Here is a 52,779-nt window from a genome sequence, read left to right as displayed (position 1 = left end):
TGTTTGGTTGGTGGTGCTTCCAAAAACTACCGCAAGGCGGGGTCAAATGCGACTCCGCTTTTTTATTTTCTTACTATTTTCCCCGGACAACAGTGGGACCATTTAGAAAATTCAAGTATAGTATTGACTTGGAGAATAATATCATCAAATATGTTGATGAGAAGTAATATGTAACTAATTCAACTCATAAAAAATATTCACCCTTCACCAAATAACTTTGAATAGTCCGGTTTAGGTATTTCTGCTTCTTCTCTTAAATAATTTGAAATTCCTTTTCCATTTCTAAAAAAATCATTTATCATCTGATGATCGGATAGGTACAATATTAAATGTATTTTATTTTCATGAAGTTTGAGATTTGCTGACTGGTTGAAACTTGGAGAACTGTAACTAATACCTATACTATCTTCTTCATAGTATATATTTTCAAATTTTGATAAATGCTTTACCACATGCTTTGAGGCTTTAATCAAATTCCATCTTTTCTTAGGTTTTCCAATATTGTTAAATATTACATATTTGTTCTTAAACCAAGGTAGAACACTAAGAAAGGATATAAAATCTTCAGCCTTTTCAAGTTTTCTTACTATTGTATTTCCTTTTATGCTTGATTCAGCTAATAAATCTCCTTCTCTATTAATTTTGACAAAAATATCAAAATTGTCAGTCATTAGTACTATAGAATTAACATCTTTTGCTTTAAATCCAGTAATATTCTTGTAGTAATTAATATTTCTGCCAACCCTGCTTTTTAGATAATCAAAAGATTTACTTGTTATTATTTTTAATAATCTGAGTAGGTAAATTTTTTTGATTAAGAAAGTATATTCATCAACACTACATAGAACTTCTAGAGAAGGGTTATCTAAATATTTAAAATCTGCTAAATGATAAGTTTTTGAAGAAAAAAAACTATCAGGACTTTCTATTTTTCTAAAATTATAGGAATCTAAGTCTTTTAAATATAAAGCTTCAGAATAACTGTCTTCAGAATTTTCATTTGATATGCCGAATAACCTATACTCATTTTTTATCTTATAGAGGATAAGTGGATTTAATATGAAAGCTTCTTTTTCATTCCTTACTTCAAGCTTATCTGGTGTTCTAATAGTCCATTTAATTAACTGGAGTTGATCTTTGTTCAGCATTTTATAAGATCTGATATTGAACTGTTTTGATATATAGTTATAAGCTTATGCAATTATCTCAAAATCATCTAATAGATCTAATTTGTTGCTAATCTTACATTTTCCTGCGACCATACATCCATAAATGAATTTAATTGAACACTACAAAGAATTATTGTGAGCAGTAACAGTGATAAAACAGTGAAAGACCTGAGAGTGATTCAGATTGGAAGATTTTTAATTAGTTGAATTTATTTTTTTAGCTTATCATTTACACTACCTAAGCAGATGGAGCTTGAGTTGATGCAGTTTTTCAAGTGGGTTAGCTAAATAAGTTCATTCTATCTCTCAGTGTTTCCCAATCTAAAATCTCTGTAGAATTAAAGACATGGAGATTAAATCTGTCCTTAGAGAAGTATTTGCCCCAGTTTTCAGCCACTAATTTTAAATTTTCTGCTGTTATTATTGCAATATCAGTATCAACACCTGATTCAGCTTTCAATTTAATAGCATTATTTCTTGCTACAGAATCTATTTCAGCTGTAACTATTAGAAATGTATTAACTCTTCTACCATTCTCTCTCTCATTTCTGATATATCTTTTGAATTGTTTTAGATGACTATCTGGAAATTTATAAGCTTCTCCATTTTTTTGCTCTTATTATCCCATAGCAGGATAGATTTATCCTTTTCAAATACAACTCCTCCATCTGCATGTTCATTTCCTGAAAACTCAATAAGTGGAATATTGAGCTTGTTTTTAAAAAGATATCTTGTGCCTTCCTCAAAAGCGTTATCTATAAAATCATGGTCTTTTACAATTTTATTTGCAAGCAAACTATCAATATCTCTTTTGGCCAGCTCTTCTAAATACTCATAATATTTTTGACCTGTATTTTCCTCTGAATATTCCTTTATGACCAGTTTTGAGTAATAGTCTATCAATCTTTGAATCTTTTCATCCTTCCTACCACTTACATTTAAACTAGGTATTTTAGAGCATATATCACTGAGTTCAGTTGTTGTGAGGTGTTCTAAAGCTTCACTAGGCTTAATATCTGCATGGATGATTCTTTCAATCAATTCATCTTTAGTACCATAAATATATAAATTACTACTCCTGAGAATTTCTTTTAGTTGTTTATTCTGTAACTGCTGTAACAATCTTTGATATTTATCCTCTATCAATTCAATCCCTAAAAAAGATTTTACACCTGAAACTATTTCATCTGGAATAACACATATTCTTGCCTCTCCATCATCATAGTTATTGCAATAGAATATGATACCAGCTTTCTGTAAATCATTTATTCCTCTTGAAATTTCAGTACTTGTGTGTACCTCTTTTTTTTCATTTGGGAATAATCCTATTTTAGCCTGGATTAGATATTGATCTTTTTCAGTTATTGATAGATTCTTTCTTAGTCTGGTAATGAGAGCCAGCTCATCGTTACTGATTCTTTCATCTTCCAAGGCCGTTTTTAATACAACTGAAAATGTATTTACTGTATCATCATCAATGTGTCTGAAACTATCTGAGTTTTTAGAAAGCTCTACAATTTCATTCTCTCTGTTTATTACAGCACTCCTTATATCTTCCTCAGTACTGTAAAAATTAAGCTTAGATAGGATTGATCTGATAATGAAATTATACAATAGTTTATTTGCATAGGGATCGTTATAGTTATCAGCAATATATTTTTCTATTCGCTTGCTAATATTTTCTGGATTTGAGAGAGTATCTGCATTTGATTTTACTATCTCTCTGTATTCCTCTTCATCCCTGTTAGATGGATAGTCTTGAGTGAAACTCTTAATGATTCTCTCAAGGTACATTTTACTCATGTACTCAACAGACTCTTCAATTTTCATAGTGTAATATTGTTTTAACAGTTTATTTAAACTAAACCCCGCACTTAAATAAAGATAAAATTATTACTTTGTGCTAAATTTATACTTTGAGAAAATCAGTAGTGAAGTAACTTAAAGGGATGAATTAAGGAGATATTTAGTAATATTTGTTGCTAATTTTACATTATTATGATTAACACCTTTCTATAAGTAATTGTTTTATAATACTTTATAGAAGTTAATTCACTTATTGTATCGGTAAGTGAAGTAGGGTGGTACGACTTGCGGATTCCATTTAAATTCCCCTCTGAACGTGTTGCAAATAAAGTGTGTTCGATCTGCCTCATTTATCCATCCAAAATTCCAGGAATAATTGATGCAGGAAACTATGCAAAACGAGCTGAGCGATATGAACTACTCCGTCCTCGATCTGGCCGTCATTACCGAAGGACAAACCCCCGCCGATGCGATCCAGAACAGCCGCGACCTGGCCCGGCATGTCGAAGAGTGGGGATACACCCGCTTCTGGATGGCTGAACACCACAACATGGAAAATATCGCCAGTTCCGCCACGTCGGTGTTGATCGGGCATGTGGCGGAAGCGACCAGCACGCTTCGGGTGGGATCGGGGGGCGTTATGCTGCCCAATCACTCGCCGCTCATTATCGCCGAACAGTTCGGCACGCTGGCATCGATCTATCCCGGGCGCATTGACCTGGGGCTGGGCCGTGCGCCGGGAACCGACCAGGTTACGGCGCAGGCTATTCGCCCCGACCGGATGCAGCAGGTGCGGCAGTTCCCGCAAAATGTGAAGCAGTTGCAGCAATATTTTTCGGGGGATAATCGCTCTTCAAACGTTCGCGCCATCCCGGGGGAAGGAACCGAGGTCCCGATCTGGATTCTCGGCTCCAGTACCGACAGTGCCCACCTGGCCGCGGCCCTGGGCCTGCCCTACGTATTTGCCAGCCACTTTTCGCCCGGTCAGCTGATGGCTGCGCTGAAGGTATACCGAGAAAAATTTCAGCCCTCCGATCAGCTTTCCGAACCTTTTGTGATGCCCTGCGTGAACGTCGTCGCTGCCGATACGGACCAGCAGGCCGAATACCTGGCTACATCACTAAAGCAGATGTTTATGGGCGTTGTGACCGGCGAACGAAAGCCGATGCCACCGCCGGTGGATGATATGAGCACCGTTTGGAATACCCGCCAGAAGATGGCAGTGGAGCAGATGCTGAAATATACGTTTATCGGCAGCGGGGAAACGATTAAAGGTAAGGTTGCGAAATTCGTAGAGCAGACCGCTGCCGATGAGCTTATGATAGCGACCTATATTTTTGATCACAAGCAGCGGCTCAAATCGCACCGTATTTTTGCCGAAATTATGAGGGAGGATACAAGCTGAGATTATCCCGAAGGATTAACCCGGATTATTCACCAGGAAATTCGGTTGTGAACGAGGCGAAGGAAAAAAGACGGCGGCAAGGTACGGTTGTACCTTGAGTACGTCATTTTTCCTCCAATGAAGTGCACGGCCAAATTTCGCAGCCCGTTGCAGCTACCCTCAAATTTGGGGTATAAACAATTTTCGATATACAGAATAATATCAATAATTTACTCATCCCTTTTTTAGTATTTTGTGAATAATGCGGGTTAGCAAACTGAAGTAAGAAGGACTTCGCAAAACATTCGAATCACCGTTCGGAGGGAGTTGTACTCCGCCTTGTGAGCTAGGTAAGTTCGGTGGTACAACCACCTCCAAACCGAGTATCAGGTGAGGCAATGTATTGGCGAAAGATGCTCACTCTCTCCATATATACATTGTATATAAGTAAGAATTTCACAGGAACCAGAATATTCACTACCAATCAATAATACAATGAAACGATTTTGTCTTTTTCTATCGCTTCTTTGGGTATTGCCCCTGGCAACTTCGTTCGGTCAGGAAAATCGCCCCGAACTGGGGATAAACCTGGAGGGATATGATTATCCCTACCCGGTGGAAGATTATGCCCTTCATTCCCAGGGCCAGGCACTGGATATGGCCTTTATGTACGAGCATGCACAACGCCCGAACGGGCGAACGGTGTTGCTGTTCCATGGCAAGAATTTTAACGGCGCCTACTGGGAACAGACTATGAAAGTTCTGCTGGAGGAAGGGTATGACGTGCTGGTGCCGGATCAGATCGGGTTCGGAAAGTCATCCAAGCCCGCCCACTACCATTACACCTTTCATCAGCTGGCGGAGAATACCAGGGAACTGGTGGATTCGCTCGATATTTCTAAAGTGACCGTGTTGGGGCACTCCATGGGAGGCATGCTGGCCACCCGCTTCGCCCTGATGTATCCAAATGAGGTGGAAAAACTAATCCTGGAAAACCCGATCGGGCTGGAGGACTGGAAACGGAAGGTCCCCTATGCCGGACTTGAGCAATGGTACCGGGGTGCGCTAAACAGGACGTTTGAAGGGGTGAAAAGCTACATGATGAGCAGTTATTTTGATGGAAACTGGGAGGAGAAGTACAACGAGTGGGTCTACCTGCTTACCGCCATGAACGAGAGCCCGGACTGGGATCGGTATGCGTGGAATTCAGCCCTGATCTACGACATGGTGTTCACCCAGCCGGTCGTTTATGAGTTTGACAACCTGGAGATGCCGACGGTACTGATTATCGGCCAGCGAGACCGGACGGCGCTGGGAACGGGTATGGTGCCCGACTCGGTGGCCGCCACCATGGGGGACTACCCCGAACTCGGAAAGAAAACAGCAGACAAGATTCCGAATTCCACGCTGATCGAGCTCGATGGCATCGGTCACCTCCCGCATATCGAAGATTTTGAGTTATTTAAAAGCAAGCTGCTTCCGGCGTTGAAAAAATAGGCAGGTGATCCTCAGGGAGGTGCCTGCAAATGATCTTCCAGCAAATTGAAAGCGCTGCTTAGGTGGGCGTAGACTTAGTATTATCAAAATTTTTACTCGAATGGAATACAGTACTCAACCTTCAACTTTCAACCTTCATCTTTCCAAAACCGTTCTTTTTTTCCGCTTGTTACTCCGGAGTCTCATTTTGAACTCATTTCATTAATTACCATCTTTGCCTACTGATTTTCTGCACAATTTTAATGATATTTTATTGCTTAAAATTTAACTGACATAATCCGGAAGCAGCATGGCCAGAGTAGAAGTTGAGATGCCCCAAATGGGCGAATCGGTAATGGAAGGCACCGTCATTGAATGGGCCAAAAACATAGGAGATGAAATTGAGGAAGATGAAACGCTCCTTGAAATCGCTACTGACAAGGTGGATACGGAGATCCCCTCTCCCAAATCGGGTATTATTGTAGAAATTCTGGCCGAAGAGGGCGATACCATCGAAGTGGGACAGGTGATTGCCGTGATAGAAACCGACAAGGAGGCTGCGAAAGATATCAGTGGAAACGGCCAGGCAGAAACGGAGGAATCTCCCGAAGAGGCAGAGGCGGTAGCCGACCAGCCGGAGGAAGACCAGGAGGAATCGGAAGAGACCACTTCTGCTCCTGCTGCCGAGGTTGACGAGGATGAAGGCGAGAGGCTGGAGGTGGTGATGCCCCAGATGGGCGAATCGGTCATGGAGGGAACGGTTATCGAGTGGGCCAAAAGTGTGGGCGATACGGTAGAGGTGGATGAACCCCTGCTCGAAATTGCCACTGACAAGGTGGATACGGAGATCCCCTCCCCCCATGCCGGCACGCTTGTGGAAATATTGGCTGAAGAGGGCGATACGGTAGAAGTGGGACAAACGATCGCCATTATCGCTACCGGAGAAGGCGCGGCCTCCTCCGAAAAGACGGAACCGGCTCCGCCTGCCGAAACATCCCCGGATGAAGAGCAGGAAAAGCCGTCGGCCGCAGCTACCGCAAATGGTGCCGTTACTGAGGGAACGGAACCGCAGCGCATCGGCAGTGACGGTCGTTTTTATTCGCCGCTGGTTCGTTCCATCGCCAGGGAGGAGGGCATCACCCAGGAAGAGCTTGAAAGTATCGAGGGATCCGGCCAGGGCGGGCGTGTTTCCAAGGAGGATATTTTATCGTTCCTGGAAGACCGCAAGGCCGGTAAAACGGAGCCGGCCCAGGCCGACGCTCAAGAGCAGAAACCCAGCCTCACAAAGCCGAAGTCAGCCGGCCAGGAGCAATCGATTTCGGCGGGCGAACTGAACGTGCAGCGCCCCTCCCAGAATGTGGAAATTCTCAAGATGGACCGGATGCGCAAAACCATTGCCGAGCACATGGTGCGTTCAAAGCAGACTTCGGCTCATGTGACGACGTTTGCGGAAGCGGATGTCACCAACCTGGTTCGATGGCGCGAGGCCAACAAGGAGGAGTTTTATGAACGGGCGGGGATCAAGCTGACGTTTACGCCGCTGTTCCTGGAGGCGTTTATCCAGGCGATACGCGAGTTTCCGCTCATCAACAGCTCTGTGGATACCGACAATGACCAGATTCTCCTGAAACGGGATATCAATTTCGGTATCGCGGTGGCTCTCGGTGAAGGGGGAAAGGGAGGGCTCATTGTTCCGGTTATTAAACAGGCACAAGACAAGAACCTGGTGGGGCTGGCCAAGGAGGTCAGCGAACTTGCGGAAAAAGCGCGTACTAAAAACCTGAATCCCAGTGACCTGGTGGGCGGCACTATTACGCTGACAAACTATGGCAGCGTGGGCAACCTGATGGGAACGCCGATCATCAACCAGCCACAGGTAGCTATTGTGGGGACGGGGGTCATTGAAAAACGACCGGTGGTTATGGAGACCGACGGTGGCGATGTGATCGCCATCCGCCACATGATGTATCTTTCCATGAGCTACGATCACCGTATCATTGACGGGGCGCACGGCGGAGCCTTCCTGAATCGGGTTAAGGAACTGCTCGAAAACTTTGATACCGACCGCGCAGTGTAGGAATCCTTAATTTAAATGTTGTGAATGAATACAGGGGTTTATTCCAGGTAAACCCCTGCTTTTTTTGTCTTCTATGGAAGCAATAACGCGTATTGAAGAGATCCGGGAAGTAGCTGGCAGCCTTCAGCGGGAGGGAAAAACCGTGGGCTTTGTCCCTACCATGGGAGCTCTCCATGAAGGCCACCTGTCCCTTATCCGGCTGGCCCGGCAGAAAGCCGATGCCGTGGTGGTGTCGATCTATGTTAACCCGGAACAGTTCGGACCCGACGAAGATTTTGAGGAGTATCCCCGCCAGCTGGGAGATGATCTGGAAATCTGCGAGCGCGAGGGCGTCGATGCGGTATTTGCGCCCACCGACGAGATCATGTATACCGACAAGCAATACATACGCATAGAGGTGGATCTGCTGAAGGATCACATGGATGGGCGATCCCGTCCCGGGTTTTATGAAGGGATACTGCTGGTTGTAAATAAACTTTTCAATATTATTGAACCGGACCTGGCGGTTTTTGGGCAGAAAGATATCCAGCAGTTCCGCATACTGCAGCGCATGGTGATGGAGATGAATCACGGCGTGGAGATGGTGATGGGACCGATCAAGCGGGCGAACGACGGACTGGCACTCAGCAGCCGCAACGCCTACCTCAGTGAAGAAGAACGATTGAAAGCTCCTGCCTTGTTTAGGTCACTCCGGTATGTCGAAAAACAGATCAGCGACGGGGTATCTGCACCGAAGCTGCTCATTGAGCACCAGAAAAGCGAGCTTGAAGCAAAAGGGTTCGAAATTGATTATTTTAATGTGTTTACCTTTGAGGAGATGACTCCTGTTGAAACACTGGAAAAGCAGCAAAAATACATTGTGGCCGGAGCCGTTTACCTGGGCAAAACGCGATTGATTGATAATCTGATTATTGAATTATAGGATCTCCCAACATGAAACTGACGATGTTTAAATCCAAGCTCCACCAGATGAAGGTTACCGAATCCAATCTTCATTACGAGGGCAGTATAACCATAGACCAGGAACTGCTTGAAAAAGCCGGCATTCTGCCCTACGAGAAGGTACAGGTCCTGAATATTACCAACGGGAACCGGCTGGAGACCTACACCATACCGGGAGAGCGGGGGTCGCGAACCTGCTGCCTAAACGGCGCTGCCGCCCGCCTCACGCAGGTCGGAGACCGGATTATTGTTATCGCCTATGCAGAAATGACGCCGGAAGAAGCCCGGGAGCACAAACCCAAAGTGGTCGTGGTTGACGAGCAGAACGAGCCGAAGACCATCGTTGATGAAACCGAATATGCCACCAGCTATGATCTTGAGAAGGGCGTCATAGATAATACGGTTAACGAGAAATAGAACCGCACCGCCCAGGTGTTCTGTTTTCCGGTGGAGTTTCGGGCTGAGCAACAGTTTTACAAAGTCCTCTTTTATTTTGTCAAAAGACTAATTATTCTGCGCTTTCCGTTAGCTTAGTGTACACCATCAAGCCGCCGCTGTATATTGTCGGGTGGTAAAGAGAGAAGAAAGATCTTCAAAATTAGTTCAGGTTTGATACAGTTTTGGCACCAACTTTATCTGTATTATCCACTGGTGTTTTGTCATTGACCATTTCGGGTTTCCAAGGTAAACGGATCGTACGAAAAATGATACGTGCAGAGAGACCGGCTTTACACGTGCATGTCGAAGATGCCCCATGTGACCCGGTTCGGTCGAATCCGGACATGCAGAGGTGGCAGGCACCAGGACAATCCAAATCGTGGTAATTACATTATGAATTTTCTAAAGGACAAAAAATATATTTACTGGGGCGGGGGACTGGCGTTACTGTTCATTTTTTGGATGGCGCTGGGAAGTGAGTCCAGCGAGGCCCCGGCCATCTACGCCTCCCCGAATCAGGGAACATTTGAAGTTAAAGTGACAACTTCGGGTGAACTCAGGGCTAAAAATTCGACCAGCATTCGGGGACCGGAGGGGATCCGCGAGTTCAGGATCTACAACGTGCCGATACAGCGCCTCGTACCCGAGGGAACCGTCGTGGAGAAGGGCGATTTTGTTGCGGAACTGGATCGGTCCGAGATTTCCAGTAACTACCAGGACCAGCTGCTGGAGCTGGAAGAAGAGGAGTCGGCGTATGAAATTGCACAGCTGGACAGCTCGCTGACGCTTTCGGAGGCGCGCGACAACCTGATCAACCTGGAATACGCCCTGGAAGAGGCGGAAATAGCGGTAGAGCAGTCCAAGTATGAATCGCCCGCCGTGCAGCGCCAGGTTGAAATAGAATATGAGCGGGCCAGGCGTCAACTGGAACAGGCCCGCAAAAATTACAAAACGAGGGAACAGCAGGAGATCGCCCGGCTGCGTGAAATTGAGGCCAACCTGAAGCAGGAGCGTCGAGAGGTGCAGCGGATCCGGGAAATTATGGAGCGATTTACGATCTATGCCCCCGAAAACGGGATGGTTATCTACAAACGCAATCGCGACGGAAGCAAGGTGACCGAGGGGAGTTCCATCAGCGCCTGGGACCCCACCGTTGCGGAATTGCCCGATTTCAGCGTAATGAACTCTGTTACCTACGTCAATGAGGTGGATATCCAAAGTATCCGCACGGGACAGGAAGTGGACATTGGACTGGATGCCATGCCCGAGAAAGAGCTGACCGGTTTTGTCACCAGTGTGGCTAACATCGGGGAGCAGCGGCCGAATTCAGATTCCAAGGTTTTCCAGGTCATCATCGAGGTGAATGAACCCGATACCACGCTCCGTCCCTCAATGACTACCAGCAACACCATCTACGTAAATACGCTGCCCAACGCCCTGTATGTACCGCTGGAAACGATCCACACGGTCGATTCGCTGAATTACGTGTTTAAGCGCGACGGCCTGGATGTGACGATGCAACAGGTCATTCTCGGTCTGATGAATGATAACGACGTGGTGATCAGGGAAGGGGTTTCAATGGGTGACCAGCTCTACCTTTCAACACCGGCTGATACGGCGGGCATTGCCCGGGTACACCTGCCGGAAGAAGTGTTGCAAAAATACAGGGAAGAAGAGATCCAGCCGGCACCTGAAGAGGAGAGTATCTCGGAAGAATTGTTAAACCGGGAGGACCCCGCCGAGGGGCCGCAACCCGGCGGCAGAAGCGGATCGCAGTAGAGACTATTCATTTAACGAAGGAGCCTGACTGTGTTACAGATTATCTTATACAACCTGGACATCGCCCTCGACGCGATTCGCCAAAACAAGATGCGGTCCTTTCTGACATCGCTCGGTATCATTTTTGGCGTAGCCTCAGTTATCGCCATGCTGGCCATCGGGCGCGGCGCGCAGGAAGAGGTGCTGAGCCAGATGAAACTGTTGGGGACCAACAACGTAATTATTGAGCCCGTGGTACAACAGCTCGAGGGAGAAGTATCGCAGGAGGCCTCTCTCCGGGAAGAACAAAACAAATATTCGCCGGGGCTTACGCTTGCCGACATGCAGAGCATTAAAGAGATTATTCCCCAGGTGGCATATGTCAGCCCGGAAATAATTTATGAGACCTCTTTTATTCGTAACGGCCGGATGCGTTCGGGCAAACTGGTGGGCGTCAACAAAAACTATTTCGATATCAATAATTTTGAGATTGTCCAGGGAGGTAAATTTTCGAATATGCATATCGATAATTCCGAACCGGTCTGTATTATCGGTTCGGATGTACAAACCCGGTTTTTTGCCGGCGAAGATCCGGTGGGCCAGAGAATTAAAGCAGGGAATGTATGGCTTACGGTTGTGGGCGTGCTGGGCAAGCGCGAGCTGACGACCGAAAGTATTCAAAACCTGGGTATCCGCAATTACAATCTCGATATTTTCGTGCCGGTCACCTCGGCACTGCTGCGGTATAAAAACAGGTCGCTGGTTACCGGCCAGGAGATTCAGCAGGCTGCTGCAGAACGAAATGAAAACAGCAGCAACCAGGATGGATCCGGCTCCCCGGGCGGCGAATCCACCGTGAACAATTACCACCAGATCGACAAGCTGATTGTCCAGGTCAGCGATACCCGCTACAGCGTTCCCATCGCCGAAATTATCCGCAATATGCTGGAGCGGCGCCACAACAACGTGATCGATTTTGAGGTGATCGTACCTGAACTTCTGCTGAAACAGGAACGGCGAACGCAGGAAATTTTTAATATCGTACTCTCTTCAATCGCCTCCATTTCACTGATCGTGGGAGGTATCGGCATCATGAATATTATGCTGGCCTCGGTGGTCGAACGCTACCGGGAAATTGGCGTCCGCCGCGCCGTGGGGGCCCACAAGCGGGATATCCATCTCCAGTTTTTGACCGAGGCGCTTGCGATTAGCATCACCGGTGGACTGATCGGCATTTTTCTGGGTATTGCTTTCAGCTACCTGATTGAGATAACAGCCGGTATTTTGACGATCGTTTCCCTGAGTTCCATTCTCATCTCCTTTGGAGTGGCGATGGCGATCGGGGTTATCTTTGGCTTTTTCCCGGCCAAACGAGCAGCAGAACAGGATCCAGTACACGCCTTACGACATGAATAAGATGATCAGGAAATTCACGCTACTAGCAGCACTGTTAACACTGTCTTCAGGAGTTGCCCGGGCGCAGTCGGCCCAGGAGGTTGGAACTCTCTCCCTGCAGGACTGTATCGACATTGCCCGGGAGCAGAGCCCGGTGGCCCAGGCAGCCCGCTACGCGCTTTCCGCGAGCCGGTGGGAGTTTCAATCGTACCGGGCAGACCTCCTTCCCGGCTTGTCGATCAGCGGAGATGCTCCCAATTTTAATAAAAGCATATTTTCCAATGTGCTGGATGATGGGTCGGTCACCTTTTCATCTCGTCGGCAGTCGGAGGCATCTACATCGATCTCCATAAACCAGAATATTTTGCAGACCGGCGGCCGCCTGTCGGTCTCCTCCGGTGTTACCCGGCTTGGAATTTTTGAAGATGAAAATACCTACCTGTGGCAGAGCACGCCGTTGGTGGTAGGGTTCCAGCAGCCCATTTTCGGCTTTAACAATCTCAGATGGCGCACCCGTCTTGAACCCCTGCAGTACGAGATTGCCCAAAAGGAATATATCGAGAATATGGAGGGGCTGGCAGTAACGGTCTCTCAGCGCTTTTTCGATGTTATGCTGGCCCAGATCAACTTGGAGAATGCGGAATTTAACGTCGCCCGGAATGATTCGATCTACCAGATTTCGCAAGGCCGGTATAATGTGGGAAGCATTGCCGAGAATGAGCTGCTGCAAAGTGAACTGGCCCTTCGGAACGCCGAGGCTGAATTGACACGCTCGCGCCTGGAGTATGAACGAAGTCTCAATGACTTTAAGATAATTTTGGGGTACCCGACCTCTGTTGAACTGAATGTGACGCCCCCGGAAGAACTTCCGGAGCTGGATATCAGTGTAGAGGAGGCAAAGCAGATGGCGATTGAAAATAACAGCGAAGCGCTCAGCTACCGTTTGAATGAGCTGCAGGCCGACAGGAACTACGCCCAGGCCAAGAGTGAAAGTAATTTTACGGCGACCTTGCAGGCAAATTACGGCTTGAACCAGACCTCGGCGGAGTTTTCGGAGCTGTATCAAAACCCTGAAAACCGCCAGTTTATTACCGTGGGATTTGAAATTCCCATTTTTAACTGGGGCAAGCAGCAGGCACAGATCAATGCGGCGCGCAACCAGCAGCGGGAGGTCGCCAACAGCATTGAATTCCAGCGACGCCAGTTTAACCAGCAGGTGGAATATACGGTAAGCCAGTTTTTGCAGCTTAAAGACCAGGTGCTGCTGGCCGCCCAGTCCGATACCATTGCCCAGCGGCGGTATGATGTCGCTCAAAATCGATACCTGATCGGGAAAATCGATATTACGAACCTGTTTATCGCCCAAAATGAGAAAGACGCGGCGCGACAGGAATATATTCGGGCCCTGCGCGATTTTTGGACCGGCTGGTATGAGCTGCGTCAGCTTACCCTGTATGACTTCCGGGACGGAGAGCCTATCCGGTATTCCAGCTATTAGCCTGCAGGTATCACGAATATTTTGAATAAATCTCTTGGCGAGGTAACCCGGGGTGCCCCCCTGCCTTTGTTGCTTGTCCTCCCGTGTGCCAAACAGCCAGTGGAGCTTTTGGAACCTGATCACAGTCCATAGGTCTGTTACGATTTAATCCTTCCAGCCACTCTATCTTCCTGATAAAACGGAATTTTATTTTAGGCTTGCTATTCCTGTTAAAGACATTAATTTAAGAAATCATCAAATTTAACACTCGGGTATAATAACGAACAGGGATCTACTATATGAAAGACACCAAGAATAACGCTTCAAAGAACCAATCATCAATTTCACGAAAAGACTTTCTAAACAGCTCGGCACTGGCCGCCGCGGGTTTCTTTTTTGTTCCCAGGCATGTGTTGGGCGGTCCGGGTTACAAGGCCCCCAGCGACCGGTTGAATATCGCCTGTATCGGTGTGGGAGGAATGGGAGGCAGTAACACCCGCTCGTTGAGTGAGCTGGGGGAGAATATTTATGCTCTTTGTGATGTGGATGAAGAGTATGCCGCTGAAACGCTTTACAGCTATCCGAAGGCGAAGAAGTATGTCGACTTCCGTGAGATGCTTGACAAGGAGCAGGAGATCGATGCCGTGATGGTGGCCACCCCCGACAACACGCACGCGGCCATCGCCATCTATGCCATGAAGCTGGGTAAACACGCTTTTGTACAAAAGCCGTTGACCCGTACGATCTATGAAGCCCGCCGGATGGCTGAAGTGGCCGAAGAGACCGGGGTGGTCACCCAGATGGGTAACCAGGGGCACTGTTTTGAGGGGACCTATCAGATTGTCGACTATATTCGCCAGGGAGTGATCGGGACCGTGGAAAAAGTGGACTGCTGGACTAACCGTCCCCGTGGGTATTGGCCCCAGGGCTCGGATGTACAGCCTCTCTCCGGAACGGTTGTTACGCCGTATACGATGCACTGGGATCTCTGGGTAGGCCCTTCCCCCTATCGACCATATGATCCCAATATAGCCCCGTTTGCGTGGCGCGGACGATGGGATTTCGGTGCCGGAGCGCTGGGGGATATGGGCGCTCACATCCTGGACCAGCCATACTGGGCGCTCAATCTCGGGATGCCGGAAAGTGTTCACGCCAGCTCCACACCGTTTAACAGTGAAGCCTTTCCTCTGGGATCGATGGTTAACTACAAGTTCCCGGCGCGGGGTGACCTTCCACCCGTTGACTTGACATGGTACGACGGGGGACTGACACCACCACGACCGGCAGAACTGGCGGAAGGAGAACCACTGGGTTCCCCGGGGGGCGGAATGATTTTTTACGGAAGTGAGGGCATGCTGATGGCCGATGTCTATGGCAATAATCCACGGTTTATCCCCGCATCTTTTGGTAACCAGGTCGGTTCGGTTAAGCAGACCGTTGACCGGGCGGCAGGGATCCACGAAGAGTGGGTGGCCGCATGCAAGGGGAACGGCAGCACATCCTCCCATTTTGGTTACGCTGCCAGGCTGACTGAGACCATGCTGGTCGGAAATATGGCTATCCGGTTCAGTGACCGCGACCTTCGTCTGCAGTGGGATTCCGAAAACATGAAGGTGCCCAACCTGGAGGATGCCAACACCTGGCTCGACCAGCGCAACGATTTCCGCACCGGCTACCGCGAAATTATTGGGTAAAAGGATGCTGAAAAGGATGTGCGGCGCACGTTTCTGCGTGTGTCGCACATAAAAACAGGAATGTTACCCGTACTCCGGCAGCACTTCAAAAAATTTGGCTGAAGTCTGGATGCCCCGGTAAAAATCCTTCAGTGCGAATTTTTCGTTGGGGGAGTGGATCGCATCGCTGTTGAGGCCGAAGCCCATTAAAATGGACTGGGCTCCCAGTACCCGTTGGAAGTCGGCTACAATGGGAATGGAGCCGCCTTCGCGCGTGAAAAGCGGTTCTTTTGCATAGATCTCTTCAAAAGCTTTGGCAGCTGCTTTAAGACCGTAAAACGAGAGATCCGTAATCGAGGGATGTCCCCCGTGGTGCTCGGTCACTTCCACGGTCACTGTTTCTGGCGCTATCGATTTGATGTGATCGTTGAAGAGCCGCGCGATCTCTTTCGGGTCCTGGTTCGGTACCAGCCGCATGCTGATTTTAGCTGCCGCTTTGGATGGCAGCACCGTTTTGGCGCCTTCTCCCTGGTAGCCGCTCCAAAGGCCGTTTACGTCGAGTGTGGGGCGCGCCGAGGCACGTTCCAGAGTGGAGTAGCCTTTTTCGCCATCCAGTGCTTTCAGCCCGAGTTCCTCTTTGTACTCCTTTTCGTCAAATGGAAGCTTTTTGTACGCCTCCCGCTCTTTGTCTGTCAGGGGTTTCACATTATCATAGAAACCGGGAATGGCGATACGTCCCTCTTCGTCGATCAGTTGGGCTATCATGTTACTGAGTGCAATCGCCGGGTTTTCCACTGCTCCGCCATAGACCCCCGAATGCAGGTCGCGGTTGGGACCGGTCACTTCCACTTCCATATAAGTGAGTCCGCGCAGCCCGTACGTGATAGAGGGTGTATCTTCGGCAAACATCGCCGTGTCGGAGATCAACACCATGTCGCAGGCCAGCAGCTCCCGGTGTTCTTCGATAAACGGCACCAGGTGGGGGGACCCGATCTCCTCCTCCCCTTCGTATATGAACTTGATATTCACCGGAAAATCGGTGCCTGAACGGATATAAGACTCCAGCGCCTTCAGGTGCGTAAACGACTGTCCCTTGTCGTCACTGGCTCCGCGGGCGTAGATATCGCCATTGCGAACGGTGGGTTCAAAGGGGGGCGTCTCCCACAACGCTTCAGGATCGGGGGGCTGTACATCGTAGTGACCATACACGAGCACGGTCGGTTTGGAAGGGTTTGTCGTCAGCTCGCCGTAAACGATGGGGTTTCCGTCGGTTTCAAACAGGGTGACCTGGTCGAGATTCAGCGATTCCAGCTGCTCAAACAGAAAATTGGCTGCTTTCCGTACCTCCTGCCTGTGGGCCGAACTGGTGCTGATACTGGGAATGCGCAGCAGCTCAAAAAGCTCTGCTTTGAAATTCTCTTTATTGGATTCGATATACGCCTGGACATCTTCCATATTCATTGGGTTTTTATTGATCTCAAGTTACCGTCTTGAAAAAATATCGATTAATCCGGGTTGAAAGGTTGAAAATTGAATGTTACAGGTTATAGCTTGTCAAAAATTCTTTAAGATGTACTCTTCACCCCATAATCTGCTGCATTCACAAAATCATTATTTCACTGTTCGGTATCCATCCGTAAAGACCGTTGCTCATTCTGACATACGACCAACCGGGTTGCTGCCGGCTGCGGGAGTGGTCAACGGTAAATGTATACCCTTCATAAGCCTGACTGATCAGCGTGGCGTCGGGCGCCGGCTGTTCAAGCACGTCGGCCTGTTGGTGGACCATCACCGCCGGACTGTAGCGGTTTTGCACATGCTGCAGGTAAAAGCTGGAAAGTATGACCAGTACCGAAAGAATGGCCGTGCCAATGCCACCGCCCTGCAGCGGTCTGGATGCAGACGGAAAGAACCAGCCGGCGATGAATGCACAGACGCCCGCATTCAACAAGAGGATGCCGATACCCAGCAGGCTGGCGGGGCCGGTAACGGAACCCAGCCAGTCGAAAAAACGCTCCCACGGCAGCTTGGGCAGTACCGCCGACTGCCGGCTGAAGCGAGATGATACATATTGTAGTCCTTCTTCAGCACGATTGTGGGTCTCTTCAAAGGACCGGGCTTTTAAAAAGTAGTACTTGGCCATGCCCAGCGAGTCCAGCTGAACGTAGCTGATACCCATATTCAGGAAAAGGGGACCGGAAACCTCTTGGCTGCTGAGGATCGATTTGTATATTGAAAGCGCCTGCCGGTAATTCCCGGAATCGAGGTATTCATTGGCTTCATCGAATTGAGCCTGTGCACTTACCTGTGCCCGGCCGGGGATCGCAGAGATACCCATGACGATCAGAAGTAGCAGGAGGAACCCCGTTCCGGTACTTTTTGCTCGTTTGGTGCCGCTCACTTACAAATCCTTTTTCAATTTATTTAGTATTTTTTCAGCCAGTCCAACGTGCGATTTTAAATACTCATGCGAGGTTTCGGGAGCATAGCTGATGCTGGCACATTTATCAAGCAGCAGCTTGACGTTTTTGACAAGCTCCGGGTTGACATCGCTCTGCTCGAGCCTTTTAACATATTCCTGATCGGAAAGTCCCGCTTCAGGCAGTCCAAGCCTGTCGCCAATAAATCCAGTAATCACTTTGTAGAGCGAATGGTATGCCCCTTTTATATCGCCCTCCTCAGACTGGGTGATGACCTCCTGCAGGCGTTCTTGTGCCTTGTCAAGGGCTTTTTGGGAACGGGCAAAATGTTGATCGCTGCTCATCCTGTCCTGGTATTGCTTCCAGCGGTAGGCCAAAAGCAAAAGAATGGCGGGAAAAAGAAGCCCGCCCCAGAACCACCACGCTCCCAGCAGGGAAACGCTGTTGTCGGCTGGAGCAGTCCAGCTGGCAAGTCCCGTGACCGGCTGGATATCAAAAGACTGCTGTTGTGCTGAAGCGGCAACTGCGTTGGGATTTTTATTTATCGTAAACGTAATTTCAGGAAGCGTTTCGGTGACGTAACTGTTGCGCCGGGGACTGTAATAGGCGAGGTCAACAGCGGGCAGCGTAAAAGTACCGGGGCGGCGGGCAATGACGACGTCGGTGAACGTCGAGGTTCCGCTGATCTGTCCGTTTCGACGGTTCAGGGAGCTTGTTTCCCGGGGATCATAAATTTCGAGTCCGTCGGGCAGCTCGTAACCGGGTTTGCTGATCAGGGGGATGTTGCCGGTTCCGCTGATGCGGGTCTCAATTTCGATCGTTTCCCCCACCATGGTCTCCCGCGTGCTGATGGTGCGGCTGAGATCAAAGGAGCCTACCGCCCCGATATAATGGGCGTCATCGATGGGCGGGAGCGGATCCACCTGCAGGGTAATGGGATCGGACGTAAGCTCGACACGCCGTTGGTTGGTGCCAAATCCACCAAAGATGCTTCCCAGCCGGTCGCTCCGGGAGGAGGCGGAGCGAACCGATACCACAATTTCATAGGGACTGATGGTCAGTTCGCCCGTTTTGGTCGGGAACAGCGAAAACTGGAGCAGCCGGGCCTTGCGGTACCGCACGCCGTCAATAATGACAGATTCGGCGCGGGGGCGCTGCCCGCTTTCCAGTTCCTCTTTCCAAAATCCTTCTGCTTTCCAGCCGGGCACCGGTTGATATGAGTTGACCTCAAGTCCGCTTTTAAAAAAGAGAACGACGTCGGTGATAAGCTGCTGACCGGTTACCGGCGTTTCATCAGAGACCTCGAGCCGGAGGAATATATCGGGCCGGGAGGAAGCCGCCGGATCAGAGGCCGAAGTGTTGCGATCTACAATGGAAACGGAGATCGGGTCGGTGCGGTATTCGGTCCCGTCAATTTCGATGGCGATCGACGGAATTTGGTAGTCGCCCGCATCCTGTGCGATAAGAGCGTACTGGTAGGAGTAGGTGGTGCTGGTTTCGCCGTTTACATAGGAAAAGCTGCGTGAGGTGGACGGGGTATTGCTCAAAAGCCGAAACCCGTCGAAATCGGGCAGCACGGGGCGGGATACGTTGTTAAAACTGCCGGAGATCTCGACAGAAAGGGTGAGGCGTTCGCCGGTGAAGATCGTTGTTTCCGAGACGGTCGCCTCAACCTGCAGGTCTTGTGCAGCGGCCCGCCCTGTCAAGCCAGGAAACAGCAGTAAAAATAAAAGTGACCCCAGAAATAGGCTACCAGTCTTTTTCATTTTCAGAATTGCTCGACTCCGTTTTCTTTTTCTTGAATTCTTTCAGCAGTTCTTTCTCCTTCTGTTCGAGGGCCTGCAGAATCTTTTCCGCCTGTCCCTGGCTTATCTGGTTGGGTCGCTGCTGTTGCTGCTGGTTTTGTTGCTGGTCTCCCCGGCTGTCTTGTTGCGACTGATTTTGATTTTGCTGCTGGTCCTGCTGCTGATTTTGATTCTGATTGTCCTGGTTTTGCTGATTTTGTTGCTGCTGATCTTGCTGATCTTGCTGGTCCTGGTTTTGATCCTGGTTGTTTTGCTGGTTCTGCTGTTGTTGATCCTGTTGTTCTTTTTTGAGTTTGGCCAGCTCAAAGTTATGCTTGGCATCGTCGTCAGCTTCGCGATACCGCAGTGCATCCTTAAATGAATTGAGTGCCTTCTCCCATTGTTGGGTCTCCGTATAAATATTTCCGATGTTGTAGTCGGCAAGAGCCTGCTGCCGGGGATCGTCGGTCATGGTCTTGTACTGCTTAAACACGCGCAGGGCCTCTTCATGCTTTCCCTGGCTGGCAAGCGCATTCCCCAGGTTAAAATACAGTTTGGCATTTTCGGGATCAGCTTCGATCGCTTTTTTATACAGCTGTTCGGCCTCTGCATAATTACCGTTGTTGTAGGCTTCATTGGCCTCTCGGGCATCGTTCAGGGAGGCCCCGGCCAGGAACAGGACCGATACGATAAGTAAGAGCGTGTTCTTCATCACACTGCGTTTTAAAGATTCAATTCGTTTTCCTAACGAAATTCCGACTCACAAAATTGCAAGTCTGTAAGAGGGCTTTGCAAAATTCTCACTTCCTCGTTCTGAGGGATTGTGCTTCCGTTTAAAAGGTCACCAAGGGCGATGGTACCCCCCCTCCCAACAAAATAGCAGGTTCTGCAAAGGTCCCTGTAAAGTTATCGGGGCTGTTAATCAGATTATATTTAATGGTCATTGCGAGAACCGGCATGATGTAACGGATACAACGAACAATTACTCCATCTCCTCCGCTATCGCCAGCGTCTCCTCATCCATTTTCATGCTGGTGAATACGTTGGATACGTCGTCATTGTCTTCAAATTTTTCGATCAGCTTGAAGTTTGAAACAGCGGTATCTTCGTCAACCTTTACCTCGGTCTGGGGAATCCGGATCAATTCAGCCGATTCAATGTCGTAGCCCGCCTGTTCCAGCTTGTCGTTAACCTCGTACATCTCTTCCCGGGCGGTGGTGACGGCATAGAACTCGTCATCTTTTTCGATCTCTTCGGCACCGGCATCGATCGCTTCAAGCATAAATTCATCTTCGTCAAACCCTACATCCTTGATGCGAATCATCCCTTTTTGGTCGAACATATATGCGACCGACCCGTCGGTACCCAGGTTGCCGCCGTGCTTGGAAAAGATGTGTCGAATTTCGCCGACGGTGCGGTTGTAGTTGTTGGTGGTCACTTCAATAAAGTAGGCCACACCGCCGGGTCCGTACCCCTCATAGGTGGCATCTTCGTAACGCCCTTCGCCTTCATCCAGCTCCCCGGTACCCTTTTTGATGGCGCGTTCGATATTGTCCTTGGGTACGTTGTCGCTTTTGGCGTTGTTGATGGCGGTGTCCAGCCGGGGATTCATATCCGGATCGCCGCCCCCTTCGCGTGCAGCCACGGATATTTCCCGCAGGTGCTTGTTGAATATTTTGGCACGTTTTTTATCTTCTTTGGCTTTTTTATGCTTTATGTTAGCCCATTTGGAATGACCTGCCATAGCCGGTACTGTTTTTATTCAATGTTGTAAATTCGTATAAATCCATTTTTATGCACTCTCGCAAAGAGGTATAATATAACAGTTAAGACCCTTTGCAGCTAATTTGAGATTATATCAAAATATTGAAGATCTGGTGCGTTACACTACCGGAATGAATGATGATGAGCGAACCTTTGCCAACACGGCCGGGTTTCCCGGGTTCAGTGTATTTTGGGGAGTATCCGGTTTTTTGAGGTATGTTCAACCTGCTGTTCATGAATCGGCGCGGTGTCTCCGGGAGGGGAATCCGGCAGCGAAAGAGGAGGGTTCCGTCATAAATTTTTCGCTTCAACGGGAATCACAACCGAGAGGAGACTGTTTGAATAGCGTATTTCACCATCAATTTGATTAAGGAACAAATATGAATATAGGTATTGTTTGCTATCCCACCTTTGGTGGGAGCGGAGTAGTAGCAACCGAGTTGGCAAAAGGGCTGGCTCAGCGAGATCACAACGTACACATTTTAAGTTATGCACGACCGGCCCGGCTGGATACGTTTAGCACCAATATTTCATATCACGAGGTAAACCTGACGACCTATCCCCTGTTTGAATTTCCTCCCTACGACCTGGCCCTGGCCAACCAGATGGTGAGTCTGATCGAATATGAAAACATCGATGTACTTCACGTGCATTATGCGGTTCCCCATGCGACCAGCGCTTTTCTGGCCAAGCAGATTATGGGTGAAAAAGCTGCGCATATTCCGATTATAACAACACTCCACGGCACCGACATTACAATTGTGGGAAGTGATCCCAGCTTTAAAGAGGTAGTTGATTTTTCCATTAATCAGAGTGACGGCGTCACTGCGGTCTCCAACTATCTCAAAGAGGAGACCTACCGGCGGTTCGACATTCGCAAGGATATCAAGGTAATTCCCAATTTCATTGATCTTGATCGGTTTAAAAAATCGGACAAACTGCATTTCAAGAAGGCGATCTGTCCCAATGACGAAAAGGTAATCGTTCACGTCTCCAACTTCCGGGAAGTAAAACGGGTGCCCGAGGTGGTCAGCGTTTTTGCCCGGATTCTTGAAAATGGCATCAAGGCAAAGCTGCTGCTGGTCGGGGACGGCCCCGATCGACAAAAGGCGGAGCGCCGGTGCCGCGACCTCGGCATTTGCAACGAAGTTCGCTTCCTGGGGAAACAGGAGAACGTGGAGGAGATCCTGTCCATTGCCGACCTGTTTCTGATTCCCTCGGGGTCGGAAACCTTTGGCCTGGCGGCCCTTGAAGCGATGAGCTGCAGTGTGCCTGTCATCAGTTCCAATATTGGGGGACTGCCGGAGGTTAACGTTCACGGGGAAACCGGATACCTCTGCGACCTGGATGATGTGGACTGCATGGCAAAATACGCAGTTAACATCCTGGGAGATAAAAAGCTTCACAAAAAATTGTCTAAAAACGCGCGAAAACGCGCTGAGAAATATGAGATGGCCGGCATTATCACGCGGTACGAAGAATACTACCAGTCCATTCGCGAGGAGCTGCTGGAGAAGTCGGAAGCATAACCTGCCTGTAAAAATAAAAAAGGGGTGCGGCCCGGCCTATGCCAGACCGCACCCCGGGGATTGTGGGGGAGATGATAAGGATCAGGTATTTTTAACGACTTCCGGCTCTTTAAGTTCCGACGGATCTCCCTTCCCGTTTCCAAACTCGTGATCGATAAGCAAACCGGGGTTGGCCGTGTCGAAGAAGAAGCGATTTACGTTGCGCCGCCCGTTTTCAAACATGTAGTAGAGCACCGGCACCAGAATCAACGTCAGCGCGGTGGCAAAGATCAAGCCCACGATAACGGCGATCGCCATCGGGGCCCACCATGCCGCCTGGGGCCCGCCCCAGTAGAGATATTCACCGATATTGGTGAAGAAGAGCGCCGGGTTGTTGACCAGCGTGATGAAGTCCAGGTTAAAGCCGATAGCCAGCGGAACGAGTCCCAGCGTGGTGGTAATTGCCGTGAGGATAACCGGCCGGAAACGGATTTTTCCGCCTTCTACCAGGGCCTCGAACAGGCCCATCTTGTCGCGGGTGCGGAGTATATCGATATAGTCGATCAGCACGATCGCATTGTTGACAACCACGCCTGCCAGTGATATGATGCCGATACCGGTCATAACGATAACAAACGGCATCTGGAAGACGACCAGTCCCAGTAAAACGCCGGAGGTGGACATTAGTACCGAGGTCATGACTATAAACGGCTTGAACAGGGAGTTGAACTGCGAGATCAGGATGAACGTGATCAGGAAAAGTGCCACCAGGAACGCCATTGAGAGAAAGTCCACCGCCTCCTGTTGATCCTCCTGCTGCCCCGTCCATCCGTAATCATATCCGGAGGGGACCTCGTTTTGAAGATAGGGGGCCACCACCTCCTGGACCTCCTGGAGCACCGCATTGGCATTATAGTCGGACCGGACATCGGCCATCACCGTTATCATTCGTTCCTGCTCTTTGTGTTTTATTCCGCCCAGTCCTTCGGTGACCTCCCACGTTGCTACGCTGGAGAGGGGAATCTGCCGTCCTTCTTCCATCACCGTCAAGTCCTGGAGGGTACTCATATCCTGCCGAAACTGTTCGGCCAGCCGTACGGTAATATCATATTCATCTTTGCCATCGCGGTATTGCGAGGCCTCCACTCCATTGATCGCCTGGCGGATCGTGTTTCCGATCATCTGCGTGGAAAGTCCATATACCGCAGCTTTTTCACGGTCTACATTGATACGTACCTCGGGGCGGGCTTCCGGCAGGTCGGTTTCCAGTCCGTCGAGTTTGCTGTACACCGGGTCGTTTTCGATAATCCGCAGAATGTCGTTCGAGAGTTTTTCGAGGATAGCCATATCTTTCCCGGAAATCTCCAGGTTGATCGGCGGACCGGAGGGTGGACCCTGCTGCTCCTCTTCCACCGTGATATTGGCCCCGGCGATGCCCTCGGCAAAGTTGCTGCGCGCATATTCGATCGCTTCGAATGCGCTGCCTTCCTGCCGCTGGTAGTCGACGAAATTGAGCACCATTGTTCCACGGTGTGAAGAGTTGCCCCCGGTGCTGATGGGACCCGCGGTAATGGCAGACCCCGAGGTGCTCAGTACGGTTTGTATGTCCTGGTTGTTCGAGATGTCCGGAACTTTCCGTTCCAGCTCGTCAATAACCGACTTTGTGAATTCCACATTGGTGCCCACCGGGGCTTCCACCTGTACATAGGCCCGCTGCGGCGGGATACCCTCCGGGAAATATTCCACCCCGTTGTTGAACGCTCCGAAAATCAGGAAGCTGGATATCAAAACGAAGAAGGAGATTGCGATCACTGTCCACCCGTGGTTGAGCGCCCAACGCAGGGTACGTTCATATTTTACGAGTGCTTTCTGCAGTCCCTCGGCCTGCCACCATCTGCCCACCGGATTGAGCACGTAGCGGTTGGTAATCCAGAGGATGGCACCGAGCACGATTAGCATGGTCCAGGTCAGGGTGTTGTTGAGCAGGGCTCCAATCAGGAAAAGCCCGAAAATTACGCTCAGGGTAATGCGGCCCTTGCGCGTCATTTTTGGGCGGTTGCTGTTGTCGGCATAATCGAGTTTCATGTAGAGCGCACAAATTACCGGATTGATCACAAGCGCCACAAACAGCGAGCTGGACAGCGTGATAATCAGGGTAATCGGCAGGTACGACATAAATTCACCCGTCACGCCCGGCCAAAAAATAAGCGGAAGGAAGGCGGCGAGGGTGGTCATCGTACCGGAAATGATCGGCAGGGCCACTTCGCCGGTTCCCTTTTTAGCGGCCTGGATGTTGTCGTAGCCCTCCTCCAGGTAGCGGTAGATGTTTTCAACCACCACTATGGCGTTGTCGACCAGCATACCCAGCGCCAGGATCAGGGAAAAAAGGACAATCATGTTCATTGTGATGCCCACCATGCTCATCACAATGAACGATACGAACATGGACAACGGAATGGCGATGCCCACAAACGAGGCGTTGCGAACGCCCAGGAAGAACAGCAGCACACCAATCACCAGCAGCAGCCCGGCGATGATGTTGTTCTCCAGGCTGCTGACCATCATGTTGATGTTTTCGCTCTGGTCGGAGGTGATCTCAAAATTTGTGGTTGGCGGCAGCGTGGGAAGCTCCTCATCGAGAATGCTTTTAACCTGGGCGGCCGTCTCCAGGATGTTGGTACCGCTCCGTTTTACAATGGAGAGGCTGATGACCGGGTCGTTGTCCAGCTCGGCATAGGTTTCGCGATCCTTGAAACCAAATGTGACCTCGGCCACATCCCGGATGTAGATCGGCTTGTCGTCGGGCGCATCAATCACTATATCTTCAATCGGCTGCACCGTTTCGTACTCCCCGGGCACCCGGAGGAGGAATTTTTTATTGCCGACATCGATATTGCCGCCGGGCACCGTCACATTTTCCTGCTGGATGGCCGCAATAAGATCACCGAAAGTCAGCCCGTAATATTTGAGTTTGGGCAGGTTTACATCCACCTTGACTTCCCGTTCCAGTCCACCCGCCAGGTTTACCTCCAGTATGGAGGGCACTGCTTCAAGCAGGTCCTGCAGGTTTTCTGCGACCTCCTTCAACTGCACCAGCCCGTATTGCCCCGACACATTGACCTGCATAATGGGGAATTCGGAAGCGTTGATCTCCTGTATGACGGGGTCTTCGGCGGCCTCCGGCAGGTCGGGTTTGGCCAGGTCCACCTTTTCACGAACTTTCTGAAGCGCATCTTCGATGACTACATCGGTTTCAAACTCCAGGTTGATGTTTGAGTATCCTTCCGCGGAGGTCGAGGTCATCTCCTTGACGTCAGAAATGCCGGCCAGCTCATCCTCCAGCGGGCGGGTGATCAGGCTCTCCATATCCTCCGGGGATACCCCGGGATAGGTGGTAATGACCATAATATTCGGGATGGTGATATCGGGGGCCGACTCCTTGGGTATCGACAGGTACGACTGTATTCCAAACAGTGCCACCAGCACTATGATAACCAGCACGCTGATGCGGTTGTCGATGGAGAAGGAGGTGATGCCGAATTCCTTCCGTTTGTCCACCGGCTTCTGCCCGTCCGTGGTTACAAGTCCGTTGTCTTTATTATTGTTGTCACTCATTGGTTAATTCCGTTACTGATTGCGTTGTGCAAATTCCTGGCTGTTTGTGCTGCCGACTATATTGATCCGCATGCTGTCCTGCAGGAATGAAGATCCCACAGTGATCAGTTCATCACCGGGCTCCAACCCTTGTTCGATAATTACCCTGTTTTGGTAGGAGGGACCCAGCCTGACCACCTGTTCACTGGCTATCGTATCGCCCTGCCGGTTTTCTGCGACCGTATAGACCACATTGCCGGCCTCCTTTTGGTAGATAAATTCCTCACCGATGACGATAGCGTTTTGTTGCTCGTATGTTTTGAGGCGTGCATTGGCGATCATATCAACCTTGTAGTGTTGCGAGTTTCGCGGAAGGAACAACTCCACCCGGAAGGTGCGGGCCTGGGGATCGATACTCTGGCCTACGTAATTGATGTCCAGCTCCAGCGTGTCGGTGTTTTGAAAGTCGAACCATATTTGTGCCTGGTCCCCGGTGTTTACCACATCGGCGTAGCGGGAAGGCACCCCGGCAACAATCTTTAAGTTCTTGGCGCCGATTAAACGGACCAATGGTGAACCCGGGCTGGCCATTTCGCCGACCTCGAGCATTCGTTCTTCCAGTATCGCATCAAACGGGGCGCGCACGGTCGTATTTTCGATATCCACCTTGATCGACTCCAGGGTCGACTGACTCTGCTGGTATGCTGTACGGGCATTGATAAGGTCGATCTCGGAGCCTATACTGTCTTGCTCGAAGACCCGTCTGAGCCGATCATACTGCTCTTTGGCCTGTTCGACCTGCGCCTCCAGCCGCGCTTTCTCCTGCTGAAGTTTGGCATCGTCGATCTTCAGAATCGGGTCGCCCTGCTGAACGTTACGTCCCTTTTCCACGAAATACTGTTCGATGCGGCCGCTCACCTCCGAAGAGATAAGCACGTCATTGGCCGACTCCACCGTGCCCACCAGGCGGAGAAAGCGTTGAAAGAGCTGGGGTTCCACCGTAAGCGTCTCCACATTAACCGATTTTACCAGCTCGTCCTGGGGTACAGCCTGTTCTTCCTGCGAACATGCGGTGATCAGTACCGCCATTGAAAGGAATACAAAGAATGTTGAGATGGAATTTTCCATGATTTGTTGGTTATCGCTTTGATTTTAGTCTAATTCCGGTTTTGATTCATCTACAAAGGGCACCATGCCGATCGCCTGGTCGTACCGGGCTTTTGCTGAAAGGTAGTTGTATACCATCTGCGCGTAATTTACCTCGGCCTGGCGCAGCTGAAATTCCGCTTCAATAACGTCGAGCTGCGATCCCAGCCCATTTTCAAGCCGTGCCTGGGCCCGCTGGTATCCCTCCCGGGCCTGGTTCAGCGCTTCTTCACGGGCGGGAGCTGTTTCTATCGCCTGGTTCAGGGCCTCGCGGGCCGATTGAATTTCGTTTTTGGCGGAACGTATGGTCTGTTCGCGCTGCAGCTCCAGGTCTCGCTGTTCAATTTTTGCGATCTGAAGATTGGAACTGCGTTCAAATCCCTGGAATATCGGCAGGCTGAAGGTCAGGGCGATGGTCTGGGACCGTGCCCGCGTGTCTTCGGTTCCAAAAAAGTTGGGAGATCCGGCCTGGGCTGCCGACCAGTTAAGGTTGTAATTCGCGGAAAGCGATGGCAGAAATCGGCTCTGTATCGCCTTGATCTCTCGCTGCTTTAGATCCTCTTGCTTGTCGAGAATGCGTATGTCGCCCCGCATGTCTGTGGCAATACCGACCAGCTGCTTGTTTTCTTCGTAGGAATACGGGGTTATCTGGTCTACCTGCTTGATATTGCTGTTGATGGAATCGGTGACCTCGCGGGCCAGTATATTGAAACGGCTCAGGTCACCCTGGACCGTCAATTCCAGCTCCACCGGGAGTCCCAGCACGATATTGAGCTCGCGGTAGGCCTGCTGAACTGCGTATCGTGCTTGCGTGAGCTGTGGCTCCTGGTTTCGCAGCTGAACCTCAACCTGCATAACCTGGTATTCGTCGATAAGCCCGGCCTCCTGGCGCGACCTGTTTTCCCGCAGGTTTTCCCTGAGTCGTTCTACGGTTTCCCGCTGAAGACGAAGCTGTTCTTCTGCAACCAGCACGTTGTAGTAGGCCAGCCGTGTCTGTGTAACGATCTGCTGGGTGGTGGCGCGCAGATTTTCGGCCTGGGCCGCCTTGTACAGTTTTGAACTGCTGATACCGATGATGGCCTCTCCCCTGAAAAGGGTCTGGTTTACCGACAACCCTCCCTGCCAGTTATTATCGGTACCGAACTGCAGCGGCACCAGCTCGTCGGCGGGGGCATTCGGGTCAAAGAACTGAGCCGGTACAAAGTTGACGGGAATCTCGAGATTCCGTGTGTAGGTAGCTGAACTCGAGACATCCGGCAAAACTTCGCTCCAAGCAATACGAACTTGCTGATCGGCGGTTTTCAGGTTCAGGAGTGCTCTTTTGATATCATTGTTGTTGGCCATCGCAATCTGGATCGCCTGGGTAAGCGTTACGGGGTTGGACTGTTCGCGTACCTCTTCTGCCGAGATGTTGGAAGCGGTGTCCTGGGCCGACGCCGAAAGGACGCCGGCAAGCAGCAACGCCAGCAGCGGAAGCAGTATATTATACAAGTTCCGTTTTTCCATCGGGGAAATATCTATTGATTTGATGGGCATGTGTGCCATACCGTGTCGTCGGATATGATTTGAATTTGTGTTTAAATGTTCGTCAACAAGATGGTTCTATACGGAGCATCCGGACCTAGGTTTCATTAAAATGACCGTTAGTCATTTTAATGTTTTGTCCCTTTTCTGTTGCAATTCCCTTTCCCACCAGGTTCAGGAAGTTTTCGAACAGTGAACCGGTCTCTATTTCCATCTCATCAAGCATTTTAAAATGGTGGCCGGTTTGCCGCATGTGGTTTGTACTGGTGATGCCCCGGGTGCAGGACCAGAGAACTACCGCAAGCTCCTTTGGGTCGTACGAATCGTTGACGGTGCCATCCTGCATTCCTATCTGCAGGGCGCGTACCATGTAGGTCATCGCCTCGCGCCGGTTTTCTTCACAGGTTTGGGCCGCTTCGCTGTTTTCAAGCTCTTCGGTGTCCTTGATAGATTCATAATACATGAAGGCGTTGAAGTAATTGGGATATGTTCGGACGAAATCGAGGTAGGATTCGCCCATCAGCCGGATGAGCTCGATACCGGTGTGGTTGCTGGTAATAATTTTGGAAAAGCGGTTGTTGAGCAGGTTGGACCCGCGTTCGCAAATAGCGATATAGAGATCATTCTTGTTTTTGAAATACAGGTAAAGCGTTCCCTTGCTCAGTTCCGCTTTTTCAGCGATCTCCTCCATCGTGGCCTGCTCCAGCCCCTTCGAAAAAATCACCTGTTCAGCTGCATCGATTATGGTGTTTCGACGTCGTTCTTTTTCTCTCGCTTTTCGTTCTTCTGTACCCATGATAAATTGGTTAAAATGACTTTCGGTCAATAAGTGACCAAAGTTAATTTGTGATGTTACGAAAACCAAACATTTTTGTTGCACATTTTCCGAATTTAACATTCGCTTAATATTGGTCGTCGTAGAGTAGCGAAATATGTTGTACCTTTGCCCGGTTCGTTTCTGGAAACATCATTCACACAATACGCCTCCGGTTTTGAACAGACGTACGCTTATAGAAATCGCCCTGATGACGGTCACCGTAATCTGGGCCCTTAATTTTTCCGTTATCAAGGGCAATCTTGACGAGATCGATCCCCTCAGTTTCAACGGGCTCCGGTTCTTGTTTGCCGCCGTTATTATCTGGGGCGCCCTGCTCTGGCGGGGGCAGTCTATCAACGTGCCGCGCAGGGACTGGTGGCCGCTGGTGGGCATGGGCGTGCTGGCAAACCTGGTTTACCAGGGACTGTTTATCATCGGTATAGACTATACCTACGCAGCGAATGTAGCAGTTATCATGGGTACGATTCCCATCTGGGTAGCCCTGATTGCACACCTGTTCAGCGACGAAAAGCTGGATCTCCTCAAATCAACAGGCGTTGCCCTTGCGTTTGGCGGGGTGGTCTTTATAATGCTGGGTGGCAGTGAGGAGCTTGATTTCAGCTCCGATACCTTTATCGGGGATATCCTGACCATTTGCGCCACGCTGGTTTGGGGTGCGTATACGGTGTTGTCTCGCAATTTTTTAAAGCGATATACGCCGCTGCAATTTTCTACCGTCACAACAACCATTGGGGCCGTGATGCTTTTTCTCGTCGGACTCCCCGGCATGACTGTAATTGACTGGAGCCAGGTCTCGTACGGGGCCTACGGGGCCGTTGCATACAGCGGGATTCTCTCCATCGGGGTCGCCTACATTATTTGGAACTATGCCATCCAGGAGGTGGGAGCCGTACATACCGCCACCTACCAGAACCTGGTGCCTGTGCTGGGATTGATGTTTGGCGTGATCCTGCTGAATGAACAGCTGGCATTCGAGCAGTACCTGGGATCAGGCCTGGTGGTGGGAGGTATTGTACTGGCAAGATGGAAGAAGAGGAGAACAAAGCCAGAAGCCTCGAAATCAGTCTCAAACTGAAACCTTTTCATTCTAATTTCCAAAATTTGACGGGTTAGACCCGGCTTCTGCCACTCAGCAGGTAGAGAATCGCCATCCGCACGGCCACGCCGTTGGTAACCTGGCTAAGGATGATGGAGCGTTTGCTGTCGGCTACTTCGCTCTCCATCTCCACTCCCCGGTTGACGGGCCCGGGGTGCATGATTGTGAAGTCGGGATATTTTTCAAGATGCTTCATCGTAATCCCGAACTTTTGATGATATTCCCGGATGCTGGGAAACAGTTCTGTTCCGTTTTCCTGTCGTTCCAGCTGAATACGCAGGGCCATTGCCACATCGCACCACGCCAGGGTCTCCTCCAGGTTGTAGGATACCGTCGCTCCCAGCTCTTCTACATAGACCGGCATGAGGGTTTTGGGCCCGCAAACGGTAACATTGGCCCCGATTTTAGTAAGCCCGATAATATTGGAACGCACCACGCGGCTATGGGCGATATCACCGATGATGGCGATATTTTTGTCCTGCAGGTCAGGATAAATGTCGCGCATGGAGTACATGTCGAGCAGCGCCTGCGTGGGGTGTTCGTGGGCGCCGTCACCCGCATTGATGATGGCCGCATCCACGCAGCGGGTCAAAAAATGGGGTACACCGGGACTCTCGTGCCGAACGACCACCATGTCGATCTTCATGGAACTGATATTGCGGATGGTATCCTTTAGTGATTCCCCTTTCGATACGCTGGAAGCCTTTGCAGAAAAATTCACCACATCCGCCCCCATCCGCTTCTGGGCCAGTTCAAAGGAGAGCCGGGTGCGTGTGCTGCTTTCGTAGAACAGGTTGACTATCGTCTTGTCGCGCAGCGTGGGTACTTTGGGAACGGGCCGTTCCAGAATCTCCCTGAAATATCTGGCCTGGTCCAACACATATAAAATATCTTCTTTGGAATAGTGGGCCAGCCCCAACAGGTGTTTCTGGTTGAAATCATGTGCTGTGGGTTCCTGTATCTCCTCGATCTCCTCAGGCATACTGATTACTCTTCATTCGGATTTTTGACCACATAAATAGCATCTTCGCCGTCCAGCTCTTTCACTTTGACCCGGACCTCCTCCTGCACGTGCGTAGGCACTTTGATACCTACATAATCGGCGGAAATCGGCAGCTCGCGGTGCCCCCTGTCGACCATGCAGCAGAAGCGAATGCTTCGCGGGCGACCGTAGTCCATCAAGGCGTCCATCGCAGAGCGGACCGTACGGCCGGTATAGAGCACGTCGTCCACCAAAACGACATCGCGTTCATAAAGGTCAAAATTGATTTCGGTGACCTTGACGTCAGGCATTTTTAATTTCCGCCGGAAATCGTCGCGGTAGAAGGTGACATCCAGCGTTCCGAAGTCCAGCGTTACGTCGAATTTTTCCGCTATGATATTGCGAACCCGTTTGCCTATATGCACGCCCCGGGTCTGCATGCCGATAATAGCCAGGGGGGAAGGGTCGTCATACGGTTCTAGAAACTGATGAGCAAATCGCAGGTACGTGCGATCCAGATCGTCGGCCGACATGATTTTAGCTCTGTTCAAACGAAGCTGCCCCTTTCTTTTAAAACTGCATGAAATTAGTGAATGGCGTAAAGTAACTCAATTTTATCCAGATTTAAATACTTAATTACCTCATATTTTGTTATTGAATGCAAATCATTTATAGTATGTATCTATTTTGAAAGCATAATGTGATTTTCATCCGTTTGTTGAAGTGTTGAACAGCCGGCTTTGGCCGTGATGACATTCTGGTTGAACCCGACGTCGCTTTTACCGCCGGCAAACCAGGATTTAACATGTGCGAAAATATCGATACCTGGACAAAATGGTTTGGCAACAATCGATTGCATTTTACCTGTGATCTTTTTTTAACTGAAAAAGAAGTCGTTACCGAAACTCAATGTTCAAGCAAGCGATAAGCTGTATAGGCGGAATGGAACTCAACTTTAAAGGAGAAAAATATTTTTGTTTCTTTACTGCTGGAGTCCTGCCTTTGTTTCTCCTTCTGTTAGCAAGCACTGAACCGCTGTTCGCACAGGCTGAAAACGTCGATACCCCTGAAAAAGAACGTTCATCTGTCCAGCCTTCAGCGATACCACTGGTATATATCGACTGCGAAAGGTGTGCCTATGACCATATCCGCCGTGAAATTACGCTTGTAAACTATGTACGCGATCCGGACCTGGCCAACGTGCATGTATTTATTACTGATGAAGGGACCGGCGATGGTGGACGCGAGTATGAAATTACCTTTATTGGCCGCGAAAAGTTCAACGGCATGGAATACACGATAACCCGGACAATGAACCGTAATGCCACCATTGATGAAACCCGGGAGTCCCTGAACCGGGTGCTTGAAATCGGACTGTCCCCCTATACCATGCAAGTCTACGATACCTCCCGGTTTAGCCTGCAGTTTGAGGCTTCCGACAGTGAGCTGGATGCGGTAACGGAGGTCCAGGACCCCTGGAACTACTGGGTCTTCGAAATATATGCGGGCAGCTTGCAGCTCGACCTGGAATCCAACCAGGAGGAGTTTGACTCTCGCTGGGGATTTTATGCGGACCGCGTGACCGAGGAGTGGAAAATCCGGTTGCGCCCCTATTTTAATTATGAATATGTCGAAATAAACCAGGAGGATGGGGAGGAACCGGTCATCAGCCGGCTGCACCGCCACGGGTTCGACAGTTATGCCATCAAGAGCCTGGGCGATCACTGGTCGGCCGGCCTGTTTGGAGATTACATCACCCGAACCGACCGAAATCTTCGGCACCGCTTCCGCCTGACTCCGGGGGTTGAGTATAACATCTTTCCATACCAGCAGGCTACGCGAAAATCAATTACCTTTCGGTACCAGCTGGGATATTCTCATGTAGATTATTATGAGGAAACCATTTTCAACAAAACCAGGGAAGGTCTGGTAAACCAGGAACTTTCGGCCGCGGTTCAGATCCTGCAGCCCTGGGGTGAGATTGAGGGCGGCGTAGAGGGGTCCCACTATTTTCACGATTTTGCACATCGCCGGGCTGAAGTGTTTGGCAGCATCTCGGTGCGCCTGGCAGAGGGACTTTCGCTTAATTTCAGCAGCCAGTTTGAGATGATCCAGGATCAGCTCTCTCTCCCGCTCGGGGATACCTCGCTGGAGGATGTGCTGCTGCGCCAGCGCGAACTGGCCACCGATTTTTCGTTGTCTGGCTCTATCTCGTTATCCTACACGTTTGGATCCGATTTCGCTAATGTCGTAAATACCAGGTTTTAATTTATGCTTGATCGCACTTTTTGGAATCGTTGTTTTTCGTTCTCGGGAAAGCTCTTGAATTTGTCCCTGCTCCTGCCCGTACTTTTAATCCTGTGTTGTTCCCGCCTGAGTGTTGCCCAACAACCGGAACCCCGCACGAATAATTTTTCGGCCTATATGGGACAGGCCATAACAACGCTGGGCGCGGGGATACACGGCGGTATTACATTTGATCATCAGCACCACCTGTTTTCGCTGCGAACTACAAGCACAGACCCGGCGTTCGGGGGAGAAACCTGGGATATAGCTTTTTTATATGGCAGGGGCACCCGTATTCGTTCATTTTATGTTTCAGCGGGACTGGGGGCATCGGTTATCGGTGGAACCCGGTATCCCCGGCTGTTTGGCGGAGGTCGGGGAGAGCAGATGCAGACGATGATCGGATTTCCCCTGGAGGGGCAGATCTCCTGGCAGCCGCTCCGGTATTTGGCGGTTGACCTGTACAGTTTCGCCAATGTGAATACCGAGCAGCCGTTCGGTGGTGTGGGACTGAGCTTGCGGGCAGGCAAGCTTTGGTAGTTGATCTTCCTGTGGTGATTGACCCGCTCCAGGCAGGTGAATTTGAACTTTTTTTGGCTTTCTGGAAAAATTATAAGCCTGAATCGTATCTTTGAAGCGAGCAGGCCACATGAAATAAAATTTAAAAAGTAACAGCTCCCGATGGACAAAGCTTTTTTTCTGGATCGTGACGGAACCCTCAACGTGGACTACAATTTCGTACACACTCCCGAAGAATGGACCTGGTGCGAGGGAGCCGTTGAGGCGATCCGGTGGATGAAGCAGAACGACTTTAAAATTATTGTGGTTACCAACCAGTCGGGCATTGCCCGGGGGCGGTATACCGAAGGGCAGGTACACGCGTTACATCGGTGGGTGGATGAAGAGCTGGCAAAAAAGGACCTGGCGATCGATGACTGGTATATCGCTCCCTGGCACCCTGAACATGACCAAAAACCTTATACCTACGAACCGGCCGACCGCAAGCCCGGTACCGGCATGTTTCGAAAGGCGGCACAGAAGCACCAGGTCGATTTTGCCCGTTCATACATGGCCGGCGACAAAATAAGCGATCTGAGGCCAGCTGTTGAGCTGGGAATAACGCCGTTCTTCATCCGGTCACGGCACGAACCCAGCCAGGATAAATCATGGCTGGAGAAACACAGCATCCGAACTTTTGACAACATTAAACAGGTGGTAGACACTATCAGATGATGCCTGAATCCCAAACCATGATTACAATCGATTTTTGGAACACGCTGGTTCAGGCGGAAACGGGCGGTAGCGACCGGCGTGAGGTTCGGCTCCGGGCCCTTCGCCGGGTGGCCCGGAAGTACCAGCAGACCCTTCCGCCGGAAAAGATAGATGAGGCGAAACGCAAGGCGTCAAAAGAGTTTGACAAGATCTGGCTCAACGAGCATCGCACGCCCACAACGTCCGAGCTGGTGGATAACATACTTGCTCACCTGGAGTTGCCCGCTACAAAAGCCGAAAGAGCCTCCCTGGTGGAGGAGTTCGAGGAATCGCTGTGGGAGGGGCCACCCCGGCTGGCGGACAACGCCGGAGAGGTTATTGCCGAGCTGGCCAAGCGCTATCCGGTGGGGCTGATTTCAGATACCATGTATTCGCCGGGACGGGTGCTGCGCAAGTACCTGGAAAACCACGGCCTTATCAACTATTTCTCCGGGTTTGTATTTAGTGATGAAACCGGCTACAGCAAACCCCATCCCGACGCATTTCGGCAGCTCCTGGACAAGAGCGGCAGCAGGGCCGAGCACTCCTGGCACGTCGGGGACCTGGTAAAAACGGATATCCGCGGGGCAAAAGGTCTGGGAATGAAAGCGATCCTTTTTACGGGATATTCCGATGGCACCTATACCTATAATGAGGAGGATGACATGGATGCGGAAAAGAAGGCAGAGCCGGATCATGTGTGCCGGAACTGGAATGAAGTAGCCGATATTTTGCTGTAGACGGTGATGGGCTGTGTTTTTGACCGCAGCCTTACCGCTCTGAACTCCGTGCCGGTTTTTAAAAACGGGTGTTGAAACTCTCCTTTTATTTACCTCCTATACTTGCTACCTTTGCATCGGACATTAAAAAACTGTAACCAATTGACGTGCTTGCATTATGAAGATCCATGAATACCAGGCGAAAGAAATTCTGAAAGATTATGGCGTAGCGGTCCCGGATGGCATTGCCGCCACCAGTGTAGATGATGCGGTTGAGGCCGCTGAAAAATTGAAAAACAACGGGGCCACGCTTTTTGTGGTAAAAGCGCAGATCCATGCCGGCGGTCGAGGTAAAGGACGGACCAAAAACAGCAATTCAAAGGGCGTTATCCTGTGCGATTCCGTCGATGAGGTTAAAGAAGCGGCCGAAGGGTTGCTGGGGGACACGCTGGTTACTGTACAAACCGGGGAAGAGGGCCAGAAAGTCCAGCGCATCTACATTACGGACGGAGTGGATATTGAACAGGAGTTCTACCTCGGTATTTTGCTGGACCGCGCCAAAAGTAAGAACGTGATTATGGTCTCCACCGAAGGAGGAGTAGAGATCGAAAAAGTGGCAGAGGAAACACCCGAAAAAATTGTAAAAGAGTGGGTAGAGCCCGGGATGGAGCTTCAGCATAACCAGGCCCGGCACCTCGCCTTTGCACTGGGGCTTGAGGGCGACGCATTCAAAAAAGCGGTCAAGTTCATTATGGCTCTTTATGAGTGCTACCAGCAAACCGATGCCAGCCTCGTGGAAATCAATCCGCTGGTACTTACCCCCGGCGGGTATGTGATTGCGCTCGATGCCAAAATGACTTTTGATGACAACGCCCTGTTTCGCCACAAGGATATTGAGGAACTGCGTGATGAGTCAGAGGAAAATCCCATTGAGCTGGAGGCGGCTGAATTCGGACTTAACTACATCAAGCTGGATGGCAACGTCGGCTGCATGGTTAATGGCGCCGGGCTTGCGATGGCGACCATGGATATCATTAAACTTTCCGGCGGTGATCCCGCCAACTTCCTGGATGTCGGCGGAAGCGCCAACGTGGATACGGTAAAAAACGGCTTCCGAATTATACTGGAAGATCCGAACGTAGAGGCTATCCTGATCAATATTTTTGGCGGTATAGTACGTTGTGATCGTGTAGCCAACGGCATTATTGAAGCGATTAAGGATGAAGAGATCGCCCAAAAGGTGGAAGATGTCCCTATTATCGTGCGGTTGCAGGGCACCAACGCTGAAGAAGCGAAGAAGATTATCGATAACTCTGATCTTAATGTGATTTCTGCGGTACTGCTCAGGGAAGCGGCTGATGAAGTTTCAAAAGTACTGGCGGCCTGACCTGCATTTTCACAAGTATTCCGGTTCTGTTACGGTACTCCGTTAAAGAGCGTATGCTGCTGCGGCTCAATAATTAATTCGGGTGTTAAACGCGGCAGGACTCCAGCCGGAAACTGCACCTTTGTAAAAACGTGCCGGATTCAACAGGTCCGGCGCGTTTTTTTAATTCAACGTGAATTTCAGAGAGGTAAACCCAGGTTTTATACCAACGGTTGTGTTGCCAATCTGGGTATATCTTTGCATTCGAAATTCTTATTCAGCAGATATAAATTTCGGCTGCGAATATACCCAGGTGGGAATATGGATGTAATCTTTGCTAAACACCCTCTTAAAAGAAGAAGGTTATGAGAAAGAAATCATTTCGCTATTCCGCATACATACTGGTAATAGTGAGTGCCATATTTTTCGGGGGGCGTTCATTCCTTTACTACACCCTTGAGGAAGAGGCGATCGCCACGCGGCCCAACGGATCCGAGACCCCCGAACAGTTTGGTGCTCCTTCTGAGCAGTTTGTATTCGAAAGTCACGGACGGACCCTGCACGCTTCCGTGGTGCACGCCGAAGAGGCAGACAGCACCACGCCGGCTGTTCTGCTTTATCACGGCCGGCGCGAAACGATTTCGCGCTGGGCCGAAGTTCAGGCGCTTTTGTATCAGCACGGGATTACCTCAATGGTGTTCGACTATTCCGGCTTCGGCAACAGCAGCGGCGAGCCAAGTATCGAAAATTTGCATAACGATGGCATCGCCGCCTGGCAGCATTTTGTTGAGCATGTAGCCCGCAGCGGCCAACCCAAAATAGCACTGGGCCACTCCCTGGGTACCGGTATCCTTATGAGCGGGGTAGACCAGCTGAATCCCTCTCCCTCCCTGGTGGTTCTCAGCGCCCCGTGGTCTACCGCCCGCTCCGCCGTTATTCACCTGGGGATGGCTCCTGAAGAGATATACTATCTTCTCCCCGATGTATGGAACAATGTGGAAGCTGCCAAAAATGCCAGGAATATGGAGATCCCACTGCTGGTTGTGCATGGAACCGAGGATCGCATCGTTCCCATCGAGATGGGTCGCGAGGTAGCAGCGGCCGGGGAGGGTCAGTTCATTCCGCTGGAGGGCTATGGTCACCGCGAGATCGCCCGCCGCCCCACCACAGAGTTGTGGTCTCCGGTCTTAGAGGCGATACAGGCCCACAGAAACTGATACTACCTCTGCGGGTAAAATCCCAAAATCGGTGGCAGTGCTATCTCAAGAATCGGGTGTTGTGGATGCCTGTACACAGGTTCAAGGCTGAGGAGGATAATATTCCGGGGATGGTTTTTTCTGTAGTGGCGCTATTGTGTATGTACGAATGTATAGTTAAGTGTAAATTATGTACATTGATGTTTGATAAACCGGTGAAAAATCGTCATTCAGGCACGCAATTATGAGTAAAAAACGCAATTCTGTATCGCCCCGAAGGGGAAAAATAATTGAGGCACTGGAAGAAGCCGGAGAGGCGTTACAGATTCGTGAAATTGTTGACAGAACTGGGTTGGAATACAATAATGCGCGCAGTGCTCTCTCCGAAATGACAAAAATGGACCTGCTGGTACGGGTGCATCGCGGTGTCTACGACTTGCCGGAACGTGTTGAAAAGGCAGAGATGGAATCACCTGACCATCCACTTCAAAAAATATTGCTCAACCAGCAGATTCTTAAAGTACTCCTCAATATCGTGATCACAAACAAGTCTCTCATGGAGGCGCTGCTGCTGGGTCAGCAGGAGATTATCAGTACTATCCGAAAAATCAGTCCTGAAAATAAAGAAGGGGAAGAGGCCATTAATGACCTGGAGGAGATTTTTGCCAAGCGGGTGGAGTGGCATTTTGATATCGCTGCAGAACAGGTGGTGGAACAGTATACCAAGCTGCCGGAGGAGGTGCTGGACGTGCTGGTAGCCCCGCTTACCCGCGATAAAGAGTCTGAGGGCAGCTTGATATCACGACTCCGCGAAAAGTACAAGTCTCGTGAAGAACACGAGGTCGAACCTGGACAAGCGGAAAATCCGTCGTCCAGTTAGAATGCCTGCGGGGCCTTTGAAAAGCCGAAGCAAGATCCAGTACAGACGCGACTTGTCGCTTCTCAACGAGCTCTCACGCCAGCTGCGGCTGGAGCGGACGCCCCATTCACCGTCTTGATCTTTTATGGATCAAGCCAAAAGAAACACCTCTTTCATCAGAATAAACTTCTTTTTCTTTGTTGGGACTTCCTAATCGGCTTTCCCTGTTCGTTGTTTTCAAAAATGAGCACCTCAATCACCGGTTATGAATTGGTAGATCATGATTTGGTATTTGTCTGGGGAAGAAAGTCCTGTTTATCCCCTTGCTCCCTCATACCAAGTCAATTTTTGGGTGAGCCGATCCGACCAAAAAATTTGAGTATAATATTCATCAACCTTTTTATTCACTTTCCCAAAATTCTTTATTACTTTAGATTCGTTCTAAACAAGAAGTTCAAAGTCATTATTTATGCAATCTTACAGTACTATCGCACTGACGTTTTCCTTAACATTGTTGGCTGGGATATTTTTTGTGACCGGTTGTGATCAGGGAGAGGGAGGGCAGGAAGCAGAGCGCCGGCAATTTGCCAAGGTCAACCAGGAGGAAACGCCCGAACTGGCGGAATATATGCAGCATATCCGCCGGTATACACATAAGCTGAGCCTGTCGATAAAGGAACGGAACAGCGATCTGGCCGACTTTTACATGCACGAACTACAGGCTTCTGCCCTGGCGGTAAAGCAGGATGTGCCCGGCTACGAGGGGTACGATATCGCGTATTTTACGGAGTTGATGTTTGATCCGGCGGTTGATACGCTTCGCACTTCACTGAGTACCAGAAACTGGAAATTAATTGAAGAAGATCTGGATAATCTTGTCAACTCCTGCAATACCTGCCACAACGCCACGGGACATGGATTTATCAATGTGACCTCGGGAATGGAAAAGAATCCCTACAACCAGGTCTTCAAACCGGAAGAGTAGGATGGTTTGGAATTCCTGAAGGCCACCGGCTTTTCCTGTCGGTTTACAGGGTGAAACCGGGACGGTTTTTCTGATTCGAATCCGTAGTGAATGTAGTTAATCTATGCACATCCGCTTTGATCAGAACGAACGGATACTAGCCCGTATTTCTCACGATAATGTATGCACAAATCATGTACCCTAGAGGCAGGCAGTATCTTACATCATATGTTACCGACCTTTTTAGTTGACAGGGTGTAAAGCGGTGGGAGATTTGTTCTTCAGCTGCGTTAAAGGGAACATCACCTGCTCAACGTACAACGGTACCTCAGCACGGCCATTTCCTCTTTGCCTTGCTGAAGAACAAATTTCCTGGCGAGAAATCCAGGCCGGTGTCGGGTCAAATCCTGGATTTCAGCTGTTAACGACAGAACGCGGATACCACCGGTCAGGCTGATCTACACAGGTAGATCATTTTTAAACGGGCTGTTGGAATATCTATTTAGCGGTAAATCAGCAGCATTAGTGTTACCTGTGTTCCAGTATCCAGCAAATCCGAATGGCTATGGTTGCTGGACACTGGTGTTTTCCTAACTGGACTGACGTTTATAGTTCACTGTTCACGGAAAAAGTCTTATGTTTGAGTCCGATTAATCAAATCCGAAAACGACAGATATTTTTTCATAAATACAGATACGATACATTATGGCAGATCAACGACGGGTTGTAGTAACCGGCATGGGCGCACTTACGCCGCTCGGGCACAATGTAAATGACTACTGGAATGCTCTGAAAGCGGGTACCCCCGGAGCAACGAGAATTTCAAAATTCGATCCCTCGGAATTCCGAACACAGGTGGCCTGTGAACTCAAGGATTTTGACGCCGGCGACTACCTGGAACACAATACAATACGGCGAACCGATCCATTTACGCAGTATGCCCTGATTGCTGCGGACGAGGCTATCGAAGACTCCGGTCTCGAGGTGGAGAATATGGATCCGTTCGATGTAGGAGTTATATGGGGAAGCGGCCAGGGCGGCATGGAGATTTTCGAGGAAGAGGTGCGAAACTACGCGGAGAATGACTACAGTCCCCGTTTCAGCCCGTTTTTTGTCCCCAAGCTGATTGTCAACATGGCATCCGGGATGATTTCGATGCAGCACGGAATGATGGGAATCAACTATACAGCCGTTTCAGCATGTGCCACTTCCAATACGGCGATTATGGATGCGCTGAACTACATTCGTTGGGGCCAGGCAGATGTCATCGTTACTGGGGGGTCGGAAGCCGGCATTACCGAAGCGTGCGTGGGCGGGTTTTCCGCGATGCGGGCGATGTCTACCCACAACGAAGATCCCCAGCGTGCGTGCCGGCCGTTTGATGTGGACCGCGACGGGTTTGTGATGGGTGAAGGAGCTGCGGCCCTGGTGCTCGAGGAATATGAGCATGCCAAAAAGCGCGGGGCCCCGATCTATGCCGAAGTCGTCGGCGCTTCCATGACGGCCGATGCCTACCACATGACGGCTACCCACCCGGAAGGGAAAGGGGCCAAAGAGGCGATGCGGCGGGCCCTGGACGAAGCGGAGATAGCTCCCGAAGAGGTGGACTATCTGAATTGCCATGCCACTTCCACCCCCGTAGGCGACCTGAGCGAGATAAAGGCGACGGTCTCTCTCTTCGGAGAAGAGCCCAAGAGCCTGCACATCAGCGCCACAAAATCAATGACGGGTCACCTGCTTGGGGCTGCCGGTGCCGCTGAAGCGGTCGCTTCTGTCAAAGCGATACGGGAAGGGATCATCCCGCCGACAATCAATACCGAAGAGATGGATGAGCAGATTCCCGATACCCTGAATATTGTTCTCAACGAAGCGGTTGAAACCAACGTGGATGTGGTGATGAGCAATACCTTCGGGTTTGGAGGACACAACGGAATTGTAGTGTTCAGAAAGGTATGATGAGACTTCCGCCGTGTAATAAAAAAACCTGCCGGATTTTCAAAGCCCGGCAGGTTTCTTATTATCGATGAACCATACTGTAAAATTACTGCTCTTCATTGCGTTTGTTGATCACCCATGCAATCAGCACGCCGATCAGGATGCCGGCCACGAGCAACAAAAACCCAAGCATGTTACTTTGCATTTGAAGCATAACTCAGGGATTAGGGGTTATAAATTACATTCCTTGTTATAATATAAGCCGCACGAATTGCCCTTTCTATGCCAACATCTAGAAAAAGGAAGGCCTGAAAAAATCGATGTACCTGTCTTGCCAATTATTTGATAACCCGTTGACTTAGTCGCTTCTCAGCACTGCCGTTTTGCATACTGGCAATAAATAAAAAACCTGCTTCCCATTGGAAAGCAGGCTGTGTGATGACAGTGCAGTGGATTAGTGCTTATTCATAATCCAAACTTTGAACGTTGATCGCACTCAATCCCTTGGGTGTTTCTTCAACTTCAAATTCTACATTCTCTCCATCTTCAAGTCCTTGGTTGTAGCCAAGATTTTCGACGTTGTTTCGGTGTACAAAAATATCTTTGCCACCTTCGTTAGGTTTGATAAATCCGAAACCTTTTTCCGTATCAAACCATTTTACTGTACCTTGTTGCATAATAAATATAGTAGTGTTTGGCCACCATACGTAGAATGAACTAATGCAAGAATTGCGTTATCGCGTCACTTAATATCAGAACACCAGCCGCAGGTGGGAATTAAAAATAACATTAATAATAAAGGGATAGCTCAGGAATATTCCAAATAAATATTACAGAAAATAGTACCGCCCGCCGGTTTAATCGGGGTTTTGCGTATGTGGCAAAAATAAATATAGGTTTCTGAACTATTCTTTGTACTTTGTGCTCGTTCTGAAGTTACACCATTCCCGCTTTTAGGTGTTTGGTTTACTGGTTCCTTACATCCCTTCTTTATTGAAGTCTGTCGGTGCCCGTTGGTTACAAGCGTTAAGTGGGATCAGGCACACGCCGGATTGGCGTGTTAACGTAGCAACAGGTACTTATTCATTTTTTAATTCAACAACCTGATTAGACAGATTTCTCAACTAACATCCTGAACAGGGTCTTTCCCTGGACAACTACCCGCCGTATCGCTCTACAGCGATAGCAGAGGGGAGCTTTACGCTTCTCATGGGTGAATGGTATAGAACCAACGATACCCTGGAGTTAACAAGCCGTTCCGATGGGAGTGGCGGAGTTACCGAGAGATCGTTTAGCCGGGTTTCAAACTCAATACTTTTTTGATGAACGAATCAACATTTAACGAACTCCAGCTCAGCGACGAGCTGTTACGTGCAATTACTGAAATGGGCTTTGAAGAGCCTACCGCGATACAGGAACAGTGTATTCCCAAAATACTTGAGGGGTCTGATCTCGTGGGACAAGCCCAGACGGGAACCGGCAAGACGGCCGCATTCGGAATCCCGATGGTGCAAAAAATCGATACCGACAGCAAAAATGTGCAGGCGTTGATACAGTGTCCCACGCGAGAGCTGGCGATCCAGGTTACAGGCGAGCTCATCAAGCTGGGCAAGTTTGTGGGGGGCTTGAAAGTTGTTCCCGTCTACGGCGGGCAGTCAATCGGCCAGCAGATAAAAGCGATAAAACGGGGTGCGCAAATTGTGGTTGGTACTCCGGGCCGTACGATCGATCACCTTCAGCGGGGTACCATGAAGATCGACAACCTGAACATGATTGTCTTTGACGAAGCGGATGAAATGCTCAATATGGGCTTCCGCAACGACATGGAAAAGATACTGTCGTATACGAACGGTCCCATTCAAACCGTGATGTTTTCTGCTACGGTTCCGCGGGCGATCCGCGATATCATGAATCGCTATATGGATAAACCCCAGACGGTGACCATTGAGCGGGAAGCGATTACGGCTCCCAATATTGAACAGTACCTGGTGGAGGTACGCGATTCTGTACGTACCGATGCGATTTGCCGATTTATGGACACCAATGACTTCACGCTGGCCCTGGTGTTTTGCAATACCAAGCGGAAGACGGAGTCGCTTACCAATGAGCTGATTTCCCGCGGGTACGGCAGCGACTTTATCAATGGCGACCTGAGCCAGAACCAGCGCGACCGCGTTATGGACAAGTTTCGCAAAAAGCAGATCGATATTCTTGTTGCCACCGATGTGGCCGCCCGCGGTATCGATGTAGAAGATGTGGATGTGGTCTTTAATTATGATGTACCGCAGGACCCGGAATATTACGTGCACCGTATCGGCCGCACCGGGCGTGCAGGACGCTCCGGCAAGGCAATTACGTTTACATCGCGCCGCAAGAACAAGCAACTGAAGACGATAGAGCGGCAGATAAAAAACAAGCTGGATTATCTGGATATGCCGAGCAGTGCGGAGGTTCGGGAATCGCGCTTGTCGAGCCATATGGACGAGGTTGTCGAAAGCCTGGAAAAAGGAGGCCTGGGCGACTGGATCGATCAGATAGAATCATTTACGGATACGGATGAACGGTTCACGACCATTGAAATAGCCGCCGCTCTGCTCAAGTTGAAAACGGGCGAATTGGAGGAAAAGAAAAACACTCAGCCGTTCAAAAATAACAAGGTTGACTACAATGATGACTCAATGGTGAAACTTTTCTTCAGCGTTGGTAAACAGAACAAGGTTTATCCCGGAGACATTGTGGGGGCTATTGCGGGTGAGACCGGAATTCCCGGGAATGTTATCGGCAATATCGATATTCGCCGAAGCCACTCATTCGTGGATATCCCCGGAAACTATGTGGGCCAGGTTATCCAGGGAATGAATAAAAACAGCGTGAAAGGCCGAAAAGTGAACGTAAAAGTAGCCTGATTCGGTATTATTATTGTTTGTATTTCAGCCTCATGGCAACACGTCATGAGGCTTTTTTATATCCAGTCTATTCGGCGAACAGTTGCAACTTCTCGAAGCCCGGGTCTAATATTACGGTATATGCGCTTTTCCCGTGCCGTTTCACAGCACGTGGCGCGACCTCTTTTCCGTCAGCTTTGCAATGGCCGGGCTTAAACGGCAGCCCGATAAAGGTCACCTCGATATGATTGTACAATGGATTGTAGGCACCCTCACTGCCTGCCGACAGCCGGATGCCCTGGCTGTTGGACTCAAATCGAAATATCGTGTGGCGGTATTCTCCCTTTTTATACCCGTAACCCTGCCCGGTATCTTCATAGAGCGGGCTCTCTGCCGGCTGATCCCCGTGGTATACCAGTAATCCCAGCTTTTCGGGGTCTTTTTCCCCGGTGTACTGCATTAATTCCCGCATCGGCAAGACGGTTCCCGCTTTGATAAAAAAGGGAATGTTCGACAGGGGCGTGTTGATGTCGTGTTTTTGTCGTCCCGCCAACCGCGTATCATCCCAGAAGTGGTACCAGTCTCCCTCGGGGAGATAAATTCTCTTGGTTTTCCGGTTTTTTTCAAGAACCGGGCTCACCAGGATCTGGTCCCCAAACATAAATTCATCCGCCGCATCCAGGGTATGGGGATCTGACTGATCGTGAAATGCCAGGGGACGCAGTATGGGCGTCCCATTTTTAACGTACTGGCGGAAAGCGGTATAAAGGTAGGAGAGTAATCGATACCGAAGGCCGATGATTTCCCGGGCAATAGTGGTGGTTTTCTCGCCAAATGACCACGGTTCCTGGTCGAGCGTTTCCTTGGTTTTCTTTTCTTCCACCTCCTCCTCGTTAACCGCGGCGGCTCCTTCAAGGTGGTACCCCATGCTGTGGGTGCGGAACAGCGGATGAAAGATGCCCAGTTGCAGCCAGCGGGTGTAAAGCTCGGAACTTGGCCGATCCACAAAGCCCCCGATATCGGTTCCGCAAAATGAATAGCCGGAGACACTCAGCCTGAGGCACTGCTCGTGCCCCAACCGCAGGTGATCCCAGCTGGCGATGTTGTCTCCGGTCCATAGTGCGGCATAGCGCTGCCCCCCCGCAAAGTTGGCACGCGTCAGCAGGAAGGGCCGTTTCGCAGGTGCATGTTTTTTTATGCCCTGCAGCGAGGCCCGGGCCATCTGCATGCCATAAATGTTGTGAGCCTTTCGGTGGCTGCACGGGTGCCCGTCAAAATGGTGCCGGATATCGTCCGGAAACGTTTTGCGCCGTACCTCAAAGACGGCCGGCTCATTCATGTCGTTCCAGATTCCGCTGATGTTCAGTTTTTTGATAAAATCATCATACAGGTCGCCCCACCATTCGCGTACTTTCGGGTGGGTGAAGTCGGGGAATACCGTTTTGGGCGGCCACACAGGACCGATCATCAGTTCTCCGTCGGGACGCCTGCAAAATACGTCATTCGTCCGCCCATCCTCGTACACTTCATATCCCTTTTCTGCCCGTATGCCGGGATCCACCATCACGATGGTCTGGAATCCTTCCTCTCCCAGGTCTGCGATCAGCTGTTTGGGATTGGGAAAATAATTTCTGTTCCAGGTAAATACCTTGTATTCATCCATATAGTCGATATCCAGGTAGATCGCATCGCAGGGTATCTCAAGATCGCGAAAGGTGCGTGCAATCTCCCGCACTTTTTTTTCGGGATAGTAACTCCACCTGCACTGGTGGTAACCAAGTCCCCACAAGGGCGGCAGTTCCGGGGTTCCGGTCAGCCGGGCATAGCGCTCGGCTACAGACCGCAGTTCCGGTCCGTTGATGAAGTAATAGTTCATCTTTCCGCCTTCCGAAGCAAAAGTGAGGGTACGGTCCTTGCGCGAGTCAAAATCAAAGATCGACCGGTAGGTATTGTCCAGGAATATGCCGTAAGCCCGACCATCATGCAGCGCCATATAGAAGGGCACGGATCGGTAGAGTGGGTCATCCCCCCGTTCAAAACCATAGGCATCGGTATTCCAGTTTTCATATGAACGTCCCCGCAGATTCTGTTTAATCGCCTTGTCGCCCAGCCCGAAATACCGGGCACCCGCCGGGGCTTCCTGCGAAATGGAAACTTCAGTAGTGCCCTTCATCAGGGTTTCGCGTTTGTAGTAGCCCCGGTTATCCGCACAGAGGAGATGCTCCTCTGCATTGTAAAAACGGACCAGCATCTGCTCTTTGGACACCCGGCAGGTGACGGCAGAGGTGCTTATTTCAATATGGTCCGGTTGGTTCTCCAGCGTATATTCCCCCGGCGGGGGATCAAATCGGGGATCAAGGGCGTAAGAAAAGTCGCTCCGGGTGTCCCCTTCCGTGGTATAGGTCAGCTGAAGGATGTCCGGAGTCACTATGGTAATATTGAGCTCAATATTGTTGTCAGATGTTAGTGTTACTGTATGTTCATCCTGCTGAACTGAAACGATGGTACCGGGCCTGAGCCGTGTTGCCACATCCGGATATCGGGGAGCATCCTCCGCTACCTGCAGATCTTCTATCTGTTTGTTTGCCATTGGCCGTGTATTCTTGTTATTACATAAGAGGTGCCTGTGTTCTCAATGTGCACCGCACCCGTGATTGTCAAATGTGATGTTGTTGCCCGGCGGGAGTTCGCAGCGCGTTCACCCGGGGAAGTTGGGAAAGAAGATGAATAATAGTGGAAAAAAACCGGTTTTTTGAGTCGTCTTTCCAGGGGGTCCTGATAAATCTGCTAAAGAAGATACCCGTTTGCCAGTTCAGTATATTCCTGCACCTGCTGCCGTCTCCACTCTTCACCGGTCTGGAGCTCATCCGCCATCAGGGCGGCTACCGTTTCGGCCATTTCTATACTGGCGCGGGCGTCCAGCAGCAGGGCCCGGGTGCGGCGGGCCAGTACATCCTCTACTGTTCGTGCCATTTCGCTGCGTACTGCCCAGACCACCTCGGCGGGGGTATAGGGCAGGTTGGGATGGATCGGCTCGCCCCAGCCGGGATGGTCCTGCGCAATTTTTTTGAGTGAAAGGGCATCAGAACCGTACATTTCAAAGGGCTCGGCGGCCTCGGAATTTTTAAGCCATCCGTGCAGACGGAGGTTCTCCGTATTGGATTTCCGCTCATCAAGTCCTGCCACCAGGGCTGCCTCATCTACGGTATCTTCGGCCATCTTGCGGTAAGTTGTCCACTTTCCTCCCGTGATGGTTACCAGCCCTGAGGGGTCGATCAGCAGTGTGTGATCCCGGGATATCGAGGACGTATCTTTGCTCCCGCCCCGCGAAACCAGCGGCCGCAGACCCGCAAAAACGCTGAGCACATCTTCCGGTTCCGGGTCTTTGGTAAGATAGCGGGCCGCATGGGTGAGGAGGAAATTGATCTCCTCCTCCTGGGCCCGCGGTTCCAACGACGGTTCATCGATAGGGGTATCGGTGGTTCCCACAATAATGCGATTGTGCCACGGCACCGCAAAAAGAACGCGCCCGTCATCGGTTTTGGGAACCATTATGGCACTTTCGCCGGGTTGGAACGATTTGTCCAGCACAATGTGGACACCCTGGCTGGGCTGGATAATCCGATTGTTGTCGGGATTGTCCATTTTACGGATGCTGTCGGTGAAAATACCCGTGGCGTTGACGACTACCCGTCCCTGGATCTCAAATTCGTGGTCTTCCTCCTGGTCCTCCACTTTTACGCCCGTTACCAGGTCATTGGCCTTGAGCAGGCCGGTAACTTTCATATAGTTGATGCCTACGCCATCATGGTCAAAAAGGGTCTGAACAAGATTTATCGCCAGCCTGGAATCGTCAAACTGGGCATCATGGTAGATAACCCCGCCGTTCAGATCTTCCGGTTCCAGCGTGGGAATGTATTTCAGCGTCTCTTCTTTGGAGAGGTGTTTCGAGGGACCCAGCCCCAGGTCGCCGGCCAGCTTGTCATAAATTTTGAGGCCTATTCCATAAAATGGGCCTTCCCACCAGTCGTAATTGGGTACAATGAACGACTGGTTTTTGACCAGGTGCGGCGCATTTTTGCGAAGTAAGCCGCGTTCCCGGAGGGCTTCCAGGACCAGTGCCACATTGCCCTGCCGGAGATAGCGTACCCCGCCGTGGACCAATTTTGTGCTTCGGCTGGAGGTGCCCTTGGCAAAATCGTGCTGTTCCAGCAGCAGTGTTCGGTACCCGCGTGAGGCCGCCTCCACCGCCGTCCCCAGGCCGGTTGCGCCTCCGCCGATTATAATGAAATCCCATATGTCGGGATCCTCTTTTAACTGATCTACCAGTTTATTTCTGTCCATAATGAGCTAAAATTTTAAAATTCGAGAGAATGGATGTACAAAAAATGACATCAAATCCATGTTAGTCTTTTTTCCATCCCTTGGCCCGTTCTACGGCCTGGTGCCACCCGGCGTACATCTCATCAACTTTGGAACGCTCCATCCTGGGCTCGTATCGCCGTTGGATTTTCCATTGTTGAGAAATTTCCTCCCGGCTTTCCCAGAAGCCGACTGCGAGCCCGGCAAGGTATGCCGCCCCGAGCGCGGTGGTTTCGGTTACTTCGGGACGAATTACGGGCACCCGCAGCAGGTCAGCCTGGAACTGCATAAGCAGATTGTTGACCGAGGCGCCCCCATCCACGCGCAACTCTTTCAGGTTGATCCCCGAATCGGACTCCATGGCTTTGAGCAGGTCGGTGGACTGATACGCGATCGACTCGAGGGCGGCGCGCGCTATATGAGCAGCAGTGGTTCCGCGGGTAATCCCGGTCATGGTACCCCGGGCGTGGGGATCCCAGTGGGGGGCTCCCAGCCCGGAAAAAGCCGGCACCAGGTAGACTCCATCGGTACTTTTGACCCGGGCGGCCAGGGATTCTACCTCAGAGGAGGATTTTATCAGGTTCAAGCCGTCGCGGAGCCACTGCACCACCGCCCCGCCGATGAACACGCTGCCTTCCAGGGCGTATTCCACCTTGCCATTTTGCTGCCAGGCTATGGTGGTCAATAAGTTGTTCTCCGACCGTATCGGTTCGGAACCGGTATTCATAAGCATAAAGCAGCCGGTCCCGTAGGTGTTTTTGGCCATGCCTTTTTGGGTACAAATTTGACCGAAAAGGGCGGCCTGCTGATCTCCGGCAATACCGGCTATGGGAATTTCGGTGGCAAACATGTCGTCTGCAGTTTTTGCATACACTTCGCTGCTCGAGGCTACATCGGGGAGCATGCTTTCCGGGATGTCAAGAATTTCCAGCAGCTCAGCATCCCATTCCAGCTCATGAATGTTGTATAGCAGCGTACGGCTGGCATTGGTAACATCCGTGATGTGCGTCTTTCCGTTGGTCATGTTCCATATCAGCCAGGAGTCGATGGTCCCGAACAACAGGTCTCCCTTCTCCGCTTTCCGGCGGGCGTCTTCTGCGTGATCCAGTATCCACTTTATTTTGGTGCCCGAAAAGTAGGGATCGAGTACGAGACCCGTTTTTCGCTGGAACAGGTCGCCGAGTCCCTCCTCCTCGAGCTGGTCGGTCAGGGATGCGGTGCGCCGGTCTTGCCAGACGATCGCGTTGTAGGCCGGTTCCCCGGTTTTTCGATCCCATACGACGGTCGTCTCCCGCTGGTTTGTAATGCCGATGGCCGCGATGTCGCGGGCCTTGACGCCAGCTTTTGATAGAACTTCGGCAGCTACCGATACCTGTGAGGACCAGATTTCGTTGGGATCGTGTTCGACCCATCCCGGGTGGGGAAAATATTGTTCAAATTCTTTTTGGGCTACCGATACAATACGGCCCTTGTTGTCAAATAGGATAGCGCGTGAGCTGGTGGTTCCCTGGTCGAATGCAAGTATGTATTGTTGGTTACTCATGTTCCCTGGTTTATTAAAACTTCTGTTTTTGTTCACTTGTCTCTGGCTTCCAGTCTCTTTTTCCCGGAATGGTCCCGGACCTAAAATTTTTTGGGTGCCCACCTGCCCGGCGCGTCGTTCATGACGAACTCCATTCTTTCAATGGTACAACCATGCTTGTGTGAGGAATGTGGATTCATTCCATATACCGGGTTTTTGTCCACTTTACATTAAATAAATAGATGTAATTATAAAAATGCCGTTAGCCTGCTTTTTTACGGAAAAATTGGTTTGCCCTTTGGCGAAGCAGGCGGGACAATATTGCAGTCTTGCACACGCTGTTGATTAATGTGGATCACAAAATTGCAAAGCCCTCTGCAAACTATTGTGATACATGCAGTGAAAGTATTATTGCATAAATAATCGTGAAATGCGCGTTAAAAAATATTTAGCGGGCTATATGCTCTCGCCCTCCACCCGCTATTCCGTCAGCATGTCAGAATAGGAGGTACTCACCAGGTCATCGTCCGAAATATTGAACAGCTTACGGTAAAAGTTACATTGTTGGCGAAGCGTCAGTTCCCCGATATTTCCATTTCGGTCGATCGCTTCAATCTCTACAAAGGTACCCAACCCGCGAACCTTGTCAATATGAAATTTTACGTTGTCGACAAAGTAGATTTCACGCTGTTTGTAGACGATTACCTTCAGGTCGAGGGCTGCCGTCAACAGGGATTTTATCTCTTCAGAGTGTTCAAAGGGCACCAGTTTGATGGTTGAAGACGTTGGATCCGGGGTATCCGCCCGCGCGTAGAAAATGAGGTTATTTTCGATGGTCCCCTCCCGAAGCTTTAACCGTCCGCCGGGGACTTTAAAGTAGGTGTCGACCTGGTGGTCCGTTCCCTTGAAATCGGCTCCCCGTTCCTCAAGGAGCGACCGTATGCGGTCGGGATTGCGGCACCGCGCTTTGATTTCAACATTCAGGATATCCATAAAAAACTAATTTGCATGTAGGTTCTGACTGTGCTCATGCGACCGGGTCCACTTCGTCTGTCTCCACCCCTGCCCACGCCAGGTATTTTCGGCGTATCTCGATGATGTGCTGTTCCAGGGTCTCTTTTTCCCAATCGGTTGTATCAATGGGGGGATGAATATGAGCGGTGGCCTCTCCAGGCCTGGTAAG

42 protein-coding genes (1 of these 42 cut by a window edge) are annotated in these 52,779 nt (G+C 50.3%); 21 read left to right on the top strand and 21 right to left on the bottom strand.

The window, feature by feature from the left end; all coding sequences use genetic code 11:
• Positions 1–197 precede the first annotated feature (197 nt).
• The 3 genes from ACG2F4_RS07990 to ACG2F4_RS07980 all read right to left on the bottom strand — a co-directional run bounded on the left by ACG2F4_RS07990 (position 198) and on the right by ACG2F4_RS07980 (position 2,999).
• The gene (locus ACG2F4_RS07990; protein ID WP_395259694.1) at positions 198–1,148 is read right to left on the bottom strand and encodes a hypothetical protein; all 951 of its coding nucleotides are present in this window, start codon (positions 1,146–1,148) and stop codon (positions 198–200) included.
• 301 nt (positions 1,149–1,449) lie between these two features.
• Complete coding sequence (locus ACG2F4_RS07985; RefSeq protein WP_395259693.1) at positions 1,450–1,629, bottom strand: hypothetical protein; 180 nt, start codon at positions 1,627–1,629, stop codon at positions 1,450–1,452.
• A gap of 110 nt (positions 1,630–1,739) precedes the next feature.
• A complete protein-coding gene (locus tag ACG2F4_RS07980) occupies positions 1,740–2,999 on the bottom strand; it encodes an SAP domain-containing protein (RefSeq protein WP_395259692.1) in 1,260 nt (419 codons plus the stop codon).
• A 388-nt stretch (positions 3,000–3,387) separates the two neighbouring features.
• On the opposite strand from ACG2F4_RS07980, the gene ACG2F4_RS07975 reads away from it, so the two are divergent.
• From ACG2F4_RS07975 to ACG2F4_RS07935, 9 genes are all read left to right on the top strand, one after another.
• On the top strand, positions 3,388–4,380 hold the full coding sequence (locus tag ACG2F4_RS07975) for an LLM class flavin-dependent oxidoreductase (RefSeq protein ID WP_395259691.1): 993 nt from the start codon (positions 3,388–3,390) through the stop codon (positions 4,378–4,380).
• Positions 4,381–4,854: 474 nt separating this feature from the next.
• Positions 4,855–5,856, top strand: a complete 1,002-nt coding sequence (locus ACG2F4_RS07970; protein WP_395259690.1) for an alpha/beta fold hydrolase — start codon at positions 4,855–4,857, stop codon at positions 5,854–5,856.
• 289 nt (positions 5,857–6,145) lie between these two features.
• Positions 6,146–7,912 (top strand): 2-oxoglutarate dehydrogenase, E2 component, dihydrolipoamide succinyltransferase, encoded by a 1,767-nt coding sequence (gene sucB, locus ACG2F4_RS07965; protein ID WP_395259689.1) that lies wholly within the window; start codon positions 6,146–6,148, stop codon positions 7,910–7,912.
• A 73-nt stretch (positions 7,913–7,985) separates the two neighbouring features.
• Complete coding sequence (panC, locus tag ACG2F4_RS07960; RefSeq protein WP_395259688.1) at positions 7,986–8,834, top strand: pantoate--beta-alanine ligase; 849 nt, start codon at positions 7,986–7,988, stop codon at positions 8,832–8,834.
• 11 nt (positions 8,835–8,845) lie between these two features.
• Positions 8,846–9,271 carry an aspartate 1-decarboxylase gene (gene panD / locus ACG2F4_RS07955; RefSeq protein WP_395259687.1) on the top strand — a complete coding sequence of 142 codons (426 nt, stop codon included), beginning with the start codon at positions 8,846–8,848 and terminating at the stop codon, positions 9,269–9,271.
• A gap of 414 nt (positions 9,272–9,685) precedes the next feature.
• The gene (locus tag ACG2F4_RS07950) at positions 9,686–11,071 is read left to right on the top strand and encodes an efflux RND transporter periplasmic adaptor subunit (RefSeq protein ID WP_395259686.1); all 1,386 of its coding nucleotides are present in this window, start codon (positions 9,686–9,688) and stop codon (positions 11,069–11,071) included.
• 30 nt (positions 11,072–11,101) lie between these two features.
• Complete coding sequence (locus ACG2F4_RS07945) at positions 11,102–12,466, top strand: ABC transporter permease (protein ID WP_395259685.1); 1,365 nt, start codon at positions 11,102–11,104, stop codon at positions 12,464–12,466.
• The gene (locus ACG2F4_RS07940; protein ID WP_395259684.1) at positions 12,402–13,943 is read left to right on the top strand and encodes a TolC family protein; all 1,542 of its coding nucleotides are present in this window, start codon (positions 12,402–12,404) and stop codon (positions 13,941–13,943) included. The genes ACG2F4_RS07945 and ACG2F4_RS07940 overlap by 65 nt, the downstream gene beginning before the upstream one ends.
• A gap of 278 nt (positions 13,944–14,221) precedes the next feature.
• Positions 14,222–15,616, top strand: coding sequence for a Gfo/Idh/MocA family oxidoreductase (locus ACG2F4_RS07935; RefSeq protein ID WP_395259683.1), 1,395 nt, complete (start codon positions 14,222–14,224; stop codon positions 15,614–15,616).
• Between the two features lie 63 nt (positions 15,617–15,679).
• On the opposite strand, the gene ACG2F4_RS07930 is transcribed toward ACG2F4_RS07935, so the two are convergent.
• From ACG2F4_RS07930 to ACG2F4_RS07910, 5 genes are all read right to left on the bottom strand, one after another.
• Positions 15,680–17,050 carry a dipeptidase gene (locus ACG2F4_RS07930; protein WP_395259699.1) on the bottom strand — a complete coding sequence of 457 codons (1,371 nt, stop codon included), beginning with the start codon at positions 17,048–17,050 and terminating at the stop codon, positions 15,680–15,682.
• A 145-nt stretch (positions 17,051–17,195) separates the two neighbouring features.
• Positions 17,196–17,996 carry a tetratricopeptide repeat protein gene (locus tag ACG2F4_RS07925; RefSeq protein WP_395259682.1) on the bottom strand — a complete coding sequence of 267 codons (801 nt, stop codon included), beginning with the start codon at positions 17,994–17,996 and terminating at the stop codon, positions 17,196–17,198.
• Positions 17,997–19,781, bottom strand: a complete 1,785-nt coding sequence (locus ACG2F4_RS07920; protein WP_395259681.1) for a BatD family protein — start codon at positions 19,779–19,781, stop codon at positions 17,997–17,999. It lies immediately after the preceding gene.
• Positions 19,765–20,511 (bottom strand): tetratricopeptide repeat protein, encoded by a 747-nt coding sequence (locus tag ACG2F4_RS07915; RefSeq protein ID WP_395259680.1) that lies wholly within the window; start codon positions 20,509–20,511, stop codon positions 19,765–19,767. Before ACG2F4_RS07915 ends, ACG2F4_RS07920 begins: the two co-directional genes overlap by 17 nt.
• A gap of 270 nt (positions 20,512–20,781) precedes the next feature.
• The gene (locus ACG2F4_RS07910) at positions 20,782–21,543 is read right to left on the bottom strand and encodes a YebC/PmpR family DNA-binding transcriptional regulator (RefSeq protein ID WP_395259679.1); all 762 of its coding nucleotides are present in this window, start codon (positions 21,541–21,543) and stop codon (positions 20,782–20,784) included.
• Positions 21,544–21,943: 400 nt separating this feature from the next.
• Here ACG2F4_RS07910 and bshA point away from each other — a divergent pair, with 400 nt between their 5' ends.
• The gene (gene bshA, locus ACG2F4_RS07905; RefSeq protein ID WP_395259678.1) at positions 21,944–23,092 is read left to right on the top strand and encodes an N-acetyl-alpha-D-glucosaminyl L-malate synthase BshA; all 1,149 of its coding nucleotides are present in this window, start codon (positions 21,944–21,946) and stop codon (positions 23,090–23,092) included.
• A gap of 81 nt (positions 23,093–23,173) precedes the next feature.
• Here the strand turns inward: bshA and ACG2F4_RS07900 are convergent, their stop codons facing one another.
• From ACG2F4_RS07900 to ACG2F4_RS07885, 4 genes are all read right to left on the bottom strand, one after another.
• Positions 23,174–26,686 carry an efflux RND transporter permease subunit gene (locus tag ACG2F4_RS07900; protein ID WP_395259677.1) on the bottom strand — a complete coding sequence of 1,171 codons (3,513 nt, stop codon included), beginning with the start codon at positions 26,684–26,686 and terminating at the stop codon, positions 23,174–23,176.
• A 12-nt stretch (positions 26,687–26,698) separates the two neighbouring features.
• A complete protein-coding gene (locus ACG2F4_RS07895) occupies positions 26,699–27,793 on the bottom strand; it encodes an efflux RND transporter periplasmic adaptor subunit (protein WP_395259676.1) in 1,095 nt (364 codons plus the stop codon).
• A 24-nt stretch (positions 27,794–27,817) separates the two neighbouring features.
• A complete protein-coding gene (locus ACG2F4_RS07890) occupies positions 27,818–29,347 on the bottom strand; it encodes a TolC family protein (protein ID WP_395259675.1) in 1,530 nt (509 codons plus the stop codon).
• A gap of 85 nt (positions 29,348–29,432) precedes the next feature.
• Complete coding sequence (locus ACG2F4_RS07885; protein ID WP_395259674.1) at positions 29,433–30,131, bottom strand: TetR/AcrR family transcriptional regulator; 699 nt, start codon at positions 30,129–30,131, stop codon at positions 29,433–29,435.
• Positions 30,132–30,327: 196 nt separating this feature from the next.
• Between ACG2F4_RS07885 and ACG2F4_RS07880 the strand changes: the two genes are divergently transcribed.
• Entirely contained in the window at positions 30,328–31,248 is a 921-nt protein-coding gene (locus tag ACG2F4_RS07880; RefSeq protein WP_395259673.1) for a DMT family transporter, read from the top strand.
• A gap of 34 nt (positions 31,249–31,282) precedes the next feature.
• On the opposite strand, the gene ACG2F4_RS07875 is transcribed toward ACG2F4_RS07880, so the two are convergent.
• From ACG2F4_RS07875 to ACG2F4_RS07865, 3 genes are all read right to left on the bottom strand, one after another.
• Positions 31,283–32,251 (bottom strand): aspartate carbamoyltransferase catalytic subunit, encoded by a 969-nt coding sequence (locus ACG2F4_RS07875; RefSeq protein ID WP_395259672.1) that lies wholly within the window; start codon positions 32,249–32,251, stop codon positions 31,283–31,285.
• A 5-nt stretch (positions 32,252–32,256) separates the two neighbouring features.
• On the bottom strand, positions 32,257–32,802 hold the full coding sequence (gene pyrR / locus ACG2F4_RS07870) for a bifunctional pyr operon transcriptional regulator/uracil phosphoribosyltransferase PyrR (protein WP_395259671.1): 546 nt from the start codon (positions 32,800–32,802) through the stop codon (positions 32,257–32,259).
• Positions 32,803–32,933: 131 nt separating this feature from the next.
• On the bottom strand, positions 32,934–33,110 hold the full coding sequence (locus ACG2F4_RS07865; RefSeq protein WP_395259670.1) for a hypothetical protein: 177 nt from the start codon (positions 33,108–33,110) through the stop codon (positions 32,934–32,936).
• Positions 33,111–33,253: 143 nt separating this feature from the next.
• Between ACG2F4_RS07865 and ACG2F4_RS07860 the strand changes: the two genes are divergently transcribed.
• The 9 genes from ACG2F4_RS07860 (at position 33,254) to fabF (ending at position 42,848) form a co-directional block, all read left to right on the top strand.
• Positions 33,254–34,519: a hypothetical protein gene (locus ACG2F4_RS07860; RefSeq protein WP_395259669.1), complete on the top strand. Its 1,266-nt coding sequence runs from the start codon at positions 33,254–33,256 to the stop codon at positions 34,517–34,519.
• 156 nt (positions 34,520–34,675) lie between these two features.
• Complete coding sequence (locus ACG2F4_RS07855) at positions 34,676–35,077, top strand: hypothetical protein (protein ID WP_395259668.1); 402 nt, start codon at positions 34,676–34,678, stop codon at positions 35,075–35,077.
• A 141-nt stretch (positions 35,078–35,218) separates the two neighbouring features.
• Positions 35,219–35,770, top strand: coding sequence for a D-glycero-alpha-D-manno-heptose-1,7-bisphosphate 7-phosphatase (locus ACG2F4_RS07850; protein ID WP_395259667.1), 552 nt, complete (start codon positions 35,219–35,221; stop codon positions 35,768–35,770).
• Positions 35,767–36,528 (top strand): HAD family hydrolase, encoded by a 762-nt coding sequence (locus tag ACG2F4_RS07845; RefSeq protein ID WP_395259666.1) that lies wholly within the window; start codon positions 35,767–35,769, stop codon positions 36,526–36,528. Before ACG2F4_RS07850 ends, ACG2F4_RS07845 begins: the two co-directional genes overlap by 4 nt.
• A 157-nt stretch (positions 36,529–36,685) precedes the next feature.
• Complete coding sequence (sucC, locus tag ACG2F4_RS07840) at positions 36,686–37,894, top strand: ADP-forming succinate--CoA ligase subunit beta (protein WP_395259665.1); 1,209 nt, start codon at positions 36,686–36,688, stop codon at positions 37,892–37,894.
• 344 nt (positions 37,895–38,238) lie between these two features.
• Entirely contained in the window at positions 38,239–39,090 is an 852-nt protein-coding gene (locus tag ACG2F4_RS07835) for an alpha/beta hydrolase (protein WP_395259664.1), read from the top strand.
• Between the two features lie 223 nt (positions 39,091–39,313).
• Positions 39,314–39,949 (top strand): hypothetical protein, encoded by a 636-nt coding sequence (locus ACG2F4_RS07830; RefSeq protein WP_395259663.1) that lies wholly within the window; start codon positions 39,314–39,316, stop codon positions 39,947–39,949.
• A 493-nt stretch (positions 39,950–40,442) separates the two neighbouring features.
• Entirely contained in the window at positions 40,443–40,913 is a 471-nt protein-coding gene (locus tag ACG2F4_RS07825; RefSeq protein ID WP_395259662.1) for a hypothetical protein, read from the top strand.
• A 684-nt stretch (positions 40,914–41,597) separates the two neighbouring features.
• On the top strand, positions 41,598–42,848 hold the full coding sequence (fabF, locus tag ACG2F4_RS07820) for a beta-ketoacyl-ACP synthase II (protein WP_395259661.1): 1,251 nt from the start codon (positions 41,598–41,600) through the stop codon (positions 42,846–42,848).
• A gap of 440 nt (positions 42,849–43,288) precedes the next feature.
• On the opposite strand, the gene ACG2F4_RS07815 is transcribed toward fabF, so the two are convergent.
• Positions 43,289–43,504, bottom strand: a complete 216-nt coding sequence (locus ACG2F4_RS07815) for a cold shock domain-containing protein (RefSeq protein ID WP_310684212.1) — start codon at positions 43,502–43,504, stop codon at positions 43,289–43,291.
• A 645-nt stretch (positions 43,505–44,149) separates the two neighbouring features.
• Here ACG2F4_RS07815 and ACG2F4_RS07810 point away from each other — a divergent pair.
• Positions 44,150–45,733: a DEAD/DEAH box helicase gene (locus ACG2F4_RS07810; RefSeq protein WP_395259660.1), complete on the top strand. Its 1,584-nt coding sequence runs from the start codon at positions 44,150–44,152 to the stop codon at positions 45,731–45,733.
• A gap of 67 nt (positions 45,734–45,800) precedes the next feature.
• Here ACG2F4_RS07810 and ACG2F4_RS07805 read toward each other — a convergent pair whose 3' ends face one another.
• From ACG2F4_RS07805 to ACG2F4_RS07785, 5 genes are all read right to left on the bottom strand, one after another.
• Positions 45,801–48,302: a glycoside hydrolase family 31 protein gene (locus tag ACG2F4_RS07805; protein WP_395259659.1), complete on the bottom strand. Its 2,502-nt coding sequence runs from the start codon at positions 48,300–48,302 to the stop codon at positions 45,801–45,803.
• A 197-nt stretch (positions 48,303–48,499) separates the two neighbouring features.
• Positions 48,500–50,056, bottom strand: coding sequence for a glycerol-3-phosphate dehydrogenase/oxidase (locus ACG2F4_RS07800; protein WP_395259658.1), 1,557 nt, complete (start codon positions 50,054–50,056; stop codon positions 48,500–48,502).
• Positions 50,057–50,117: 61 nt separating this feature from the next.
• Complete coding sequence (gene glpK / locus ACG2F4_RS07795; RefSeq protein ID WP_395259657.1) at positions 50,118–51,617, bottom strand: glycerol kinase GlpK; 1,500 nt, start codon at positions 51,615–51,617, stop codon at positions 50,118–50,120.
• 459 nt (positions 51,618–52,076) lie between these two features.
• Positions 52,077–52,589, bottom strand: a complete 513-nt coding sequence (locus tag ACG2F4_RS07790; RefSeq protein WP_395259656.1) for a class IV adenylate cyclase — start codon at positions 52,587–52,589, stop codon at positions 52,077–52,079.
• Positions 52,590–52,623: 34 nt separating this feature from the next.
• Positions 52,624–52,779, bottom strand: partial view of a lysophospholipid acyltransferase family protein gene (locus ACG2F4_RS07785; protein ID WP_395259655.1) — the 3' end only. It continues 612 nt past the right edge of the window; the window shows 156 of its 768 coding nt (coding positions 613–768); its start codon lies off the right edge, out of view — the gene reads right to left on this strand; the stop codon is at positions 52,624–52,626.

The organism is Halalkalibaculum sp. DA3122 (assembly GCF_043951865.1).
In the GTDB taxonomy this organism is placed as follows: Bacteria; Bacteroidota; Rhodothermia; order Balneolales; family Balneolaceae; genus JAMQKA01.
Note: the sequence above shows the minus strand (reverse complement) of the source record. Positions and strands in the feature narration are given on the sequence as shown.

Bases quoted from the DNA above. Each gene is read 5' to 3' on its own strand.
- ACG2F4_RS07865 (WP_395259670.1), bottom strand. From the start codon at position 33,110: ATGCAATCGATTGTTGCCAAACCATTTTGTCCAGGTATCGATATTTTC.
- ACG2F4_RS07930 (WP_395259699.1), bottom strand. From the start codon at position 17,050: ATGGAAGATGTCCAGGCGTATATCGAATCCAATAAAGAGAATTTCAAA.
- fabF (WP_395259661.1), top strand. From the start codon at position 41,598: ATGGCAGATCAACGACGGGTTGTAGTAACCGGCATGGGCGCACTTACG.
- ACG2F4_RS07970 (WP_395259690.1), top strand. From the start codon at position 4,855: ATGAAACGATTTTGTCTTTTTCTATCGCTTCTTTGGGTATTGCCCCTG.
- ACG2F4_RS07915 (WP_395259680.1), bottom strand. From the start codon at position 20,511: ATGAAGAACACGCTCTTACTTATCGTATCGGTCCTGTTCCTGGCCGGG.
- ACG2F4_RS07850 (WP_395259667.1), top strand. From the start codon at position 35,219: ATGGACAAAGCTTTTTTTCTGGATCGTGACGGAACCCTCAACGTGGAC.
- ACG2F4_RS07815 (WP_310684212.1), bottom strand. From the start codon at position 43,504: ATGCAACAAGGTACAGTAAAATGGTTTGATACGGAAAAAGGTTTCGGA.
- ACG2F4_RS07980 (WP_395259692.1), bottom strand. From the start codon at position 2,999: ATGAAAATTGAAGAGTCTGTTGAGTACATGAGTAAAATGTACCTTGAG.
- ACG2F4_RS07885 (WP_395259674.1), bottom strand. From the start codon at position 30,131: ATGGGTACAGAAGAACGAAAAGCGAGAGAAAAAGAACGACGTCGAAAC.
- ACG2F4_RS07950 (WP_395259686.1), top strand. From the start codon at position 9,686: ATGAATTTTCTAAAGGACAAAAAATATATTTACTGGGGCGGGGGACTG.
- bshA (WP_395259678.1), top strand. From the start codon at position 21,944: ATGAATATAGGTATTGTTTGCTATCCCACCTTTGGTGGGAGCGGAGTA.
- ACG2F4_RS07920 (WP_395259681.1), bottom strand. From the start codon at position 19,781: ATGAAAAAGACTGGTAGCCTATTTCTGGGGTCACTTTTATTTTTACTG.
- ACG2F4_RS07910 (WP_395259679.1), bottom strand. From the start codon at position 21,543: ATGGCAGGTCATTCCAAATGGGCTAACATAAAGCATAAAAAAGCCAAA.
- ACG2F4_RS07805 (WP_395259659.1), bottom strand. From the start codon at position 48,302: ATGGCAAACAAACAGATAGAAGATCTGCAGGTAGCGGAGGATGCTCCC.
- sucC (WP_395259665.1), top strand. From the start codon at position 36,686: ATGAAGATCCATGAATACCAGGCGAAAGAAATTCTGAAAGATTATGGC.
- ACG2F4_RS07790 (WP_395259656.1), bottom strand. From the start codon at position 52,589: ATGGATATCCTGAATGTTGAAATCAAAGCGCGGTGCCGCAATCCCGAC.
- glpK (WP_395259657.1), bottom strand. From the start codon at position 51,617: ATGAGTAACCAACAATACATACTTGCATTCGACCAGGGAACCACCAGC.
- ACG2F4_RS07810 (WP_395259660.1), top strand. From the start codon at position 44,150: ATGAACGAATCAACATTTAACGAACTCCAGCTCAGCGACGAGCTGTTA.
- ACG2F4_RS07800 (WP_395259658.1), bottom strand. From the start codon at position 50,056: ATGGACAGAAATAAACTGGTAGATCAGTTAAAAGAGGATCCCGACATA.
- panD (WP_395259687.1), top strand. From the start codon at position 8,846: ATGAAACTGACGATGTTTAAATCCAAGCTCCACCAGATGAAGGTTACC.
- ACG2F4_RS07900 (WP_395259677.1), bottom strand. From the start codon at position 26,686: ATGAGTGACAACAATAATAAAGACAACGGACTTGTAACCACGGACGGG.
- sucB (WP_395259689.1), top strand. From the start codon at position 6,146: ATGGCCAGAGTAGAAGTTGAGATGCCCCAAATGGGCGAATCGGTAATG.
- ACG2F4_RS07835 (WP_395259664.1), top strand. From the start codon at position 38,239: ATGAGAAAGAAATCATTTCGCTATTCCGCATACATACTGGTAATAGTG.
- ACG2F4_RS07890 (WP_395259675.1), bottom strand. From the start codon at position 29,347: ATGCCCATCAAATCAATAGATATTTCCCCGATGGAAAAACGGAACTTG.
- ACG2F4_RS07845 (WP_395259666.1), top strand. From the start codon at position 35,767: ATGATGCCTGAATCCCAAACCATGATTACAATCGATTTTTGGAACACG.
- ACG2F4_RS07895 (WP_395259676.1), bottom strand. From the start codon at position 27,793: ATGGAAAATTCCATCTCAACATTCTTTGTATTCCTTTCAATGGCGGTA.
- panC (WP_395259688.1), top strand. From the start codon at position 7,986: ATGGAAGCAATAACGCGTATTGAAGAGATCCGGGAAGTAGCTGGCAGC.
- ACG2F4_RS07975 (WP_395259691.1), top strand. From the start codon at position 3,388: ATGAACTACTCCGTCCTCGATCTGGCCGTCATTACCGAAGGACAAACC.
- ACG2F4_RS07830 (WP_395259663.1), top strand. From the start codon at position 39,314: ATGAGTAAAAAACGCAATTCTGTATCGCCCCGAAGGGGAAAAATAATT.
- ACG2F4_RS07875 (WP_395259672.1), bottom strand. From the start codon at position 32,251: ATGCCTGAGGAGATCGAGGAGATACAGGAACCCACAGCACATGATTTC.
- ACG2F4_RS07855 (WP_395259668.1), top strand. From the start codon at position 34,676: ATGGGACAGGCCATAACAACGCTGGGCGCGGGGATACACGGCGGTATT.
- ACG2F4_RS07990 (WP_395259694.1), bottom strand. From the start codon at position 1,148: ATGCTGAACAAAGATCAACTCCAGTTAATTAAATGGACTATTAGAACA.
- ACG2F4_RS07935 (WP_395259683.1), top strand. From the start codon at position 14,222: ATGAAAGACACCAAGAATAACGCTTCAAAGAACCAATCATCAATTTCA.